This is a genomic window from Pseudomonas sp. NPDC088890, assembly GCF_044900155.1.
In the GTDB taxonomy this organism is placed as follows: Bacteria; Pseudomonadota; Gammaproteobacteria; order Pseudomonadales; family Pseudomonadaceae; genus Aquipseudomonas; species Aquipseudomonas urmiensis.
Genome location: NZ_JBJDNG010000002.1, coordinates 171180 through 226370 on the forward strand (window position 1 = coordinate 171180; position 55191 = coordinate 226370).

57 protein-coding genes and 3 tRNA genes (2 of these 60 running past the window's edge) are annotated in these 55191 nt (G+C 61.2%); 40 read left to right on the forward strand and 20 right to left on the reverse strand.

All coding sequences use genetic code 11. The features are described 5' to 3' along the window. Positions 1–657, forward strand: partial view of a TerC family protein gene (locus ACI2JX_RS05630; RefSeq protein ID WP_186556710.1) — the 3' portion only. It extends 96 nt beyond the left edge of the window; only the last 657 of its 753 coding nucleotides appear in the window; its start codon lies off the left edge, out of view; it ends in the stop codon at positions 655–657. An 87-nt stretch (positions 658–744) separates the two neighbouring features. On the opposite strand, the gene ACI2JX_RS05635 is transcribed toward ACI2JX_RS05630, so the two are convergent. Next, positions 745–921 carry a hypothetical protein gene (locus ACI2JX_RS05635; protein WP_264235950.1) on the reverse strand — a complete coding sequence of 59 codons (177 nt, stop codon included), beginning with the start codon at positions 919–921 and terminating at the stop codon, positions 745–747. A 156-nt stretch (positions 922–1077) separates the two neighbouring features. Between ACI2JX_RS05635 and ACI2JX_RS05640 the strand changes: the two genes are divergently transcribed. Further along, positions 1078–1821 carry a PA2778 family cysteine peptidase gene (locus ACI2JX_RS05640; RefSeq protein WP_404689588.1) on the forward strand — a complete coding sequence of 248 codons (744 nt, stop codon included), beginning with the start codon at positions 1078–1080 and terminating at the stop codon, positions 1819–1821. Between the two features lie 95 nt (positions 1822–1916). Here ACI2JX_RS05640 and ACI2JX_RS05645 read toward each other — a convergent pair whose 3' ends face one another. Beyond that, positions 1917–3200, reverse strand: coding sequence for an FAD-binding oxidoreductase (locus ACI2JX_RS05645; RefSeq protein ID WP_264235952.1), 1284 nt, complete (start codon positions 3198–3200; stop codon positions 1917–1919). Between the two features lie 199 nt (positions 3201–3399). Here ACI2JX_RS05645 and ACI2JX_RS05650 point away from each other — a divergent pair. From ACI2JX_RS05650 to ACI2JX_RS05665, 4 genes are all read left to right on the forward strand, one after another. Beyond that, positions 3400–3476, forward strand: a tRNA-Val gene (locus tag ACI2JX_RS05650). A gap of 194 nt (positions 3477–3670) precedes the next feature. Then, positions 3671–3747: transfer RNA gene (locus ACI2JX_RS05655), tRNA-Val, on the forward strand. A gap of 137 nt (positions 3748–3884) precedes the next feature. Next, a complete protein-coding gene (locus ACI2JX_RS05660) occupies positions 3885–4454 on the forward strand; it encodes an SPOR domain-containing protein (protein ID WP_186556136.1) in 570 nt (189 codons plus the stop codon). Positions 4455–4666: 212 nt separating this feature from the next. Then, positions 4667–5092 (forward strand): GTP pyrophosphokinase, encoded by a 426-nt coding sequence (locus ACI2JX_RS05665; RefSeq protein ID WP_264235953.1) that lies wholly within the window; start codon positions 4667–4669, stop codon positions 5090–5092. A 3-nt stretch (positions 5093–5095) separates the two neighbouring features. On the opposite strand, the gene ACI2JX_RS05670 is transcribed toward ACI2JX_RS05665, so the two are convergent. From ACI2JX_RS05670 to ACI2JX_RS05680, 3 genes are all read right to left on the reverse strand, one after another. After that, positions 5096–5788, reverse strand: a complete 693-nt coding sequence (locus tag ACI2JX_RS05670; protein WP_404689589.1) for an endonuclease — start codon at positions 5786–5788, stop codon at positions 5096–5098. Between the two features lie 6 nt (positions 5789–5794). Continuing rightward, complete coding sequence (locus ACI2JX_RS05675; protein ID WP_404689590.1) at positions 5795–6037, reverse strand: DUF1654 domain-containing protein; 243 nt, start codon at positions 6035–6037, stop codon at positions 5795–5797. A 225-nt stretch (positions 6038–6262) separates the two neighbouring features. Next, a complete protein-coding gene (locus ACI2JX_RS05680) occupies positions 6263–7351 on the reverse strand; it encodes an asparaginase (protein WP_368971904.1) in 1089 nt (362 codons plus the stop codon). Between the two features lie 396 nt (positions 7352–7747). On the opposite strand from ACI2JX_RS05680, the gene ACI2JX_RS05685 reads away from it, so the two are divergent. The 7 genes from ACI2JX_RS05685 to ACI2JX_RS05715 are packed head-to-tail and all read left to right on the forward strand — an operon-like array spanning position 7748 to position 14673. After that, the gene (locus ACI2JX_RS05685; RefSeq protein WP_368971903.1) at positions 7748–8701 is read left to right on the forward strand and encodes a sugar ABC transporter substrate-binding protein; all 954 of its coding nucleotides are present in this window, start codon (positions 7748–7750) and stop codon (positions 8699–8701) included. A gap of 20 nt (positions 8702–8721) precedes the next feature. Beyond that, positions 8722–10275: a sugar ABC transporter ATP-binding protein gene (locus ACI2JX_RS05690; protein ID WP_264235958.1), complete on the forward strand. Its 1554-nt coding sequence runs from the start codon at positions 8722–8724 to the stop codon at positions 10273–10275. Then, the gene (locus ACI2JX_RS05695) at positions 10272–11267 is read left to right on the forward strand and encodes an ABC transporter permease (protein ID WP_264235959.1); all 996 of its coding nucleotides are present in this window, start codon (positions 10272–10274) and stop codon (positions 11265–11267) included. The genes ACI2JX_RS05690 and ACI2JX_RS05695 overlap by 4 nt, the downstream gene beginning before the upstream one ends. Before the next feature lie 4 nt (positions 11268–11271). Beyond that, positions 11272–12300 carry a LacI family DNA-binding transcriptional regulator gene (locus tag ACI2JX_RS05700; protein WP_264235960.1) on the forward strand — a complete coding sequence of 343 codons (1029 nt, stop codon included), beginning with the start codon at positions 11272–11274 and terminating at the stop codon, positions 12298–12300. 9 nt (positions 12301–12309) lie between these two features. Then, the gene (gene rbsK, locus ACI2JX_RS05705; protein ID WP_404689591.1) at positions 12310–13218 is read left to right on the forward strand and encodes a ribokinase; all 909 of its coding nucleotides are present in this window, start codon (positions 12310–12312) and stop codon (positions 13216–13218) included. Then, positions 13215–13619, forward strand: coding sequence for a D-ribose pyranase (gene rbsD / locus ACI2JX_RS05710; protein WP_404689592.1), 405 nt, complete (start codon positions 13215–13217; stop codon positions 13617–13619). Before rbsK ends, rbsD begins: the two co-directional genes overlap by 4 nt. A 46-nt stretch (positions 13620–13665) precedes the next feature. Continuing rightward, complete coding sequence (locus tag ACI2JX_RS05715) at positions 13666–14673, forward strand: nucleoside hydrolase (protein ID WP_264235963.1); 1008 nt, start codon at positions 13666–13668, stop codon at positions 14671–14673. Here ACI2JX_RS05715 and ACI2JX_RS05720 read toward each other — a convergent pair. Further along, positions 14645–14857: a hypothetical protein gene (locus tag ACI2JX_RS05720; protein ID WP_264235964.1), complete on the reverse strand. Its 213-nt coding sequence runs from the start codon at positions 14855–14857 to the stop codon at positions 14645–14647. The genes ACI2JX_RS05715 and ACI2JX_RS05720 overlap by 29 nt on opposite strands. Positions 14858–15143: 286 nt before the next feature. On the opposite strand from ACI2JX_RS05720, the gene ACI2JX_RS05725 reads away from it, so the two are divergent. Beyond that, entirely contained in the window at positions 15144–15467 is a 324-nt protein-coding gene (locus ACI2JX_RS05725) for an I78 family peptidase inhibitor (protein WP_368971898.1), read from the forward strand. Between the two features lie 160 nt (positions 15468–15627). Here ACI2JX_RS05725 and ACI2JX_RS05730 read toward each other — a convergent pair whose 3' ends face one another. Continuing rightward, positions 15628–15840 carry a cold-shock protein gene (locus ACI2JX_RS05730; protein WP_110993890.1) on the reverse strand — a complete coding sequence of 71 codons (213 nt, stop codon included), beginning with the start codon at positions 15838–15840 and terminating at the stop codon, positions 15628–15630. A 164-nt stretch (positions 15841–16004) separates the two neighbouring features. Continuing rightward, positions 16005–16307, reverse strand: a complete 303-nt coding sequence (locus ACI2JX_RS05735) for a hypothetical protein (RefSeq protein WP_368971897.1) — start codon at positions 16305–16307, stop codon at positions 16005–16007. A gap of 332 nt (positions 16308–16639) precedes the next feature. On the opposite strand from ACI2JX_RS05735, the gene thrS reads away from it, so the two are divergent. The 12 genes from thrS to trbK all read left to right on the forward strand — a co-directional run bounded on the left by thrS (position 16640) and on the right by trbK (position 25766). Further along, on the forward strand, positions 16640–18562 hold the full coding sequence (gene thrS / locus ACI2JX_RS05740) for a threonine--tRNA ligase (protein ID WP_264235967.1): 1923 nt from the start codon (positions 16640–16642) through the stop codon (positions 18560–18562). Beyond that, on the forward strand, positions 18562–19113 hold the full coding sequence (gene infC / locus ACI2JX_RS05745) for a translation initiation factor IF-3 (RefSeq protein WP_186556145.1): 552 nt from the start codon (positions 18562–18564) through the stop codon (positions 19111–19113). The genes thrS and infC overlap by 1 nt, the downstream gene beginning before the upstream one ends. A gap of 61 nt (positions 19114–19174) precedes the next feature. Then, entirely contained in the window at positions 19175–19369 is a 195-nt protein-coding gene (rpmI, locus tag ACI2JX_RS05750; RefSeq protein WP_008100408.1) for a 50S ribosomal protein L35, read from the forward strand. Positions 19370–19396: 27 nt separating this feature from the next. After that, a complete protein-coding gene (gene rplT / locus ACI2JX_RS05755; protein WP_003250671.1) occupies positions 19397–19753 on the forward strand; it encodes a 50S ribosomal protein L20 in 357 nt (118 codons plus the stop codon). Between the two features lie 109 nt (positions 19754–19862). After that, the gene (gene pheS / locus ACI2JX_RS05760; RefSeq protein WP_186556120.1) at positions 19863–20879 is read left to right on the forward strand and encodes a phenylalanine--tRNA ligase subunit alpha; all 1017 of its coding nucleotides are present in this window, start codon (positions 19863–19865) and stop codon (positions 20877–20879) included. A gap of 31 nt (positions 20880–20910) precedes the next feature. Next, on the forward strand, positions 20911–23292 hold the full coding sequence (gene pheT / locus ACI2JX_RS05765; RefSeq protein ID WP_404689593.1) for a phenylalanine--tRNA ligase subunit beta: 2382 nt from the start codon (positions 20911–20913) through the stop codon (positions 23290–23292). Between the two features lie 4 nt (positions 23293–23296). Beyond that, the gene (gene ihfA / locus ACI2JX_RS05770; RefSeq protein ID WP_009394049.1) at positions 23297–23599 is read left to right on the forward strand and encodes an integration host factor subunit alpha; all 303 of its coding nucleotides are present in this window, start codon (positions 23297–23299) and stop codon (positions 23597–23599) included. Then, a complete protein-coding gene (locus ACI2JX_RS05775; protein ID WP_043213594.1) occupies positions 23580–23936 on the forward strand; it encodes a MerR family transcriptional regulator in 357 nt (118 codons plus the stop codon). Before ihfA ends, ACI2JX_RS05775 begins: the two co-directional genes overlap by 20 nt. A gap of 98 nt (positions 23937–24034) precedes the next feature. Further along, a tRNA-Pro gene (locus ACI2JX_RS05780) sits at positions 24035–24111 on the forward strand. 319 nt (positions 24112–24430) lie between these two features. After that, on the forward strand, positions 24431–25231 hold the full coding sequence (locus ACI2JX_RS05785; RefSeq protein ID WP_404689594.1) for a hypothetical protein: 801 nt from the start codon (positions 24431–24433) through the stop codon (positions 25229–25231). Between the two features lie 168 nt (positions 25232–25399). Further along, positions 25400–25600, forward strand: coding sequence for a hypothetical protein (locus ACI2JX_RS05790; protein ID WP_264236059.1), 201 nt, complete (start codon positions 25400–25402; stop codon positions 25598–25600). 19 nt (positions 25601–25619) lie between these two features. Further along, positions 25620–25766, forward strand: a complete 147-nt coding sequence (gene trbK / locus ACI2JX_RS05795; protein WP_404689595.1) for an entry exclusion lipoprotein TrbK — start codon at positions 25620–25622, stop codon at positions 25764–25766. 101 nt (positions 25767–25867) lie between these two features. On the opposite strand, the gene ACI2JX_RS05800 is transcribed toward trbK, so the two are convergent. From ACI2JX_RS05800 to ACI2JX_RS05825, 6 genes are all read right to left on the reverse strand, one after another. Beyond that, complete coding sequence (locus ACI2JX_RS05800) at positions 25868–27160, reverse strand: OprD family porin (protein WP_404689596.1); 1293 nt, start codon at positions 27158–27160, stop codon at positions 25868–25870. A gap of 138 nt (positions 27161–27298) precedes the next feature. Then, a complete protein-coding gene (locus ACI2JX_RS05805) occupies positions 27299–28612 on the reverse strand; it encodes an MFS transporter (protein ID WP_186553611.1) in 1314 nt (437 codons plus the stop codon). A 209-nt stretch (positions 28613–28821) separates the two neighbouring features. Next, entirely contained in the window at positions 28822–29463 is a 642-nt protein-coding gene (locus ACI2JX_RS05810; RefSeq protein ID WP_404689597.1) for an N-carbamoylsarcosine amidohydrolase, read from the reverse strand. A 14-nt stretch (positions 29464–29477) separates the two neighbouring features. Continuing rightward, positions 29478–30230 (reverse strand): Asp/Glu racemase, encoded by a 753-nt coding sequence (locus tag ACI2JX_RS05815; protein ID WP_186553609.1) that lies wholly within the window; start codon positions 30228–30230, stop codon positions 29478–29480. Positions 30231–30243: 13 nt separating this feature from the next. Continuing rightward, positions 30244–31050 carry an N-formylmaleamate deformylase gene (gene nicD, locus ACI2JX_RS05820; protein WP_404689598.1) on the reverse strand — a complete coding sequence of 269 codons (807 nt, stop codon included), beginning with the start codon at positions 31048–31050 and terminating at the stop codon, positions 30244–30246. Further along, complete coding sequence (locus ACI2JX_RS05825; protein ID WP_264235980.1) at positions 31047–32195, reverse strand: FAD-dependent monooxygenase; 1149 nt, start codon at positions 32193–32195, stop codon at positions 31047–31049. Before ACI2JX_RS05825 ends, nicD begins: the two co-directional genes overlap by 4 nt. A 330-nt stretch (positions 32196–32525) precedes the next feature. Between ACI2JX_RS05825 and ACI2JX_RS05830 the strand changes: the two genes are divergently transcribed. The 4 genes from ACI2JX_RS05830 (at position 32526) to ACI2JX_RS05845 (ending at position 39276) form a co-directional block, all read left to right on the forward strand. Then, positions 32526–33578 carry a 2,5-dihydroxypyridine 5,6-dioxygenase gene (locus ACI2JX_RS05830; RefSeq protein ID WP_404689599.1) on the forward strand — a complete coding sequence of 351 codons (1053 nt, stop codon included), beginning with the start codon at positions 32526–32528 and terminating at the stop codon, positions 33576–33578. 71 nt (positions 33579–33649) lie between these two features. Continuing rightward, on the forward strand, positions 33650–34129 hold the full coding sequence (locus ACI2JX_RS05835) for a MarR family winged helix-turn-helix transcriptional regulator (RefSeq protein WP_264235982.1): 480 nt from the start codon (positions 33650–33652) through the stop codon (positions 34127–34129). A gap of 1106 nt (positions 34130–35235) precedes the next feature. Continuing rightward, the gene (locus tag ACI2JX_RS05840; RefSeq protein WP_186553604.1) at positions 35236–35703 is read left to right on the forward strand and encodes a (2Fe-2S)-binding protein; all 468 of its coding nucleotides are present in this window, start codon (positions 35236–35238) and stop codon (positions 35701–35703) included. 15 nt (positions 35704–35718) lie between these two features. After that, entirely contained in the window at positions 35719–39276 is a 3558-nt protein-coding gene (locus ACI2JX_RS05845; protein ID WP_404689600.1) for a molybdopterin cofactor-binding domain-containing protein, read from the forward strand. Positions 39277–39279: 3 nt separating this feature from the next. Here ACI2JX_RS05845 and ACI2JX_RS05850 read toward each other — a convergent pair whose 3' ends face one another. Next, on the reverse strand, positions 39280–39918 hold the full coding sequence (locus ACI2JX_RS05850) for a TetR family transcriptional regulator (RefSeq protein WP_186553602.1): 639 nt from the start codon (positions 39916–39918) through the stop codon (positions 39280–39282). A gap of 108 nt (positions 39919–40026) precedes the next feature. On the opposite strand from ACI2JX_RS05850, the gene ACI2JX_RS05855 reads away from it, so the two are divergent. Next, positions 40027–40989, forward strand: a complete 963-nt coding sequence (locus tag ACI2JX_RS05855) for an XdhC family protein (RefSeq protein WP_404689601.1) — start codon at positions 40027–40029, stop codon at positions 40987–40989. A gap of 316 nt (positions 40990–41305) precedes the next feature. Beyond that, positions 41306–41587, forward strand: coding sequence for a DUF3077 domain-containing protein (locus ACI2JX_RS05860; protein WP_186553600.1), 282 nt, complete (start codon positions 41306–41308; stop codon positions 41585–41587). 91 nt (positions 41588–41678) lie between these two features. On the opposite strand, the gene ACI2JX_RS05865 is transcribed toward ACI2JX_RS05860, so the two are convergent. Then, positions 41679–42587: a hypothetical protein gene (locus ACI2JX_RS05865; RefSeq protein WP_404689602.1), complete on the reverse strand. Its 909-nt coding sequence runs from the start codon at positions 42585–42587 to the stop codon at positions 41679–41681. A gap of 478 nt (positions 42588–43065) precedes the next feature. On the opposite strand from ACI2JX_RS05865, the gene codB reads away from it, so the two are divergent. The 5 genes from codB (at position 43066) to ACI2JX_RS05890 (ending at position 48448) form a co-directional block, all read left to right on the forward strand. Further along, positions 43066–44325, forward strand: a complete 1260-nt coding sequence (gene codB / locus ACI2JX_RS05870) for a cytosine permease (protein WP_264235988.1) — start codon at positions 43066–43068, stop codon at positions 44323–44325. Further along, complete coding sequence (locus ACI2JX_RS05875; protein WP_368972939.1) at positions 44322–45539, forward strand: PucR family transcriptional regulator; 1218 nt, start codon at positions 44322–44324, stop codon at positions 45537–45539. The genes codB and ACI2JX_RS05875 overlap by 4 nt, the downstream gene beginning before the upstream one ends. Before the next feature lie 4 nt (positions 45540–45543). After that, positions 45544–46785: a cytosine deaminase gene (gene codA, locus ACI2JX_RS05880; RefSeq protein WP_264235990.1), complete on the forward strand. Its 1242-nt coding sequence runs from the start codon at positions 45544–45546 to the stop codon at positions 46783–46785. A gap of 88 nt (positions 46786–46873) precedes the next feature. Further along, positions 46874–47617 carry a sulfite exporter TauE/SafE family protein gene (locus ACI2JX_RS05885; RefSeq protein ID WP_264235991.1) on the forward strand — a complete coding sequence of 248 codons (744 nt, stop codon included), beginning with the start codon at positions 46874–46876 and terminating at the stop codon, positions 47615–47617. 93 nt (positions 47618–47710) lie between these two features. Beyond that, on the forward strand, positions 47711–48448 hold the full coding sequence (locus ACI2JX_RS05890) for a hypothetical protein (protein ID WP_404689603.1): 738 nt from the start codon (positions 47711–47713) through the stop codon (positions 48446–48448). 1 nt (position 48449) lies between these two features. Here the strand turns inward: ACI2JX_RS05890 and ACI2JX_RS05895 are convergent, their stop codons facing one another. From ACI2JX_RS05895 to ACI2JX_RS05910, 4 genes are all read right to left on the reverse strand, one after another. Next, positions 48450–48986, reverse strand: a complete 537-nt coding sequence (locus ACI2JX_RS05895; protein ID WP_404689604.1) for a WYL domain-containing protein — start codon at positions 48984–48986, stop codon at positions 48450–48452. A gap of 93 nt (positions 48987–49079) precedes the next feature. Next, on the reverse strand, positions 49080–49523 hold the full coding sequence (locus ACI2JX_RS05900) for a PaaI family thioesterase (RefSeq protein ID WP_404689605.1): 444 nt from the start codon (positions 49521–49523) through the stop codon (positions 49080–49082). Positions 49524–49617: 94 nt separating this feature from the next. After that, positions 49618–50619: a zinc-binding dehydrogenase gene (locus ACI2JX_RS05905; protein WP_404689606.1), complete on the reverse strand. Its 1002-nt coding sequence runs from the start codon at positions 50617–50619 to the stop codon at positions 49618–49620. 141 nt (positions 50620–50760) lie between these two features. Further along, positions 50761–51867, reverse strand: coding sequence for an alkene reductase (locus ACI2JX_RS05910; RefSeq protein ID WP_404689607.1), 1107 nt, complete (start codon positions 51865–51867; stop codon positions 50761–50763). A 237-nt stretch (positions 51868–52104) separates the two neighbouring features. Between ACI2JX_RS05910 and ACI2JX_RS05915 the strand changes: the two genes are divergently transcribed. The 3 genes in view from ACI2JX_RS05915 to ACI2JX_RS05925 are tightly spaced (at most 26 nt apart) and all read left to right on the forward strand, a layout consistent with a single transcriptional unit that may run on beyond the window. After that, on the forward strand, positions 52105–52242 hold the full coding sequence (locus ACI2JX_RS05915) for a hypothetical protein (RefSeq protein ID WP_404689608.1): 138 nt from the start codon (positions 52105–52107) through the stop codon (positions 52240–52242). Between the two features lie 26 nt (positions 52243–52268). Further along, a complete protein-coding gene (locus tag ACI2JX_RS05920) occupies positions 52269–53432 on the forward strand; it encodes an efflux RND transporter periplasmic adaptor subunit (RefSeq protein WP_404689609.1) in 1164 nt (387 codons plus the stop codon). Further along, positions 53429–55191, forward strand: the 5' portion of a protein-coding gene (locus ACI2JX_RS05925; protein WP_404689610.1) for an efflux RND transporter permease subunit. It continues 1411 nt past the right edge of the window; 1763 of the gene's 3174 nt are visible here — the first part of the coding sequence; its start codon is at positions 53429–53431; its stop codon lies beyond the right edge, outside the window. Before ACI2JX_RS05920 ends, ACI2JX_RS05925 begins: the two co-directional genes overlap by 4 nt.

A 55191-nucleotide genomic window follows, 5' to 3' on the forward strand; every position in this document is an offset into this window, starting at 1 on the left:
ATCTTCATCTCGATCCTGACCAACAAGCTGCCGGTGGAATATCGCTCCAAGGCTCGCCGTATCGGTATCAGCATGGCCTTGATCATGCGCCTGGCGCTGCTCAGCACCGTCGCTTGGATCGTCCAGTTGACCGATCCTGTGATCGAACTGTTCGGTAATGCCTTCTCCTGGAAGGACATGATCCTGATTGCCGGTGGTCTGTTCCTGCTGTGGAAGGCGACCAAAGAAATCCACGAAAGCGTCGACCCGCATGGTGCCAAGGAAGAGGCCAAGGTTTCCAGCACCGTCACCCTGGGCTTTGCGGCAGCGATCTTCCAGATCCTGCTGTTGGACATCGTGTTCTCGGTCGATAGCATCATCACCGCCGTGGGCATGACCGAGCACTTGCCGATCATGATCATTGCCGTGATCGCTGCCGTGATCGTGATGATGGTTGCGGCCGACCCGCTGGCCAACTTCATCAACGACAACCCGACCGTAGTCATGCTGGCCTTGGGCTTTTTGATCATGATCGGTATGACCCTGATCGCCGAAGGTTTCGGTGCGCATGTACCGAAGGGCTATGTGTATGCAGCGATGGCCTTCTCGACCGTGATCGAGATGCTCAACATCTTCGCTCGTCGGGCGCGGTTGAAGCGTGAGGCGGCTGAAGGTTAAGCAACAGTTGGCTGCAAGTTGCATTCAGTATTGGGGCCGCAAAGCGGCCCCAAGTCTTTTAAGAGCAACCGCAGTTAGGGGGCAGGCTTAATGCGCCCCGGCATGCCGTCGAGCGCGGCGCACAGACTGCTGCTTGGATTGGACCTGCGGCGGCAGGTGATGGTGCGAGTGCCGACGCACGATGCGCAGTACACCCCAGAGCATGGCGGCAGCGACACTGATCCACATACCCACCAGCATTAGAATTGCCATTGTCAGGCTCATGTGTGCCTCCTTCTCTCAGGCAAGCCCCAGGCTCGCCCTCCAGACACTGCTTTAGTCTAGCTCGCCCCCCGTGACGTTCCATTGACCAAAGGTCTATCCCTTGGGTCGATTTGTTCCAAGCCGGTGTCGGACTATACCCATGCGCGTCTGCAATCTATGATCTGTGCCCACGGCCGGGCGCTGCCTGCCTGGCATCCAGACAAGCGAGTGTCCATGTTGCAACAACCCCTCAAGTCGTCGGGCAGCCTGCCGCGTCATATCCTCGCTGCGTGTCTGCTGGTCGCCAGCCTGGCTGGTTGCGCGGGCGGCCCTGCGCCTGCATCCAAGGGCCTGCCACAGCGGGTCGAGATCAGCAGCGTGCCGTTCTTTCGTGGCAATGCCAACCACAGTGGCGCCATGGCCCTGGCAATGGCTTTGTCCCAGCAGGGCGTGCGCATTACCCCAGGCCTGCTCGATAAGCCCCTGAACTTGCCACAACGCGTTGACTCGCTGCAGACGACCATTCCTGCTGCTGCGCGTGACTACGGCATGTTGGTCTACCCGTTGGACCCGCGCCTGGATGCCTTGTTGACCCAGGTGGCCGCCGGTAATCCAGTCTTGCTGCGCTATCAGGAAGGCTCTGCCTGGTGGAGCGAGCCGCGTTACGCCGTGTTGGTCGGTTATGACAGTTACAAGCAACGGGTGCTGCTGCGCTCGGGCATGCATCGGCGCCAGCTGATGGCGTTCGACGACTTTGCCGCGGCGTGGGAGAGTGCAGGGAGTTGGGCGGTGCTCGTGCAATCGCCACTGCAATTGCCAGCCCAAGTAGATCGCCAGCGCTGGCTGAAGGCCGCGGACGAACTGGCCCGCGCAGGCCAGGAAACTGCCGCCAAGCAGGCCATTGGCAGTATCGGCCAGTAACTCGAGACATAAAAAAGCCCACTCCTACCAAGACGCTATCGTCCCTGTAGGAGCGGGCTCGTGCCGCGATGAGGCGCTTAAAACCCCCGTACCTCTCAGAAGCCTAGGCGATCGCGCAGGCTGTAGTACCAGGCACCCATGGCGCTGAACGGAACCCGCAGCAGCTGGCCACCCGGGAACGGGTAGTGCGGCAGGCCGGCGAAGGCATCGAAACGCTCTGCCTGGCCACGCAAGGCTTCAGCCAGCACTTTGCCCGCCAAGTGGGTGTAGGTCACGCCGTGACCCGAGCAGCCCTGCGAGTAATAGATGTTGTCGCCGATGCGACCAACTTGCGGCAGGCGCGACAAGGTCAGCAGGAAGTTACCGGTCCAGGCGAAGTCGATCTTCACATCTTTGAGCTGCGGGAAGGCCTTGAGCATCTTCGGCCGGATGATCGCCTCGATGTTGGCCGGGTCGCGCGCGCCGTAGACCACGCCACCACCGAAGATCAAGCGCTTGTCGCCCGTCAGGCGGTAGTAGTCGAGCAGGTAGTTGCAGTCTTCGACGCAGTAGTCTTGTGGCAGCAGCGTGCGCGCCAGCTCATCACCCAGTGGCTCGGTGGTGATGACCTGGGTGCCGCACGGCATCGACTTGGAGGCCAGCTCAGGGACCAGGTTGCCCAGGTAAGCGTTGCCCGCAACGATGATGAACTTGGCACGGACTTTACCCTGCGGTGTATGAACCACTGGATTGGCGCCGCGCTCGATGCGCACGGCTGGCGTCTGCTCGTAGATCACGCCACCGAGCGATTCGACCGCTGCCGCTTCGCCCAGCGCCAGGTTGAGCGGGTGGATATGGCCGCCGCTCATGTCCAGCATGCCGCCGACATAGCTATCGCAAGCGACCACTTCGCGGATGCGTTTTTGGTCCATCAGCTCTAGTTGGGTGTGGCCGTAGCGTTCCCACAGGCGCTTTTGCGATTCCAGGTGGCCCATCTGCTTGCTGGTCAGTGCAGCGAATACACCGCCATCTTTGAGGTCGCACTGGATGTTGTACTTGGCCACGCGCTCACGGATGATGCGCCCGCCTTCAAAGGCCATCGCGCCCAGCAGTTCGGCTTGCTTAGGGCCGACGGTGCGTTCGATGACGTCGATATCACGGCTGTAGCTGTTGACGATCTGACCGCCGTTGCGGCCCGATGCGCCGAAGCCAACTTTGGCCGCTTCGACGATGGTCACTTTGAAGCCGTTTTCAAGCAGGAACAATGCGCTGGAAAGACCGGTGTAGCCAGCGCCGATTACGCAGATATCCGTCTCCACCTCACCCTGCAGCGCCGGACGTGGCGGCACCGGGTTAGCCGAGGCGGCGTAGTAGGACTGGGGGTAGGGGGTATTGGCCATGCTCGAGAAACCTCGTGTTTTATATTTTTAACGAATGTACCGATGCTATCAATAATAATAAACACCCGCTAGTCGTATGGTGAAAATCCTTTACGAGCAGCGCTTCTTTAGGCATGAGCAATAATGTTTAAGATTCAGCGGGTTAGCGTGAAAAAAGTGTTGACAGCTCATCTGCAATGCGTAGAATGCGCCCCACGACAGGCACATAGCTCAGTTGGTTAGAGCACCACCTTGACATGGTGGGGGTCGTTGGTTCGAGTCCAATTGTGCCTACCAAATCGAAGAAGGGCGATCCGAAAGGATCGCCCTTTTTGCATTTCGGCGGGTGGCTTTTGCCTCGTGGCTGCGGCGCTTTCGCGGGCAGGCTCGCTGCCCTAGGCTTAGTTGCTGCAAATGGCAAAGTTTTTGATTTTTCTGAAAAAAACGCTTTACAGCTTGGTGTATCACTCGTAATATGCGCCCCACACGACAGGCACATAGCTCAGTTGGTTAGAGCACCACCTTGACATGGTGGGGGTCGTTGGTTCGAGTCCAATTGTGCCTACCAAATCAGAAGAGGGCGATCCGAAAGGATCGCCCTTTTTGCATTCACATTCCGGCTGGAAACACCCTGCGGCAGCCTGCCCATCGGCGAGAGAGGGGCGTCATGCTAGACTGCGCCCCTTCGAATCTGGAGATACACGCGTGCGCAAACTGGCAGTGGTAATGGCAGTGCTGGCCCTGGCGGGCTGTAACAACGAAGTTGATGGCGTGCATAAAAAGGTAGCCGAGCACCTGAGCAACCCCAAGACCGCCAAGTTCGCCAACGTGCGTTTCGACACCCAGGGCTCCATCTGTGGTCAGTTCCGCGGCAAAGACGACGCGGGCAAGTTTGAGGCCTATCGCAGCTACGTGGCGATCAAGCACGATGGCCAGTACGAAATTATCGTCGATGACACCGGCAATAATCTGCGCATTCGTGAGATCTGCGGCGGTGCCGACTTGCAGCGGCGTGCCGAGGCAGTGGCAGATCAGCCGGCGCCTGAAGGCTGGGATGTGGAAGTGATCCAGGGGGCCAATATGGGCGCCTTGAGCGACATGACTGCGCGCCTGATCGAGAAGGGCATCCCTTCTTCGGTCGAATACCGAGATGGCAAACCGGTGGTATTGATGGGGCCTTTCCCGACCAAAGAAGAAGCTGAGGCGCGCAAGGCCGATGTCATGGCGCGGCAGGGTACTGATTCGATCGTTATTCAGCACGGCGTCCAGCGCTGAGCTTCATTGGTTTTCCGGACTCTTTCGCGGGGCAAGCCCGCTCCCCCACCGATCGCGCCAACCTTTCGTTTGGGGTGAGTCTGTGGGTGCGGGCTTGCCCCGCGATGAGGCCCACATCGGCGATAGAGCCTACGCTTGCCATGTGCGGGCTGTCCTGCAACGCCCGTCCCAGCTATGCTTGCCCCTGAAGGCGCAGAGCAGGGAGGGGCCTCATGTCTACACTGGAGCGGGCCATCGTTGTGGCCGCCAGAGCGCATGAAGGGCAGTATGACAAGGGTGGCGCGGCGTATATCCTTCACCCGTTGCGGGTGATGATGCGGGTGTCCACGCCTGAGCAGCGCATTGTTGCCGTGCTTCACGACGTGTTGGAGGACACCCAACTGACCGTTGCCGATCTAGCACGCGAAGGCTTTCCACTGAAGATTCTCGCGGCGCTGCTGTCGCTGAGTCGGCGCAGGGGTGAGAGCTACGAGGCATTCGTGGTGCGTCTGGGTGATGATCCATTGGCCAGAGAGGTCAAGTTGGCCGACCTTGCCGACAATAGCGATCTCACCCGCATTGCCTGTCCGGGGCCTGCTGACCTGGCCAGGTTGACCCGTTATCGGGAGGCCAGCGCCTACTTGCAGACGCTGGCTTGAGCTTCAGGTGCAGGCCTTGAGGTTCACCGGACCGACAAACTCGTTGCCGCGCCCCATCACGCAGGCCACCTGCTGGTTGCGTTGCAGCTCCCAGGTTTGCGGCGGGTAAGTCTTGTTCCAGGCTTCGAACAGTTGCCGGTCCTGTTTGGATAGGCGCAAGTTGTACTGTTTGCTCATGTAGAAGTAGGTGCGCGCGATCATCCCGCGGATCGAAGGCCGCGGCATGACTTTCTTGGCCTTGAAGTCCACCTGGGTCAGGCAGCTGCCATATTGCCCATGCTGCTCCGGTAGCCAGCCGAAACTGTAGTTGCTGCGGTCGCCATTCACCTCGCCAATACTGGGTACCAAGTTGTGCAGGTCAGCTTCTGCACGCTTGTACACGGTGTCATTGCGCGAGCAATTCTTGCGCCCGCCGTCTTGCCAGCACTGGCGTTGATGGCCAATCTGCCAGGCCGGAACGATGTGCTCCCATTCAATGCGCGAGGCGCGCTGGGCATTCTTGCGCGGCTGGTAACCGCAGGAGGCCAAGTCAACTTTGTTGCCGTTATACTTGCAGCCGCAATAGAACTCGGTGGATTGCGGTGCATATATCCGCCACGCGACCTTCTTGGCTTCCTGGAAGGTGCGCGGGGCGTCGGCGTGGGCAATGGGGGTGGTAAACAGCAGGCAAGCGGCGGCGAAAAGTGAAACTCTCATGTGCGATCAATCTTCCTTCGGCACGGTCCAGAAGATTTGCACGCCGCCGTCATCGCGGTGGGCGAGGGTGACGTTGTCGTTCTCGGCGATCTCATTGAGCAAGGTTGCCCAATCTTCGGGCAGTTCATGTTCAAGGCGGAAGATCAGTGCGGCGCGGCTGCGCTGGGCGGTAGGGCTGTTGATGATCTTCTGAATGCGCTCCCCAAGCAGCTGATAGGGCGTAGGGGTGGCTTGAGAGGTACTGGCCATTGGGCTTTTCCTTGTTTTGCTGTATGCGCATACAGTATTTCACTGTAGGTTATTTCGCAACAGCATGTAAGTCAAAAAGCCTATAAGACCGTGGTAGAGGGTTTCGTTCCGAGCGATACGATATTTTGCTTACTCAAAAGAAGATTAAGCTTATTGCTCTTGGGGCGGACTTGCCCGCGCGATAGGGTCGCAATGGTTCACATTGCGACCCCACTTACGCGCCTATCAGTATTCCCAGAAGATCCGCTGCAGCTCTTTACTGTCCTGGGTCTTGGTCATCGCGACCATGGCCAGGATCCGCGCCTTCTGCGGATTCAGGTCATGGGCGACCACCCAGTCATTCTTGTCATCGGGCTGTTCTGCGTTGCGCAGGACAAAACCGCCAGCATTGACGTGTGAAGAGCGAATGATCTGTACGCCATTCTTACGCAGCTCTTGCAGGGCAGGGACTACCCGCGACGACACCGAGCCATTACCGGTGCCGGCGTGGATCAGTGCCTTGGCGCCATTTTGTGCCAATGCCTTGTAGGCGGTATCGGTCACGTTGCCGTAGCCATAGGCGATGTCCACTGCGGGCAGGCTGCTGATCTGTTTGATGTCGAACTCGGAATTGACCGTATGGCGCTTGGCTGGCAGGCGGAACCAGTACGACTTGCCCTCGACCACCATGCCCAGCGGCCCCCAGGCGCTCTTGAATGCTTCGGTCTTGATGTTGACCATCTTGCTCACATCGCGGCCCGACTGGATTTCATCGTTCATGGTCACCAGTACGCCTTTGCCACGCGAATCTTTGTTGCTGGCCACGGCGACCGCGTTGTACAGATTGAGCATGCCGTCAGCGGACATGGCGGTGCCTGGGCGCATCGAGCCAACTACTACGATCGGCTTATCGGTCTTTTCCACCAGGTTGAGGAAGTAGGCAGTCTCTTCCAGGGTGTCGGTGCCGTGAGTGATGACGATGCCGTCGACATCATTGCTTTCGGCCAGCTCTGCAACACGCTTGCCGAGCTTGAGCAGGTCTTCATTGCTGATGCTCTCGGAGGCAATCTGCATCACCTGCTCGCCACGCACATTGGCCAGTTGCGCCAGTTCAGGCACCCCGGCAATCAACTTGTCGACCCCAAGCTTGGCGGCCTGGTAGGTGGCGCTGTTGGCAGCGCTGGCACCGGCGCCAGCGATGGTTCCGCCGGTGGCGAGGATCACCACATTGGCCAGTTTCTGTTGTTGCTCGGCTTCTTTGGCCGAGACGGCGGTGGGCAGAATCAGCAGTAGGGCGAGTGCCCCAGGGGCGAAGGATTTCAGTGCGGTTTTCATCGTTATTGTTCTCTCTCTTCCTAATGAGATTTATGAGTCGCACAGCTTTGAAGGCAGTTTTCGTACCAGATAGCGGCGTTCATCCTGGTGAGCCAGCAGCAATTGCTTCTCGGTCAATTCGCCCCCCTCAGGTACAGGGGAGGGCAGAGGTGTGTGCGAAGTCTACGGCCGATGTTTTGAGCAGCAAAAACCAGGCAGCAGCTACTGTCGTTCGGCTTCCCGAACAAGCGTAGGAAAAGATGTTCGGTTTTCCGTGTATTTTCCGGATATTCTCCACGCTCATGGCCAGGCGACACTACGGCAGAGGGATTTGACAAACGCGGGTCTTGTTTCCATAGTTATTCACCGCAAACGTTTGCGATCCGATAAAAAACACAAGATTCGGAGTCATCTTCCATGAAACTGCCGTTTTCCGCTCGTCTGTTGACCCTCGCTGTCGTCTCCACGCTGTCCTTGGCATCGCCTTTCTCGGTTCAGGCTGAAGACAAACCTAAAGTCGCCCTGGTGATGAAGTCGCTGGCTAACGAGTTCTTCCGCACCATGGAAGACGGCGCCAAGGACTACCAGAAACAGCACCCCAACGACTTCGACCTGGTGGCCAACGGCATCAAGGACGAGTCCGATACCGGCAACCAGATTCGCATCGTCGAGCAGATGATCGCCACCGGTGCCGACGCCCTGGTGATTGCTCCGGCGGACTCCAAAGCCCTGGTACCGGTGATCAAGAGGGCCATGGATGCGGGCATCACCGTGGTCAATATCGACAACCGCCTCGACCCCGAGGTGCTCAAGAGCAAGAACCTCAGCGTGCCATTCGTTGGCCCCGACAACCGCAAGGGCGCGCGCCTGGTCGGGGATTACCTGGCCAAAGAGAAGCTTAAGGCGGGTGATCAGGTCGGCATCATCGAGGGCGTACCGACCACCACCAACGCCCAGCAGCGCACCGCCGGCTTCAAAGATGCCATGGACGCTGCGCAGATGAAGGTTGTCTCGGTGCAGTCGGGCAACTGGGAGATCGACAAGGGCAATGCCGTGGCCGCCGCCATGCTCAACGAATACCCTGAACTCAAGGCGCTGCTGGCGGGTAACGACAGCATGGCTCTGGGCGCGGTGTCTGCGGTACGTGCCGCTGGCAAGACTGGGCAAGTGCAGGTGGTTGGCTACGACAACATCAATGCCATCAAGCCGATGCTCAAGGATGGCCGCGTGCTCGCCACCCTCGACCAGGATGCCAAGAAACAAGCGGTCTACGGCATTCAGGCGGCGCTGCAGATGATCAAGGGCGAAAAGCCTGAAGTGGATGCCGATAACGTCATCCAGACGCCGGTCGAACTGATCACCAAGCCTTGAGCCCAGCAGGAGATACGGCCATGTCTGCATCGGCCTATGAAACGGTGCTCTCTGTCAGCGGCCTGGGCAAGAGTTACGCCCAGCCGGTACTTGGCGACGTTGCCCTGAGCTTGCGCGCCGGCGAAGTGTTGGCGCTGACCGGCGAGAACGGCGCCGGCAAAAGCACCCTGTCCAAGCTGATCAGCGGCCTGGAGACCCCCAGCACCGGACACATGACATACCGCGGCCAGGCTTACGCTCCAGGTAGCCGTAGCGAGGCCGAGGGTCTCGGTGTGCGCATGGTCATGCAGGAGCTCAATTTGCTGCCGACCCTGACCGTGGCTGAGAACCTGTTTCTCGATAATCTGCCCAGCCGTTTTGGTTGGATCAGTCACAAGCGACTGCGCCAGTTGGCTGGCGCCGCCATGGCTCAAGTCGGCCTGGAGGCGATCGATCCGGATACGCCGGTCGGCGAGCTGGGCATCGGTCATCAACAAATGGTTGAAATCGCTCGTAATCTGATCGGCGACTGCCATGTGCTGATTTTCGATGAGCCGACTGCGATGCTCACCGCTCGCGAGGTGGAGCTGCTGTTCACGCAAATCGAGCGTCTGCGCCAGCGCGGGGTGGCCATCGTCTATATCTCCCACCGCCTGGAAGAGCTGCAGCGGGTGGCCCAGCGCATCGCCGTATTGCGCGATGGCAAGCTGGTGTGTGTCGAGCCGATCCAACGATATAGCAGCGCCGAACTGGTCAACCTGATGGTTGGCCGTGAACTGGGCGAGCATATCGACCTGGGGCGCCGCGACATCGGTGCGCCGTTGCTCAAGGTCGACAAGCTCAGCCGCGGTGACAAGGTTCGCGAAGTGTCGTTCGAGGTGAGGGCAGGGGAGATCTTCGGTATTTCCGGCCTGATTGGCGCCGGACGCACCGAGCTGCTGCGGCTGATCTATGGCGCTGACCGTGCCGACAGCGGCAGCGTTGCCTTGGGCCTGCCGCCGGCGCCTGTGACCATTGATTCGCCCAAGGCTGCGGTGCGCGCGGGCATTGCCTTGATCACCGAAGACCGTAAGGGCGAAGGCCTGCTGCTGACCCAGTCGATCAGCGCCAATATCGCCTTGGGCAACTTGGGCGCGGTGTCCCGCGCTGGGGTGCTCGATGGCGCCGCTGAAAGGACGCTGGCTGAACGCCAGATCAACGCCATGCGCATCCGCAGTGCCAGCCCTGCCCAGGTCGTTGGCGAGTTGTCGGGCGGCAATCAGCAGAAGGTGGTGATTGGCCGCTGGCTGGAGCGCGACTGCCAAGTGTTGCTGTTCGATGAGCCGACCCGCGGCATCGACGTCGGCGCCAAGTTCGACATCTATGGCTTGCTCGCCGAGTTGGCCCGCCAAGGCAAGGCATTGGTGGTGGTGTCCAGCGACTTGCGCGAGCTGATGCTGATCTGTGATCGCATCGCTGTGCTGTCCGCTGGCCGTCTTATCGAGACCTTCGAGCGCGATGCCTGGAGCCAGGACCAGCTGCTTGCCGCCGCATTTGCCGGCTACCAGAAACGTGACGCACTGCTGCACGACGCAGCCCCCAGGATGGACGCATGAAGACCACCCCCCTGCAAAACTCCGGTGCCGTTCCCGCGCGCCGTAGTGGTACCTACTTTGGCCTGGGCACCTACCTTGGGCTGGCTGGCGCCTTGTTGGCAATGATCGTGCTGTTCTCGCTGTTGAGCAGCCATTTCTTGTCCTACGCGACCTTCAGTACCTTGGCCAACCAGATACCCGACCTGATGGTGCTGGCAGTAGGGATGACGTTCGTACTGATCATTGGCGGTATCGATTTGTCGGTGGGCTCGGTATTGGCCCTGGCGGCCTCGGCGGTGAGCGTGGCGATCCTCGGCTGGGGCTGGAGTGTACTGCCTGCGGCGTTGCTGGGCATGGCAGTGGCGGCCATGGCCGGTAGCGTCACTGGCAGTATCACCGTAGCGTGGCGCATCCCCTCATTCATCGTCTCGCTTGGCGTACTGGAGATGGCGCGTGGCTTGGCCTACCAGTTCACCGATTCGCGTACCGCTTACATCGGTGACGCATTCGCCTGGTTCTCCAACCCCATCGCCTTTGGCATTGCGCCGGCGTTCATCATCGCCTTGGTGGTGATCATCGTTGCCCAGCTGGTGCTGACCCGCACAGTGTTCGGTCGCTACCTGATCGGCATTGGCACCAATGAAGAAGCCGTGCGCCTGGCAGGCATCGACCCGCGGCCATACAAGATCCTGGTCTTCACCCTGATGGGCCTGCTGGCTGGCCTGGCTGCGCTGTTTCAGATATCGCGCCTGGAGGCGGCCGATCCCAATGCGGGTTCTGGCCTCGAGCTGCAGGTGATCGCCGCCGTGGTGATCGGCGGCACCAGTCTGATGGGGGGGCGTGGCTCGGTCATCAGCACCTTCTTCGGCGTGTTGATCATCTCCGTGCTGGCCGCAGGCCTTGCGCAGATTGGCGCTTCGGAACCTACCAAACGCATCATCACCGGGGCGGTCATCGTCATCGCCGTGGTACTCGACACTTACCGCAGCCGGCGCGCGAGCCGGCGGAACTGAACCCATGGCAACCATCAAAGATGTCGCGGCACTGGCGGGTATCTCCTACACCACCGTGTCGCATGTACTGAACAAGACCCGTCCAGTCAGCGAGCAGGTGCGTCTGAAAGTCGAGGCGGCTATCGTCGAGCTGGATTACGTGCCCAGTGCCGTCGCCCGCTCGCTGAAAGCCCGTAGCACCGCCACCATTGGCTTGCTCGTGCCTAACAGCGTCAACCCGTACTTTGCCGAATTGGCCCGGGGTATCGAGGATGGCTGCGAACGCAATGGCTATTGCGTGATTCTGTGTAACTCCGACGACAACCCGCAGAAGCAACGCAGCTACCTGCGGGTGTTGCTGGAAAAACGCATCGATGGCTTGGTGGTGGCGTCGGTGGGCGAGGACAGCGATCTGCTGCAGAGCCTGTCTGGGGTGCGCACTCCGATGGTCATCGTCGACCGTGCGTTGGAGGGGGTGGATGCTGATCTGGTGCGCATCGACCACGAGCAGGGCGCCTATCTCGCCACGCGCCATTTGTTGGAATTGGGCCATCGCGATATCGCCTGTATCGGGGGGCCTGCCGAGACCGGCGTCAGCCAGTTGCGTCTGGCCGGTTATCGTCGGGCGATGGCTGAGGCCGATGCGCCGATCGCTGCAGACCGTGTGCTGCACTGCGACTTCACCAGCCCCGGGGGGCATGCGGCCGCCGCGCGCTTGCTCGACGGCCCGCGCCCCACGGCGATTTTCGCGGGCAACGACATGATCGGCTTTGGCGTGCTGCGCGCAGCGGCCGAGCGCAATATCAATGTGCCCGGTGAGTTGTCGGTGATCGGCTTCGACGATATCGAGCTTAGCCGTTACGTCTATCCGCCGCTGACCACCGTTGGCCAATCGATCCGAGAGCTGGGTGAAAGCGCGGCCGAGCTGCTGCTCTCGCGGATCGCTACGCCCCGGCGCGAGGCGGCGCAAGCCGAGCAGCGGATCGTCGCGCCGCGCATCGTCATGCGTGAGTCCACCGGGCCGCGCCCGGACTTGTTCAATGATTACCGTTAAGGAATTGCCATGGATGCCAAGGTAGTAGTGGTCGGCAGCCTCAACATGGACCTGGTGGCCCGCGCCACGCGTTTGCCGCGCGGTGGTGAGACGCTGGCCGGCGACAGTTTCTTCACTGTTCCGGGAGGCAAGGGTGCCAATCAGGCGGTGGCGGTGGCACGCCTGGGCGGCAGCGTAGCGATGATCGGCAACGTCGGCGATGACGCCTATGGCCAGCAGTTGCGCCAGGCGCTACAGGTCGAAGGTGTTGACTGCCAGGCTGTGAGCGTGTGCGACGGCGTGTCCAGTGGGGTGGCGTTGATCGTGGTGGATGCCTCGAGCCAAAACGCCATTGTCATCATTCCCGGCGGCAATGGGCTCCTCAGCCCTGAGGCGGTGCAGCGTTTCGACGCCTTGTTGCAGGCTGCCGAGATCGTCATCTGTCAGCTTGAGGTGCCGCTGCCCACGGTAGGTTGGACCCTGGCTCGCGCCCGCGAGCTGGGCAAGACGGTCATTCTCAATCCTGCGCCGGCTAGCGGGCCGCTGCCGGCGCAGTGGTTTGCCCATATTGATTACCTCACCCCCAATGAAAGCGAGGCCGAGGCCCTGGCTGGCCTGCCCGTGACGGACCAGGATAGCGCCCGTCGCGCCGCTGAGCAGTTGCTGAAGCTGGGGGCAGGCAAAGTGATCGTCACCCTCGGCGCTCAAGGTGCCTTGTTCGTCAATGCCGACGGCAGCCAGCACTTCCCGGCGCCGCCCGTCGAACCGCTGGACACCACTGCGGCCGGGGATACCTTCATTGGTGGTTTTGCGGCAGGGTTGTCGCAGGGGATGGAGGAGGGTGAGGCGATTGCTTTCGGTCAGCGCGCCGCGGCGTTGTCGGTCACCCGAGCGGGCGCCCAGCCGTCGATTCCTTACGCCAGGGAGTTGCAGTCGTGAAGAAAACCGCGCTGCTCAATATCGCCTTGTCCCGCACCATTGCCGGTTTGGGGCACGGCGATGTGGTGATTATTGGTGACGCGGGGCTGCCAGTGCCAGCGGGTGTCGAACTGATCGACTTGGCCCTGACCCCTGGGATTCCTGATTTCGCCAGTGTCCTGCGCGCGGTGCTGAGCGAGATGCAGGTCGAGCGACACGTGCTCGCCGAAGAGCTGTTTCAGGTTTCGCCGCCGGCCCTGGCGGAGATCGAACGGCTCCATGCGCAAGGCGTGCTCGGCGGGCGTGAACGTCTGCACCACAGCGAGTTCAAGGATCTGAGCAGGCAGGCCAAGGCTATCGTGCGCACGGGAGAGTGCCAGCCCTATAGCAACATTGCCCTAATCGCTGGCGTTACCTTTTAAGTTCAGGGCGCAAGTCTTCCATTCATCACGCAGCAAGGAGTGCTCGATGCTCAAGCGTTTGCTACAAGGAGTCGTACTGATGTCCACCATCGCCGCCGCCAGTCTGCAGGCCGCGCCTCGCGACCTGATCATCGATACCGACCCCGGGGCGGACGATCTGGTGGCACTTTTTTTGGCCATGGCCTCGCCTGACGCGCTGAACATTCGCGCCATCACCACCGTTGCCGGCAATGTGAGATTGGCAAAAACCTCACGCAATGCTCGCCTGGCGCGCGAATGGGCAGGCCGGGAGGAGATCCCTGTATATGCTGGCGCCGGCCGCCCGCTGGTACGCCCGCCAATCTACGCCGCCGAAGTGCATGGCGAAGAAGGGCTTACGGGCGTCAGTGTGCACGAGCCAAAGCAGGGCCTGGCCAAGGGCAATGCGGTGCAGTATCTGGTCGATACCCTGGGCGCTGCCGAGCCGCATAGCATCACCATCGCCATGCTAGGGCCGCAAACCAACCTGGCCTTGGCGTTGATTCAGCAACCCGATATCGTCGACGGCATCAAGGAAGTGGTGGTGATGGGTGGTGCGCACTTCAATGGCGGCAATATCACCCCAGCTGCGGAATTCAACCTGTTCGCCGACCCGCATGCCGCGCAAGTGGTGCTGGCCAGTGGCGTCAAGCTCACCTATCTGCCGCTGGATGTCACGCACAAGCTATTGACCAGCGAGACTCGCCTCAAGCAATTGGCTGCGGTGAATAATCGGGCCAGCAAGCAGGTAGTGGATATTCTCAACGCCTACATCAAGCACGATATGGACCTTTACGGCATGCCCGGCGGCCCGGTGCATGATGCCAGCGTCATTGCCTACCTGCTCAAGCCCGAGTTGTTCAGCGGGCGGCAGATCCACATGACAGTCGATAGCCGCGAAGGGCCAACCTTCGGCCAGACCGTGGCGGATTGGTACGGTGTGCTCAAGCAACCGGCCAATGTGCTGTGGATCGGAGATGGCGACGCCCAGGGTTTGTTTGACCTGCTCAGCGAGCGTCTGGCTCGATTGCAATAGCTTCGTGTGGCGCGTAGCGCTCGAGCACCTGTTCGATGAAGCTGCGCGTCGCCTCACTGCCGCGATCGCGCACCAGTAGATCGACGGCAATCAACAGCAGCTCCTCGGGTGTGCCAGGGCTGTAGGCGCTCTGGCCCTCGGCCCATTTGACCTTGATATCGGCATCGATGGTATGACTGCTCATGGGAGATTCTCGTGACGGCCCGGGCGATGAGGCGAACACCTGACCCTGGCGTTCGTAGGGAGGCATGCTGCGCTCCACTTATTGCAGTAAATCATGCCTTTGCGTCAATAGCCCTGCGACTTAGGCATAAGAACGCTCGGCTGGCAAACTATCGGTGTGGTGCAAAATCCGGTCACGATTAGCGTTTCGCCTCAAGCGGCCGATTCAGGCAGACTTGTGCGGTTTTGCAACAAATTTTGCGTGGAGCTGTCGCATAGAGCAGTTCCCATGATGATTAGGAGGATTCATGTTCCGTACCCGTGCTTCCCTGGCAACCCTGCTGGTGGCTACAGTCCTGGCAGGTTGCAGCACAGGCGGTTCTTCCGGCACTGCTGGCAACGCCCCGGCGGCTCCAGCCGGTAACGACGGCCGCTGCGAAGCCAGTGGCGCCGACTTTGCAGTTGGCAAGCCGGGCACCCCAGACCTGCTCGAGCAGGCGCGCAAGGCCAGTGGCTCGCAGATGGCGCGAATCCTCAAGCCACACGATGTAATTACCCTGGAGTATCGCTCTGAGCGCTTGAACTTGAACGTTGATGAGCAGGGCAAGGTCATTCGCGTTAACTGCGGTTGATCCGCTCCTGCCGTCGGGCGCAAGTCCGCTGCCACGTATTCGTTTGAGCGATTGCGTGGGGGCGGGCTTGTCCCGCGATGGGAAGCCCTGCCACTGGCAGAGCAGATCCCAAGCATAAAAAAACCCGCCACAAGGGCGGGTTTTTTTACAACAATCCGAATTACTCCGGACGAACCTGTGCAGCCTGCATGCCCTTCTGGCCGCGTTCAGCGACGAAGGAAACAGTCTGGCCTTCTTTCAGGCTCTTGAAGCCGTCGGTTTCGATGGCTTTGAAGTGTACGAACAGGTCGTCGCCGCCGCCTTGAGGAGTGATGAAGCCGAAGCCTTTCTCATCGTTGAACCACTTGACGGTGCCGGTTTGGCGATTGGACATGGGGTGAATCTCCAGAAACATGATTTTTTATCGAGGTGCAAATGTGGCCGAAGCTACGTGCGCCAGGTACATCATAGTCTAATTCTGCGGATGTCGCGCCTTTTACCTTCGGATTATGCTGATCCATCGCAAATAAAAGCGCAGTAAGCCACAAAATCGCCGTATCAATTAGCGTTGCAGGCCTGCTGGACCACGGTTTGCGCCTTTTTCATCAATTTGGCATCCACTCCGTCCTGGCTGTCCAAATCCTTGATTTCCTCGTCTGTGAAATTCTTCTTGATGGCTTGTGCGCCACATTCACAGTGTTTTTTGGCCGTATTGGCATCGACGCCCTGGCCCGTCGCCACCTGCTGGCACTGTGTCATGTAGGTCGCTTGCTTGCCGGCCGGGAAGTCGCCAGCGGTTGCGGCCATGGGCAGCAGCAGGGCGCCGGCGGCAGTCAAGGCCAAAAGAGACTGAAATCGCATAACCAGACACTCCTTGGGTTAGGTCTCATACAGAGTAGGATGCTTCAGAAAGTCTGATAGGCAAATTTCCGCACAAGTTCAGCACGGGGCGTAATTTCCAAATATTTCTGCCTGGGGTGCAACCCGCGTGCTAGCATGCTTGGCTTGCGGCGGGCCTGGTGCCGGCCGTAATCATTTTATTTTCCAGTCACTCTGGTTCGTCCCTGGCAAGCCGAAAGGCTTCTGCCACTGTGAGGCAGGCTTTCCCGCGGGAAAGGCAGGTCGGATCTTGTACTGGCTCATCCCAACCCACGTGACCTTTGGTAGGGGTCACCACTAGGAGAGGAGGCGCCATGCCCACTATTACTCTTCCCGATGGCAGTCAACGTTCGTTCGATCACGCCGTATCCGTAGCTGAAGTCGCTGCCTCTATTGGCGCAGGCCTGGCCAAGGCCACCCTGGCCGGCAAGGTCGACGGCAAACTGGTCGATGCGTGCGATCTGATCGAGCACGACGCCACCCTGCAGATCATCACCCCTAAAGATGAAGAGGGACTGGAGATCATCCGTCACTCGTGCGCCCACCTGATCGGCCACGCAGTGAAGCAGCTGTACCCGACCGCCAAGATGGTGATCGGCCCGGTGATCGACGAAGGCTTCTATTACGACATTGCCTACGAGCGCCCCTTCACTCCTGACGACCTCGCGGCCATCGAAAAGCGCATGCAACAGCTGATCGAGAAGGATTACGACGTCATCAAGAAGATGACCCCGCGCGCCGAAGTCATCGACGTGTTCCGCAATCGCGGTGAAGACTACAAGCTGCGCTTGGTCGAAGACATGCCCGATGAGCAGGCCATGGGCCTGTACTATCACGAAGAATACGTCGACATGTGCCGCGGTCCGCACGTGCCGAACACCCGCTTCCTCAAGGCATTCAAGCTGACCAAGCTGTCCGGCGCCTACTGGCGCGGCGATGCCAAGAACGAGCAATTGCAACGTGTGTACGGCACCGCCTGGGCTGACAAGAAGCAGCTGGCAGCCTACATCCAGCGCATCGAAGAAGCCGAAAAACGCGACCACCGCAAGATCGGCAAGCAGCTGGATCTGTTCCACCTGCAGGAAGAAGCCCCGGGCATGGTCTTCTGGCACCCGAACGGCTGGACCGTGTATCAGGTGCTCGAGCAATACATGCGCAACGTCCAGCGTATCAATGGCTACCTTGAGATCAAGACCCCGCAAGTGGTCGACCGCATCCTGTGGGAGAAGTCCGGTCACTGGTCCAACTACGCCGAAAACATGTTCACCACTTCGTCGGAAAGCCGCGACTACGCGGTAAAGCCGATGAACTGCCCATGCCACGTGCAGGTGTTCAATCAGGGCCTGAAGTCGTACCGCGATCTGCCGCTGCGTCTGGCTGAATTCGGTGCTTGCCATCGCAATGAGCCATCCGGCGCCCTGCACGGCATCATGCGTGTGCGTGGCTTCGTGCAAGACGACGCGCACATTTTCTGCACCGAAGATCAGGTGAAGAAAGAAGCCGCCGACTTCATCAAGCTGACCTTGGATGTGTACAAGGACTTCGGCTTCACCGACATCGCCATGAAGCTCTCGACCCGTCCGGTCAAGCGCGTCGGTTCCGAAGAGCTGTGGGATCGCGCTGAAGGTGCGCTGGCCGATGCCCTGAACGAGTCGGGCCTGGAGTGGGAATATCAGCCGGGCGAGGGCGCGTTCTACGGTCCGAAGATCGAGTTCACCCTGCGCGACTGCCTGGGCCGTAACTGGCAGTGTGGTACCCTGCAATACGATCCGAACCTGCCTGAGCGTCTGGACGCCAGCTACATCGCCGAAGACAATGCCCGTAAGCGTCCGGTGATGCTGCACCGCGCCATCCTCGGTTCGTTCGAGCGCTTCATCGGCATGCTCATCGAGCACTATGCCGGTGTCTTCCCAGCCTGGCTGGCGCCAACCCAGGCGGTGATCATGAATATCACCGACAAACAGGCCGATTTCGCCCTTGAGGTGGAAAAAAACCTGACCGATAGCGGTTTCCGTGCCAAGTCTGACTTGAGAAATGAGAAGATCGGCTTTAAAATCCGCGAGCATACTTTGCTCAAGGTCCCGTACCTTTTGGTTATAGGGGACCGTGAAGTCGAAACGCAAACCGTCGCTGTGCGTACTCGCGAAGGCGCTGACCTGGGCTCCATGCCCGTCGCCCAATTCGCTGAGCTCCTTGCGCATGCGGTTTCCCGGCGTGGTCGCCAAGAATCGGAGTAATAACTATTAAGCGTGAAATGAGAAACGATAAACGAACTGCACCGAAGGCCCCGATCAACGAGAATATCTCGGCCCGCGAGGTTCGGTTAATTGGCGCTGACGGCGAGCAGATTGGCATCGTCTCGATTGATGAAGCGCTTCGTATCGCTGAAGAAGCGAAGCTGGATCTGGTAGAGATTTCTGCTGACGCCGTACCTCCTGTCTGCAAGGTCATGGACTACGGCAAGCACCTCTTCGAGAAGAAGAAGCAGGCCAACGAGGCCAAGAAAAACCAGAAGCAGATCCAGATCAAAGAAATCAAGTTTCGTCCAGGGACGGAGGAAGGGGATTACCAGGTAAAACTACGCAACCTGGTACGTTTCCTTAGTGATGGGGACAAGGCCAAGATCTCTCTGAGATTCCGTGGTCGTGAGATGGCCCACCAGGAGCTGGGCATGGAGCTGTTGAAGCGGGTTGAAGCTGACCTGATCGAATACGGCACCGTTGAGCAGCATCCGAAGATGGAAGGACGCCAGCTTATGATGGTCATCGCCCCCAAAAAGAAGAAGTAATCTCCCGGGCACGGCAGGCCTGATGATTATTGTGTAATTTTATCGAATGCGGAGTTCCAACATGCCAAAAATGAAAACCAAGAGCGGTGCTGCGAAGCGTTTCCTGAAAACGGCTTCCGGCTTCAAGCACAAGCACGCTTTCAAGAGCCACATCCTGACCAAAATGTCGACTAAGCGTAAGCGTCAACTGCGTGGTAGCAGCCTGCTGCACCCGTCTGACGTGGCAAAAGTCGCGCGCATGCTGCGCGTTCGTTAATTCTGGTCTAGATAGAGGAAGTTACTCATGGCTCGTGTAAAGCGCGGCGTAATCGCTCGTAAGCGTCACAAGAAAATTCTGAAACTGGCTAAAGGCTACTACGGTGCACGTTCGCGCGTATTCCGTGTTGCCAAGCAGGCTGTCATCAAGGCTGGTCAATACGCCTACCGTGACCGTCGCCAGAAAAAGCGTCAGTTCCGCGCTCTGTGGATCGCTCGTATCAACGCCGGTGCCCGCACCAACGGTCTGTCTTACAGCCGTCTGATTGCTGGCCTGAAAAAAGCGTCGATCGAAATCGACCGCAAAGTTCTGGCTGACCTGGCAGTGAACGAAAAAGCGGCGTTTGCTGCGATTGTCGAGAAGGCTAAAGCCGTTCTGGCTTAAGTACCCACGACAATCACCCGGCGATGCTAGCGTCGCTGGGTGTTGAACGTCATCGATAGGGGAAGAGCCTTCAAAGCTCTTCCCCTATTTTCGTATCTGGAGTCTGTACATGGAAAACCTGGATGCGCTGGTCTCCCAAGCCCTGGAAGCTGTGGAGCGCGCTGAAGACATCAATGCCCTGGAACAGATCCGGGTTCAATTTCTCGGCAAGAAGGGCGAGCTGACCCAGGTGATGAAGACCCTGGGCAACCTGCCAGCCGAAGAGCGCCCCAAGGTTGGAGCGCTGATCAACGACGCCAAGGAACGCGTCACCGAAGTGCTCAACGCACGCAAAGCTGCCTTTGAAGAGGCTGAGCTCAGCGCTCGCCTGGCGGCCGAATGCATTGATGTGACCTTGCCAGGTCGTGGCCAGACCACCGGTGGCCTGCACCCGATCACCCGCACCCTCGAGCGTATCGAGCAGTTCTTCACCCACATCGGCTACGGCATTGCCGAAGGCCCTGAGGTCGAAGACGACTACCATAACTTCGAAGCGCTCAACATCCCTGGCCACCACCCGGCGCGGGCGATGCACGACACCTTCTATTTCAATGCCAACATGCTGCTGCGTACCCACACCTCGCCGGTGCAGGTGCGGACCATGGAGTCCACTCAGCCGCCAATCCGCATTGTTTGCCCGGGCCGCGTCTATCGCTGCGACTCGGATATCACTCACTCGCCGATGTTCCACCAGGTCGAAGGCCTGTTGATCGATCGCGACATCAATTTCGCCGACCTCAAGGGCACCATCGAAGAATTCCTGCGCGTGTTCTTCGAAAAACAACTGGACGTGCGTTTCCGTCCGTCGTTCTTCCCCTTCACCGAGCCGTCTGCTGAAGTCGATATCCAGTGTGTGATGTGCTCCGGCAAAGGCTGCCGCGTCTGCAAGCAGACGGGCTGGCTGGAAGTCATGGGCTGCGGCATGGTCCACCCGAACGTGCTGCGCATGTCCGGTATCGATCCGGAAGAGTTCCAAGGCTTCGCCTTCGGCATGGGTGCCGAGCGCCTGGCCATGCTGCGCTATGGCGTCAACGATTTGCGTCTGTTCTTCGACAACGACCTGCGGTTCCTCGCCCAATTCCGCTAGGCCCAATCGACGCAACTTTCAGGAGAACAGCATGAAATTCAGTGAACAGTGGCTGCGCGGTTGGGTCAACCCGCACGTCTCCCGTGACGAGCTGGTCGCTCGTCTGTCCATGGCCGGCCTCGAAGTCGACAGCGTTACCCCGGCTGCTGGTCAGTTCAGCGGTATCGTCGTTGGCGAAATCCTGAGCACCGAGCAACACCCGGACGCCGATAAGCTGCGCGTCTGCCAGGTGAGCAGCGGCCAGGAAACCTTCCAGGTGGTTTGCGGCGCGCCCAATGCGCGTCCAGGCATTAAGATCCCGTTCGCCATGATCGGCGCCGAACTGCCGGGCGACTTCAAGATCAAGAAGGCCAAGCTGCGGGGTGTCGAGTCGTTCGGCATGCTCTGCTCGGCGGCCGAGCTGCAGATCAGCGAAGAAAACGATGGCCTGCTCGAACTGGCAGCCGATGCCCCGGTTGGTGAAGACATTCGTCAATACCTGAACCTGGACGACGCCAGCATCGAGATTGGCCTGACCCCGAACCGCGGCGACTGCTTGTCGGTAGTCGGTCTGGCGCGCGATGTCAGCGCTCTGTACAACGTTCCGGTCACTCGTCTGGCGGTGCCAGCAGTCGCGCCCGCTCACGACGAAGTACGCTCGGTCGAAGTCAGCGCTCCGGCTGCGTGCCCGCGCTACCTGGGTCGGGTCATCCGCAATGTCGACCTGTCCAGGCCAAGCCCGCTGTGGCTGGTCGAGCGCCTGCGCCGCAGCGATGTGCGCAGTATCGACGCTGCCGTCGACATCACCAACTACGTGATGCTTGAGCTTGGGCAACCGATGCACGCTTTCGACCTCGCGGAAATCAACGGCGGCATCCGCGTGCGGATGGCCGAAGAGGGCGAGAAACTGGTCCTGCTCGATGGCCAGGAAGTGGCCCTGCGTAGCGACACCCTGGTCATCGCCGACCACACCCGGGCCCTGGCTATCGCTGGCGTCATGGGTGGCGAGCATAGTGGTGTCAATACTGAGAAGACCCGCGACCTGTTCCTTGAGAGCGCCTTCTTCGAGCCTATTTCGGTCGCAGGCAAGGCCCGTTCCTACGGCCTGCACACCGATGCCTCGCATCGCTACGAGCGCGGCGTCGACTCGCAACTGGCCCGCGAAGCCATGGAGCGCGCTACCGCGCTGGTGCTGGAGATCGTTGGTGGCGAAGCTGGCCCGATCATCGAGAGTGTCAGCGAGCAGCACCTGCCTAAAGTGGCGCCGATCACCCTGCGCGCCGAACGCATCACCCAGATGCTCGGCATGGAGATGGAGCCAGCACAGGTCGAGCAACTGCTCAACGCCCTGGAACTGACCACCACCAGCAATGGGGCAGGGCAGTGGACCGTCAATGTTCCAAGCCACCGCTTCGACATCAGCCTGGAAGTCGACCTGATCGAAGAGCTGGCTCGCCTGTACGGCTACAACCACCTGCCGGTACGCTACCCGCAAGCGCGTCTGGCGCCAAAAGGTGCTCCGGAAGCCCGTGGCGAGTTGCCAACCCTGCGCCGCCTGCTGGTTGCTCGCGGCTACCAGGAAGCAATCACCTACAGCTTCATCGATCCGAAGCTGTTCGAGCTGTTCACCCCTGGCGTCGAGCCGCTACTGCTGGCCAACCCGATTTCCAACGACATGGCTGCCATGCGCGCCTCGTTGTGGCCGGGCCTGGTCAAGGCACTGCAGCACAACCTCAATCGCCAGCAAGATCGCGTGCGCCTGTTCGAGAGCGGCCAGCGCTTCGTCGGCCAGCTGGGTGATCTCAAGCAACAGCCGATGATCGCCGGCGTCGTCACTGGCACCCGCCTGCCGGAAGGCTGGGCCAATGCCCGTGACAACATTGACTTCTTCGACGTCAAGGCCGACGTAGAAGCCCTGCTGGGCTACTCTGGCGCGCTCAACGACTTCACCTTCGTCGCCGGCAAACATCCTGCCCTGCACCCAGGTCAGACTGCTCGCATCGAACGTGACGGCAAGGAAGTCGGCTACCTCGGCGCCCTTCACCCAGAACTCGCCAAGACCCTCGACCTGGACCGCCCGGTGTTCGTCTTCGAGCTTATCCTGGAGGAAGTGGTCGAAGGTCGCCTGCCGAAATTCAGCGAACTGTCCAAGTTCCCTGAAACCAGGCGTGACCTGGCTTTGATCGCGGGACGTGATGTAGCTTCGAGCTCGGTCCTTGAAGTAATTCGTGACAATGCAGGCGAATGGCTCACAGACCTCAGGCTGTTTGATGTCTACCAGGGTAAAGGTATTGATCCTGATAGAAAAAGCCTGGCCGTCGGCTTGACCTGGCAGCATCCATCGCGCACTCTTAATGACGATGAGGTGAACGCCACCCTGCAGTTGATCCTCACCTCGCTCGAACAAAGGTTGAACACCACGTTAAGGAAATAACGGCATGGGTGCTCTGACGAAAGCTGAGATGGCCGAAAGGCTGTACGAGGAGCTGGGGCTCAACAAGCGCGAAGCGAAGGAACTGGTCGAGTTGTTCTTCGAAGAGATTCGCCACGCGCTTGAAGACAACGAGCAGGTCAAGTTGTCCGGTTTCGGCAACTTTGACCTTCGCGACAAACGCCAGCGGCCGGGCCGCAACCCCAAGACTGGGGAAGAGATCCCGATTACCGCACGCCGTGTCGTCACCTTTCGTCCAGGGCAGAAACTGAAAGCCCGGGTTGAGGCCTATGCTGGAACCAAGCCATAACGACGAGCTGCCCCCCATACCGGGCAAACGCTACTTCACCATCGGTGAAGTTAGCGAGCTCTGCGCGGTAAAACCGCACGTGTTGCGTTATTGGGAGCAGGAGTTCCCGCAACTCAACCCAGTCAAGCGCCGCGGAAACCGGCGGTATTATCAGCGCCAAGATGTGCTGATGATCCGCCAGATCCGCGCGCTGCTGTATGACCAAGGCTTCACCATCGGCGGCGCGCGGTTGCGTTTGTCCAGTGATGAAGCCAAGGACGATACCACCCAGTACAAGCAACTGATCCGGCAGATGATTGCTGAATTGGAAGATGTGCTAGTGGTGCTGAAGAAGTGATCTGATCCGACGAGTGGAAAGTTTTTTTAAAAAAAGCTTCCATTAATCAGACGCTTAGGGTAGATTTCTCAACGTTCTCAGCAGTATCGAGAGCAGTTCGGGGCGTAGCGCAGCCCGGTAGCGCACTTGCATGGGGTGCAAGGGGTCGAGTGTTCGAATCACTCCGTCCCGACCAAAAATCCCTAAAAAATCCAGTCACTTAACGGTGACTGGATTTTTTTATGGGTGGCCTTTTCTTAACAGGAAGCGAGCGACAACTTCTGGAACATCACTCCGCCTGATGAAAGCCAGGACGAGTGATTCAAGCCATGATTCGCTCCCTCGCACTCGCTGTGTTGGCTTAGTTCAGCAGCTGGAGCGGCCGAGGCAATAATACTGTACTGCCGGGAGCGCATAGATCCTCAAGGCTATTCGGGAGCGGAGCTCTCGCTCTTTGCAAATGGAAACAATGTGATACCTTTTGCGTCCTTCAATCGACTTCAGGAAGAGGTCTCATGCAATTGGCTGTTGTTGCAAACGAACATAACGACGCGCAAGTACTGAAAAAGGCTTGCAAAAACGCTCATCTGAAGGGGTTAAGTGTCTTAGCCGCCGCGACTCTTGCCGCCCTCGCAAGCACGGCAACCTTGGCCGCAGACGATATTTCAGGCGTGGTCATCGGTTCCTCGTTGGCTGAAGCCAAGGCCGCCATTGCCAAGGCCAATCCCGACTACAAAATTTCTTCGTTGATGCTGACTACCGGCCAGGAAGCTGGCGTCACGGCGAAGACGGACGACCGGATGCCATGGACTGGCACCACCAATGCAGGCGGGCCATCCGACGAGTTTGCAGCGCTGCAGAACGAGTCTGGCAAGGTATGGTTCATCGCTCGCGTTCAGCGCTTCGATGAAGGCGGGCGTATCAAGATCGACGCGCTCAAGGCAGCCCTGACGGAAAAGTTCGGTAAACCTTCCAGCACCTCGAACATGATGGGGCTCGGCTTCAACTGGCAATACGACCGCAACGGCAAACAGTGGTTTGGCTCTGGCGTGGCGCCTTGCCAGGGCGGCGCTCGCAGCAGCAATATCCCGGGCGTGTCGATAAGCGCCCCGCGTTCGTTCAGCCCAAACTGCGGCAAAATCATCTCGGTGGGGGCTTCGACGCAAAGTGACGACATGGTGCCTCACTACACAGTGTCGATCATTGATGCCAAGTCGATGTTTGATGAGCTGGCTGCTGGCGAAGCCAAGGCAGAAGCTGAGCGCAAACAGAAACTGGCAGACGAGCAAGCAAGGGCGGTCAAGCCGAAGATCTGATAGCCGTTTGGTTTGAGCCGTTCTTTGCATAGGGTTTGGCTTGCGTTGCAGCAGTTGGCAGGCTGCGACTGTCGCCAAACCCTATGTTTCCCCTTGTAAGATCATTTCTATCCGCCGCGGATTTCGAGATTGCGTGGGGGTGTAGAGGGATTAGAGCAGGAGGCAGGTATGCTGTGGTTCGGAACTGACAAGGCCAGGTTCAAGCTTCAGCGGCGCATCATGGGCGTCGTTCTTTTGCTCGCCCTGTTGTTCCTGGCAGTGCAGGTCGAAGGCTATCTGTCGGGGTGCGGTACTGTCGGTGATGTGCTCGATGGCGTTTTCATCAGTTGCTTTGCTGGAGGTATGTTCTACCTCGCAGGCAGATGGTGAGGGCGCCAATGAAGAGGCCATGGATTCTGCAGCATACGCAGTGTCCAGCGAACATTGTCAGCCCAATTACTTGAAGACCCTTCCTGACAATAAAGCTCGGGACAATCTGGTCGAACAGTGCATGACTGGCGGCTCCTTCAAGAAGTCCGAACCCAAGACCTGGTAACTATCTATCAGTCATGCGGGGCGTCTGAGATTGGAGGCGCTGGTGATCAGCGCCGCTGGGCAGGCTGGAGCGCCTTGCGGGTGGCCCCAGCCTCGCCCCATTCAGAACAGCTTGACCGTATAACTCAGGACCAACCGGTTCTCATCGATATCCGTGCGGTAGTTCGAACGTGCCATAACGTTGCGTAGCCGCACCCCCAGCCCGGCCAACGGCCCGCTCTGCACCACATAGGCCAGGTCCAGGTCGCGCTCGCGGTCACGCCCTTCGAAGCCCAGCCCAGTCTCTACATCACGCCCTTGGACATAGCGCAGGGTCGAAGTCAGCCCAGGAATACCCAATGCAACGAAGTTGTAGTCATGGCGCACCTGCCATGAGCGCTCGCCCGGCGCCGAGAACTCGTAGGTGGGCAGGGTGTTGCCCATCGGGTTGGTGTTGGCACCGACTTGGATGAAGCCGTCGTCGCCGCCGATCTGCTGATAACCGACGTAGAAGGTATGCCCGCCGGTCTTGGCCGAGAACAGGCTGAACAGCGCATGGTTGTCGTATTTACCAGCGATCTGGCGGCCATCCTCGCGGGCATCGAAGTAGCCGGCATTGACCCCAAGCGTCCAGTCACCGAGCGGCTCGGCGTGCTTGAAGCTGTAGAAGCGCTGTTGATAGATGTCCTCCAGTTGCGCCTGCCATACGCCGACACTGGTGCGGTTGTCGTTGAAGGCATAGTCGGCGCCGAGGTAGTTGAAGCGGTCACTGGTAAACCGCGCCAGGCGCGCCGGATTGATCGGGTCGTTGACTAGCGCATACATCTTCTGGCTGTTGGAAGAGTCGCGCAGGCTGGTCGAGCGGAACTGCCCGGCGCTCAAGGTCAGCCCGGCAAACTCGCGCGACTCGAGCATCGCGCCTTGATAGGTCGGCGGTAGCAGGCGCAGGTCGCTGAACAGCAGCACCGGCAGGTTGGGCATCAACTCGCCGACTTTGAGCTCGGTCTGCGATAGCTTGAACTTGATCGCCGCGCCTAGGCGGCTGTAGTTGTCGGCCGACTTGCCGCTTTCAAGGCTGGGCAACAGCCCGGACTTGGCGTGCTCGGGGCTGCTGTCGAGTTTGAAGCCGAGCAGGCCGGTGACGTCGATGCCGACGCCCAGTGTGCCCTGGGTGTAGCCGGAGCTGGCATTGAGGATAAAGCCCTGAGCCCACTCCTGGGTGCGCGACTGGGTGCTGCTGCCTTTGATATCGGCATAGTCGCGGCTGAAGAAATAATTGCGGGCTTGCAGCGTGGCCTTGGCGCCTTCGATGAAGCCGGCTTCTTCGGCCGTCGCTTCGGCGCACAGGGCGGCGGCAAGACAACCGCCAGTCAGGCGTGCGGTGCAGGCTAAGCGTTGATGGGTGTGACCTTGCATGTGAGCTACTCCTGAATTCAGGCAACAGCAACCCTGCGTGGCGGCCAGGCGATCGTCCACGACGGGGGTGCGTTGAAAGGGAATCGGCAAGCGGGCTGCGAGCCCGCTTGCGCTGCCGTTGCGCGAAGCGCTGGACCGTTAGCGGTTGACCAGCTTCGCGGGCAGGGCGATCACCAAAAAGCAGCTAAGCAGCAGGCACAGGGCGAACACCCACAGCGCCGCATGGGAGGTGCCGGTGAGGTCGGTGACCATGCCCATCAGTGAGTTGCTCACCAAGCCTGCGATATTGGCCAGTGAGCAGGCCAGGGCGAAACCGGTGGCTGCCGCCGTGCCCTTGAGGAAGGTCGCCGGCAGGCTGAAGAACACCGGCACGGCACCGATGATCGCCGCCGAGGCGATGGCGAACAGCAGTACGGTCATCACCAGGTTCTGGCTGAACAGGGTGCTGCTGGCCATGGCGATCGCGCCGATGATGAAGGGCACGATGATGTGCCAGCGGCGTTCGCGATGGCGGTCGGAGCTGGCCCCGATCATCAGCATGCCAAGCAGCGCGGCCAGGCTCGGGATCGCTGTGAGCAGGCCAATGTGGAAGGTGTCGCTGACGCCGGCATCGCGGATGAAGGTCGGCATCCAGAAGCCCATGGCATAGGCACTGAGCAGGATCGAGAAGTCGATGCCGCCAAGCATCCACACCTTCAGGTTGAAGAAGCCATCGCGAAAGCTGTGCTTGCTGCCCTTGCCTTCGGCATCATCGGCAGCAAGGTCCGCTGCCAGCTGCGCCTTGTCGTCATCCGACAGCCACTTGGCCTGTTGGAAGTTGTTCGGCAACGCCCAGAACGTCAGGATGCCGAGCAGCACGCTGGGGATTGCTTCGAGCAAGAACAGCCACTGCCAGCCATGGAGGCCGTGGACCTGGTCGAAATGGCCCATGATCCAGCCAGAGATCGGCCCGCCAATCACGCTCGACAGCGGCAGGCCGATCATGAATAGGGCAATGATCCGCCCGCGGCGGTAGGTCGGGTACCACATGGTCAGGTAGAACAGCACGCCTGGCAGAAAGCCCGCTTCGGCCGCGCCGAGCAGAAAGCGCAGGATGTAGAACTGCGTGGTGCTGGTGACGAACATGGTGCAGGCCGAGAGCAGGCCCCAGGTGATCATGATGCGGGCGATCCACAGCTTGGCGCCGACCCGCTGCAGGATCAGGTTGCTCGGCACTTCGAAAATGATATAACCGACGAAGAACAGCCCCGCACCCAGGCCATAGGCTGCGGTGCTGAACTGCAGGTCTTCGAGCATTTGCAGCTTGGCGAAGCCGACGTTGATGCGGTCTAGATAGGCTGCGAGGTAGCAGAAGCACAGGAAGGGGATGAGCCTCCAAGTGATCCGGCGGTAAAGCGCTTGAGTACCCTGGTCGACTTCAGCGTGGACCGTGGTTGCATTCGCAATTGGCATTTCCTGTCTCCTGGCGGGCGACTTTGTGGTTGTTTTTAGGCCAGCAGTTTTCGACGCTCCAGGCGCGCCGCGCACTATACGCGACGTTTCTGGGCAGCGTCACAAGGCCCCGAGCGCTCCTGCGGGGCGGCCGTCTGCACAGCGGACGGTCATGCAACGGGCTTCCCGCGCCGTTGCGTAATTGTTATGGGCAAAAGGGCGGCCGGGTTTTAGGCGGCCAGACGCTGCAATTGAGCCATGGCCTCCTGCCGGCTGATGACATCGCCGTACTTGCTGTCGATGTCGAACAGGTTGGCTTCATGTGGATCGTTGTGCCGATCACCGACGCACTCGCGCACCACGATGGTTCTGAAGCCATGCTGCAGCGCATCGACTGCACTGGCACGGATGCAGCCGCTGGTCGAGCACCCGGCCAGTACCACGGTGTCGATGCCTTGGGCATGCAGTAGCGAGGCCAGGCTGGTGCCGAAAAAGGCGCTGGCGTATTGCTTGCTGAGCACCACTTCATCTGCCCGAGGCAGCACCGCCTCACAGAACTCAGCCAGCGGGTTGCCTTCGACCATGTCCTTCATCACCGGCGCCTTGCGTACCCACACCCCGCCATCGGTGAAGTGGGGGGCCTGGTAGCGGATGTTGGTGTGCACCACCAGCGTACCGCAGCCACGGGCCAGTGCCAGCAGGCCGGTGGCCTGCTCGACAGCCGTTACCACGCCAGGGGCGTAGAGCGGCGCACCGGGGGTGGTGTAGCCCTGCATGAAGTCGATCATCAGCAGGGCCGCCTTGTGCCCGAAGCCGATGCGCTGGCCCCATACGCCCTGGTAGTTGTCGCTGGCGCTTTGTGCGTCGCTCATGTGCGTCTCCCGATTCAGTAAGCGCCCGACAGTAGGGCGCCGGCACCTGGAACCACGGGCTCCAGGTCCAATGCCTTGAGCATGGCGTAGGTAGTGGCAATGGCGGCGGTGACCACCGGCTTGCCGGTTTGTGCCTCGACCTTGGCCACCGCTGGCAACGATTGCATTTGCACGCAGGCCGAAAGTACCACCACATCGACGCCTTCAAGGTTCATGCCGGCGACGATGCCAGGCAGGTTGGCCGGATCGTGGCGGGCCACGGCGAGGTTGTCGGGGATCTCCAGCGCGCGCCAATCCTGCACTTCGAAGCCTTCTTCGCGGATGTAGTTGACCACCAATTCGGTCAGCGGCTTCATGTAAGGCGCGACGATGGCGATGCGCTTGGCTTTCATCACGTGCAGAGCTTGCACCAGCGCCCCGGCACTGGTGATCACCGGCGCCAGTGCATCGTTGTCGGCGGTGGCTTTCTGCAGGCGTTTCTCCGACTGGCGGTGGTAGCCCAAGCCCATCGCCATGATTGCTACCAGGCAGGCGTAGCCGAGGACGTCGACCTTGGCGTCGGACAGCTCCAGTGCGCAGCGGTCGGACTCCGCGTCCATCGCTGCCAGTTCTTCCTTTTTTACCTGCTTCATGCGCATGCGGCTGGAGTGGAAGGTGAAGCGCTCGGGGCGAATCGCCTGACGGGCCAGGAGCATCGCCGGGATCTCGGTTTCCATGGTGGTGTTCGAGCTCGGCACGATCTGGCCGATGCGGTACAGCTTGGTCATGTCTTGTGCTCCTTCAGACGAGAGGATGGTCGAGGAAATCAGCGAAGGCAGCGAAGAAGCCTTCCAGGTCATCCCAGGGAATCATGTGTCCGGCGTTTTCCACTTGGACGACCTGGATGTCCGGCTTGAGCTCGCGGATTTCGGCGATGTCCTGCGGCTGGATCACACCGCCGCGCCCGGCCACCATCAGCAACGCCGGCTGATGCACGTGGTGCAGGTCCTGGTGAATGTCGACCTCGTGAAAATCGTTGAAGGCGCGCACGATTGCCGGTTCATAGCAGGTGTGCAGCCATTCGGCGCGCAGCGCTAGCTGTTCGTCGGTCCAGGTCGCGCAGAAGGCGCGCATGTCGTCGCCACTCATGCCGAGCGTGGCCTGGCGGATCGAGTCTACGTACCAGGGCAGCTTGCTTGGGTACTCGCGACGACCCGGGCCGGACACCGGCGGATCGATCAGCACCAATCGCTGCAATCCAGGCGCGCCCTGGGCGGCGGCGCGGATGGCGAAGCGCGCGCCCATCGAGTGGCCGACCAGGTGATAGCGGTCCAGGCCCAGTGCCGCCGCGAAGGCCGGGATATCCGCCGCGCAGGCATCGATGCCGTAGTCCAGTTCAGGCCCGCTTGCGGACAGGCCGCGGCCGCGTACATCCAGCACATAGGTGTCAAAGTGCTGGCCCAGGCGCTCGGCGACGAAGCCCCAAGTAATCGCCGGGCTGGTGATACCCGGGACCAGGATCAGGGCCGGGCCTTTGCCACCGTAGCGCAGGTAATGCTGGCGGATGCCGTTGGCGCTGACGTTGCCGCCGGCGATAAAGCTGCTCATGCTGCCTCCCCGCTCTTGAGTTCTTGGGCGTAGAGGTCGTAGCCGTAGACCCAGGCTGGGTCTTCCTGGGTGTAGAGGAAGGTGTTGGCGTTGGATACCGACTGCACCCGCGAGGCGCGCTCCTTGCGGTTTGCCTCATACAGGGCGAAGGCGCTGCGGTGGTCGGACAGCCCGGTTTCTTGCAGGCAGCGGGTGAGCATCGCCGCGTCTTCGATCGCCATGCACGCACCCTGCGCCATGTGCGGCTTCATCGGATGGCAGGCATCGCCCAGCAGTACCAGGCGACCACGGCTCCACAGCGGCAGTGGGTTGCGGTTGCGCAGCGGCCATTTGGTAATCGACTCGGTGGCGCCGATCAGCTTCTGCACGGTGGGGTGGTAGCCGTCGAAGGCAGCGCGCATTTCTTCCTGGCTGCTGTCGACGAATGGGCCCTGGAAGTCCCAGGCTTCGTGCGGCACGCCGGTGACGAAATAGTACTCGTCGCGCTTGCCGGTGGTGTAGTAGACCATCATGTGGCGATCTTCGGTCCACCATTTCACGCAGTCCTCGAACACATCGGCGTGCTGTGCCAGGTGCTCGCCGCGAATCAATGCGCGGTGGGCGACCCAGCCGCTGTAGATCGGCGCTTCGACGCCCAGCAGCTCTTCGCGGATCTTCGAGTGGATGCCGTCGGCGCCGATGACGATGTCGGCCACGGTGTGGGTGCCGTCGGCGAAGTCCAGGCGTACCTGATCACCCTCGTCGACAATCTTTTCCAGGCGCTTGCCGAAGTGCACCGTGCCTGGCTTGATCGCATCGATCTGCAGGGCGTGCAGGTCGCCACGGTGGATGGTGATGTATGAGGCGCCGTACTCGCGGCGGGCGAACTCGCCGAGGGGGATGCGCGACAGGTAGTCACCGCTGACGCCGTCGCGGCTGAACCAGAAATCTGGATGCGAGCTCATCAGCTCCAGCTTTTGCTCCAGCCCCATGCGGCGGAAGATCTTCATCACGTTAGGGCCGATATGAATGCCCGCGCCCAGGCGGGTGAATTCCGGCGCCTGCTCGTACACGTCGACCTCAAAACCAGCCTGCTGCAGCAACGTGGCGGCAGCCGCGCCACCCAGACCTGCACCGACGATTGCGATTTTCTGCCTGCCCCGCATAGGTATCTCTCCTCTTGTTCTGTGATGTGCTCAGCGGCTCGGCCGTCTGATGCAATCGAGTGTATACGCTATAAATTTTCAATGGGAAGAGTGCGATCGAATTAATTTCAAACAAACGATCGAAAGTTGTATTTAGCGATTTGTCACCGCAAATACTGGGGTATGTGTGAAATGGTAACGTTTGGGTGCGCCACTTGCGCTTGTCGGCTGGATGCGCTTTCATCTAGATAAATAGGGTGTATACACTATTAATTCGCACCGAGATGAAGCGCCGTGCACTACGGCAGTGCAGCATCTCGAGCCCATCCAGGCATGCTCAGGAGAAAACCGATGCCGGTTAGCAATGCAGAACTGACCCAGATGTTCGAACACGTGCTCAAGCTGTCCCGTGTGGACGAAACGCAGAGCGTCGCCGTGCTCAAAAGCCACTATTCCGACCCGCGTACGGTGAACGCGGCAATGGAGGCGGCGCAGCGCCTCAAGGCCAAGGTGTATGCGGTGGAGCTGCCATCGTTCAATCACCCCACGGCGATGGGCAACGACATGACCGCCTACTGCGGTGACACCGCCTTGACCGGTAACCTGGCCGCGCAGCGGGCGCTGGAAGCTGCCGACCTGATCGTCGACACCATGATGCTGCTGCATTCCCCTGAGCAAGAGCAGATTCTCAAGACCGGCACGCGCATCCTGTTGGCGGTCGAGCCCCCGGAAGTCCTGGCGCGCATGCTGCCGAGCGAGGACGACAAGCGTCGCGTGCTGGCCGCTGAAACCGTGCTCAAACAGGCGCGCAGCATGCATGTGCGGTCAAAGGCAGGCAGTGATTTCCATGCGCCGCTCGGCCAGTATCCAGCCGTCACCGAATACGGCTACGCCGATGAGCCAGGCCGTTGGGACCACTGGCCCAGTGGCTTTCTGTTCACCTGGCCGAACGAAGACAGCGCCGAAGGCACGCTGGTGCTGGATGTCGGCGACATCATCCTGCCGTTCAAGAACTACTGCCGCGAGCGCATTACCCTGGAGATCGAAAAGGGCTTCATCACTGGCATCCATGGCGGTTTCGAAGCTGAGTACCTGCGCGACTACATGAAGTACTTCCATGACCCTGAGGTCTACGGCATTTCCCACATCGGCTGGGGCCTGCAGCCGCGTGCGCAGTGGACGGCGATGGGCCTGCACGACCGCAACGACGGCATGTGCATGGACGCCCGCGCGTTCTATGGCAACTTCCTGTTTTCCACAGGCCCTAACACCGAGGTCGGCGGCAAGCGCAAGACCCCGTGTCACCTGGATATACCGCTGCGCAATTGCGATATCTATCTGGACGACCTTGCTGTGGTCCTGGCCGGGGATGTGGTTGCGCCTGAGCAGTCCAAGGCGCGTTAGTGGTTATACTGGCCTGGCGCCCCGCTCTTCGGGGCCCCGGCCAGCCCAATCCTCACAGCCCAAGCCATCACATGTCGAACAAAACTCCGAACGCTACTGCTGCACCTGATACCGCACCCTACGACGTTACCGAACAGGTCGGCCACTTGCTGCGCAAGGCCTATCAGCGGCATACGGCGATCTTCCAGCAGCAGGCGTGCGACCCGCAGCTGACCTCGATCCAGTTCGTTACCCTGTGCGCCTTGCGCGATCATGGGCCTAGTTCCCAGGCTGAGTTGATCAAGGCGACTGCGGTGGATCAGGCGACCATCCGGGGTATCGTCGAGCGGCTCAAGGCGCGCGGGCTGATTCAGCTGTCGCCTGATCCGGGGGATCGGCGCAAGGTGATTTGCGAGCTGACCGACAGTGGGGCGGCGCTGCTCGATGCGATGATTCCCTGTGCTCGGCAGATCAGTGAGCTGAGCATGGGGTGTTTGAATGCGGCTGAGCGGGTGGCGATTTTGTTTTTGCTGCGCAAGATGATTGATGGGGATGAGGGGGTTGCGGGCTGATCGTTGTGTTGGGCTGATTTCTTGGTTTCTTGGTTTCTTGGTTTCTTGGTTTCTTGGTTTCTTGGTTTCTTGGTTTCCGGTTTCTTGGTTTGGGAGCTTATCCATTCTTTGTGGCGCGGCCACTGGCGCCTTCCGCCCTTACGGCGGGTCACTTTTTGGCAAACGCCCCAAAAAGTAACCAAAAAAGTCTGCGCTCCACCATCCGGCCCTACGCTGCGCTTCGGGTCCCCTCGCTTCGGTGCCTTCCGGGCCCGCGCGGCCTACGATTTGCTGCGCAAATCTACATCTCGCGCCTTCGGCTACGCCGAAGGGTGCTGACGCACCTGGCCCTCCAGACACCTACGCTCGGCCTCCTGAAGTCGCGAAGTTAGTGGCGGCGACTGGGCAGGCGTTATCTGGCGATAGTGCCAGGTGTGGTGGATAGTTGGACGCCATCGCGGGGCAAGCCCGCTCCCACGGGTCAGCGTTAACCAAGAGCTGCGTGGTATCTGTAGGAGCGGGCTTGCCCGCGAAGAGGCCAGAACAAACAACACAACAGAAAAATCAAAATTTGGCTTTGGCTTTGGCTTTGGCTTTGGCTTTGGCTTTGGCTTTGGCTTTGGCTTCTGCGAGAGCGCAGCGATTCGCCTGCTCTTGATCTTCGAGCGCGCAGGTTCAGGCGACGCAGATTCGCGACTTCAGGAGGCTGAGCAGAGGCGTCTGGAGGGCCAGGTGCGCTAGCACCCTTCGGCGTAGCCGAAGGCGCGAGATGTAGATTTGCGCAGCAAATCGTAGGCCGCGCGGGCCCGGAAGGCGCCGGCGCGAAGGGACCCGAAGCGCAGCGTAGGGCCGTATGTAGGAGCGAGCGGTTTTGCTTACTTTTCCCAAGAGAAAAGTAAGCCGCCGTAAAGGCGGAAGGGGCCAGTGGCGGCGCTACATCAAATGGATAATCTCGCAACCCAACCCCCAACCCCCAACCCCCAACCCCCAGAATCATCCCTGGCCTGCTTCTTGCCTGATCATTTCATGTAGTGAGTACTTACCTAAACAAGCGCGCCATTTGAGTTGTTTGGTAGCGCCCAGGTACTCGCCCTGAACGGCATGCAACCACCAGAGATGAGCCAACAATGCAAACAACCATCTCCCTGCGAATCAACGGTCAGCCCGTCGAAGTCAACGCCATGGCCGACACCCCCTTGCTGCTGATCCTGCGCAACGACCTGTGCCTGAACGGCCCCAAGTACGGCTGCGGCCTAGGCGAATGCGGAGCCTGCACGGTGATCATCGATGGCGTCGCCGCACGCTCTTGCGTGATCCCGCTGTCCGGCGCCGCCAACCGCGACATCACCACCCTCGAAGGGCTGGGCAGCAAGGCCGCGCCGCATCCGGTGCAGCAGGCGTTCATCGATGAGCAGGCGGCCCAATGCGGCTACTGCATGAATGGCATGATCATGACCGCCAAGGCCCTGCTTGACCGCATTCCCGATGCCAGCGACGAGCAGATCCGCAACGAGCTATCCGGCAACCTCTGCCGTTGCGGTACCCACGTCGAAATCCTGCGCGCCGTGCGCCGCGCTGCCGGCCGCCTGGCCTGAGATCCGGAGCTGAACATGAACCACTCACAACACGTTCCCAGCCGCGAGCAACTGCTGGGCAAAAGCAACGTATTGCTGATCGTCGACCAGATCACGCCGCCCTCAGGCCCGGTGGCCAAGGGCGTGACGCCCACGCTCAAGGCCCGCGAGCTGGCGCTGTTTCTTGCGGTCAGTGACGACGGCATGGTCTACGCCTTCAACGGCCACGTCGACCTAGGCACCGGCATTCGCACCTCGCTGGCGCAAATCGTTGCCGAAGAGCTCGACCTGCGCATGGATCAGGTGCACATGGTACTGGGCGACACCGAGCGCGCTCCCAACCAGGGCGCGACCATCGCCAGCGCAACCTTACAGATTTCCGCCGTGCCGCTGCGCAAGGCCGCGGCCACGGCGCGGCGCTTCCTCCTGCAGCAGGCCGCCCAGCGCTTGGCCTGTGCGCCAGATGCGCTGCGCATGGAGGAGGGCGCAGTGATCAGCAGCGACGGCCGGAGCCTGCGTTTTGCCGAGCTGGTTCAGGGCGGAAACCAGCAACTGCCGATTGCCGACGATGCGCCGCTCAAGGCGGTAGACGACTATCGCCTGGTCGGACGCAGTGCGGCGCGGGTAGACATCCCTGGCAAAGCCACTGGCGAGCTGACCTACGTCCACGATATGCGCCTGCCCGACATGCTCCATGGCCGGGTGATCCGCCCGCCCTACGCTGGCCACGACAGCGGCGATTTCGTTGGCAACAGCCTGCTGGCGGTGGACCATGACTCCATCGCCCATCTCCCCGGAGTGATCGCGGTGGTGGTCATCCGCGACTTCGTCGGTGTCGTCGCCGAGCGTGAAGAGCAGGCGATCCGCGCCGCCCAAGAACTGAAGATCAGCTGGAAACCATACACCGGCAAGCTGCCGGATCTGAGCGATATCGCCCAGGCGATCCGCGACAACCCTCGCGTGCAGCGTACTGTGCTGGATCAGGGCGATGTCGACGGCGGCATCGCCAATGCCAGTCAGCGCCTGCGCCGCAGTTATCTGTGGCCCTATCAGCTGCATGGCTCGATTGGCCCGTCGTGCGCCTTGGCCGACTTTACCGAGGGGCCGATCCGCGTCTGGTCCGGCACCCAGAACCCGCACCTGCTGCGCGCCGACCTGGCTTGGCTGTTGGCGTGTGAGGAACAGCGCATCGAGATCATCCGCATGGAAGCCGCTGGCTGCTATGGCCGCAACTGCGCTGACGATGTCTGCGCTGACGCGGTGCTGATGTCCCGTGCGGTCGGCCGCCCGGTGCGGGTGCAACTGACCCGCGAGCAGGAGCATGCCTGGGAGCCCAAGGGCACCGCACAGTTGATGGAAATCGACGGCGGCTTGAATGCCGATGGCACAGTGGCCGCCTACGATTTCCAGACCAGCTACCCCTCCAACGGCGCCCCCACCTTGGCCTTGCTGCTCACCGGCGCGGTAGAGCCAGTGCCGGCGCTGTTCGAGATGGGCGACCGAACCTCGATCCCGCCGTATGACTATGAGCACATGCGCGTGACCATCAACGACATGACGCCGCTGGTGCGCGCGTCGTGGATGCGCGGTGTGTCGGCGATGCCCAACAGCTTCGCCCACGAGTCGTACATCGACGAGCTGGCCTTTGCCGCAGGCGTCGATCCGGTTGAGTACCGCCTCAAGCATCTGTCCGATCCGCGCGCCATCGACTTGGTCAAAGCCACCGCCGAACGGGCCGACTGGCAGCCGCGCAGCGAACCCATGCAAACCCCTGCCGAAGGCGATGTGTTGCGTGGCCGCGGGTTCGCTTACGCGCGCTACATCCACAGTAAGTTCCCAGGTTTTGGTGCCGCGTGGGCTGCTTGGGTTGCCGATGTCGCGGTTGACCGGCGTACCGGCGAGGTGGCGGTGACCCGCGTGGTAATCGGCCATGACGCCGGAATGATGGTCAACCCCGAAGGGGTGCGGCATCAGATTCACGGCAATGTGATCCAGTCGACCAGCCGCGTGCTCAAGGAACAGGTGAGCTTCGAGGAGTCCACCGTGGCGAGCAAGGAGTGGGGTGGCTACCCAATCCTGACCTTCCCCGAGGTGCCGGCGATCGATGTGATGATGCTGCCGCGCCAACATGAACCACCGATGGGCAGCGGTGAGTCGGCTTCGGTGCCGAGCGCGGCGGCCATCGCCAACGCGATCTTCGATGCCACGGGTATCCGCTTTCGCGAACTGCCGATCACCGCCGAACGGGTGCGCGCGGCGCTGAACGCTGAAAACCAGGCCCCTGAGCCGCCAGCGCAGCCTGCGAGCAAACGCTCGAAATGGTGGTTCGGCTCGCTCGCTGGGGTAATCGGTGCGGCATTGGGCATGGCCGCCACGGCGTTGCCCTGGCGCGCCGAGATCGCCCCGGTAACGCCACCGGCCGCCGGTAGCTGGTCGGCCTCGATGCTCGAACGTGGGCGCCAAGTGGCGGCGGCCGGTGATTGCGCGGTGTGTCATACGGTCAGCGGTGGCAAGGTCAATGTCGGCGGCCTGGCGATGGATACGCCGTTCGGCACGCTGTACAGCACCAACATCACCCCCGACCCGGAAACCGGCATTGGTCGCTGGTCATTCGCCGCGTTCGAACGGGCCATGCGCGAGGGCATCAGCCGCGATGGCCGACATCTGTATCCGGCGTTTCCCTACACCTCGTTTCGCACTATCACCGACGCAGACATGCAGGCGCTGTACGCCTACCTGATGTCGCAGACGCCGGTCCGCCAGGAGGCGCCGGCCAACCAGATGCGTTTCCCGTTCAACCAGCGCCCGCTGATGGCGGGTTGGAACGCGCTGTTTCTCAAGCGCGGCGAGTATCAGCCCGACCCGCAGCGCAGCGCACAGTGGAACCGTGGTGCCTATCTGGTCGATGGCCTGGGGCACTGCACTGCCTGTCATTCGCCGCGCAACCTGATGGGCGCGGAAAAGGGCGGTTCCAGCTATTTGGCCGGCGGCATGGTCGATGGCTGGGAAGCGCCAGCGCTGAACGCGCTAGGCAAGTCTGCGACGCCGTGGAGCGAGAGCGAGTTGTTCACGTACCTGAGCACTGGCTTTTCCGACAAGCACGGCGTTGCCGCAGGCCCCATGGGGCCGGTGGTCAGCGAACTGGCCAGCTTGCCGCAGAGCGATGTGCGGGCGATCGCCCATTACCTGACATCCCTCGACGGCACACCGCAGCAGGTTGCAGCCAAGCCCGCGCCACAAGTCGATTCGCAGGTTTCGTTGAGTAACGGTGAGCGCCTATTCAAGGGCGCCTGCCTGGCCTGTCACAGCGATGGGCTTGGGCCGAAACTGTTCGGCGTCAGCCCGTCGATGGCAGTCAATAGCAACGTCCATAGCGCGCTGCCAGACAACCTGCTGCGCGTGGTGCTGCACGGCATTGCCCATCCAGCAACGCCCGACCTGGGCTACATGCCGGGGTTCAAGGACAGCTTATCGGACCGCCAGGTAGCCGACCTTGCCGCTTACCTACGCCAGCGTTTTGCTGGCAGCCAGCCGGCCTGGGAGGGGCTGCAGGCCAAGAGCGCTCTAGTGCGTGCCAATCCTGGCAGCCACTGAAGCTCAGCGACGCAGGCCGCGCAGGGCCAGGTCGCTGATGAACGCCAGCCAGTCGGACTTGGCCTGCTTGTCGGCCAGGTCCACGGCAAGGAAGGAGCTGAGGGTGTACCGATTGGAGTTATAGAAGTAGCACAGCGAGGCGATCATCAAGTAGGTGTGCTTGATGTCGATATCGGCGCGGAACAGGCCCTGGGCCTGGCCCGCCTCGATGATTGGCCGCAATACGCCGACCGCCTCGCCGGACAGCGCCTTGAGGTTCTGCGACTTCTTGGCGTGCTTGCCCTGATGAAGGTTTTCCGTGGCCAGGATGGTGACGAACTCCGGGTGGCGCACGTAGTAGTTCCAGATGAACGCCACCAGTTCGCGCAGGGCGTTTTCGGGGTCGCAGAGGTCCAGGCGCAGCTTGGCTTCGGCTTGGTTGAAGCTTGCGTAGATATGCTCCAGCACGCTGATGAACAGCTGCTCCTTGTTGCCGAAGTAGTAATAGATCATGCGGTCATTGGATTTGGCCAACGAGGAGATCTGCTCGATGCGCCCACCGGTGAAGCCTTCCTTGCTGAACACCTTCACCGCGGCCTGGAGGATGTTGTGTTTGGTGCGGTCGGCCTGCTGGGCGCGAACGCCGGTTTTGCGAGTCTGCATGGGGGATCACTGTGCGGCTGGCAAGAGCGCTAACACTGCCATAGACCCTAGGGCCTTTGCGCGGCTTTTTCAGCACAACGGTTAATGATGCCAATGAGGTAAGCGAACATGCAGCATCTGGATCTGCAGGTCATCGACAAGGCCCTGCAATGGGCGCGGGCCGGCGAGACGATCTGGCTTTGCACGGTACTGTCCACCTATGGCTCGGCCCCACGCTCCCCAGGCGCGATGCTGGTCAGCAATGGCGGGCTGGAGTACGTCGGCTCGTTGTCGGGTGGCTGCGTCGAGGAGGAGTTTCTCGCAAGCCTTGGGCGCGGAGCCTTTACCCAGTCGGCGCAGGTGGTGCGCTATGGCGATGGGCAGGCGCAGAGCCGTCGTTTGCGTTTGCCGTGCGGCGGCGTGTTGGTGGTGTTGGTCGAACGTCGTGAATCGAATGCTCGCTGGCTGACGCATTTGCAGGCGCTGCGCAGTGCGCTCCTGGGCCAGCAGCGGGTGGCGCGCAGGATCGCGCTGGCAAGCGGCGACTTCCAAGTTTATGCCGACAACAGCGTTGCCGTGCGCTTGGGCGAGGAGGTGGTGGAGATCGGCATCGGTCCGGCACTGCGATTGTTGCTGGCTGGGTTATCCCCGGTGGCCGAGGCCTGCGCTGCTATCGCCCGCACCCTCGGTTGCGAGGTCATCGCCTGTGATCCGCGTGAAGAGATGGCGCATGTGCAGCTTGAAGGCGTGCAGATGCATCGCGTGCTGCCCTCGTTGTTCATTGCTGAGGGTGGCTGCCATGGCGCCACGGCCGTGGTCGCGTTGACGCACGATCCGAAGATCGATGATTTGGCCTTGCTGGAGGCGGTCAATACCCAGGCATTCTACATCGGCGCCATGGGTTCGCTGGTAACTTCCGCCAAGCGCGCTGAGCGCTTGCGGCGTATTGGTGGATTGACCGAGGCGCAAATCAGGCGCTTGCACATGCCAATCGGTCTGGACCTGGGGAGCAAGTCGCCGGCAGAGATCGCGCTGGCGGTCATGGCGGACGTATTACGGGTGTATCGAGGGAAAGCGCGGGACGCCTTGTAGGACGGTTTTTGCCGGCAGTGGCATCGAGCAAGGCGGTAATTTGTAGGAAAGCGCGCTTTTCTTCCTCAATGCTTGTAGTCCAATTCCCAATGGCGTCGTTTCCCTGCTCAGTCCATTGTGACACCCCGGCGGCAGGTCTAGTCTCGCTATGCCTGTCGCGCTTCACCCCAGCATTTGCCGGTTCCACGGGCAGAGATTCGCGTAGGGTTGCGTTGAATCGGTCTGGCAGGAGCTTGGGTGTGGCGCGAGAGGTTCTATCGATCATGGACAAGAGAAGGGCGGCACAATGGACGACCAAACGCTGTTGAACCAGATTATGAAATTGAAGACCACAGGTGTAGCCACGTTTGCCTGTGATACGCCCAAGGGCAAGGTCGAGCTGCTCCGGGTGATGCCAGGGCTGGCGGCCGAAGAGGTGCTGCAGGATGTGGTGAAAATGTTGAGCTGTATGACCGAGCTCACTCGCCGCGCCATGGCCCGGCCGGACGATGTGGAAGTGTTGATGCGCTCGGGTTACTACCTCAATGGCATGGCCAAGGCGTTGGTCGAGGATCTGTTGCTGGGCTTGCATGGCGAGTCGGGCGCTACCGCGCATTAAGTTTTGCGGACATCGGCCTTTATCGGGGGACACGTCGCAGCGGCGCACCGCCGCTGCTAATGAAAGCGCAGCGATTCGCCCGTTCCCCTCATTATTGAGCCGAGGTACCCAGCAATGCCTCGATCTCAGCCAAGCTCTTCTTCGCCGGCGCACAGGCGATCGGTTCGAAACGATAACCCAGCTTGTCGTCAGCGATAGCGATAGCAGCAGTATCGTTAGGCAAAGGCGCAATCATGGCACCACGCTTGTCCGAAAGGCCGCAGTAGGAAGCCGGCAACGTGAAGGCAGCGAAGGCAATTGCCTCGCGTGCTGGTCTTTCATACGTCGATTTGCGTGAGAGTTCGGCCATCGCAGTCAGCGCTATCAACGCGCACAGGTAGATCGCCACCACCGCAGCCAAGTCAGGCAACGCGTCATATTTCTGTTTTTTGCGCATGCTGAAGTAGTCGCGCACCATCGAGCGCAGCATCAGGAACAACGAGCCGAACACCACCGCCCCCAGCGCTATCGCCACGCCCGCCGACCACAGTGACACCGTCATGATCACACTCAGCAGAAGTTGTGCGCCGACCAACTCGCGCGGTGGCAAGTGGGTCAGCTCGGCAATGACGTGATCGGCGAGAACCTTCGAAAGTGTCGCCACCCCGATCGCCAGCAGACCTGCCAGGGATTTCCACGGCAGGCGGTCGCGCAGTTTGCTGATCTCGAAGTAGCAGTACAGGAAGGCCATTCCAGACAACCAGGTCAAACCCAGCAGTGATCGGCCGAAGAGAGGGTTGAGCGGCATGCCCAGCTTGGCCAGGGCGCCAGTGGCGTAAAGAACCACGGCAAAGAAGCCGAAGATCATCATCACATGCCGCGTCAACGACCAGTCCTTGACGATCAGGTAGCGGCGATAGCACCAGACCCGTTTACGTGGTGTGGCATAGACATTGGCGCCATAGCCCGATAACGCTGGGGCGATGATGAACAGGGTGACGCAGAGCAGTACCTCAAGCATTGCCGTTCCTTGTTTTATCTCTCTTGCCCGCCGGTCGAGCTAGCGACCGGCGCGGCGTCCATGGGTGCAGTGTGCACGTGGCGTGAGTTGCGATTGTGCAGGCCATGGCAGAGAGATACATCCCTAGGGACGGCATTTCGGAAGCGTCTGACGTGATGCAGAAGCTTGGTTGTAGGAATTGTTAACCACAACGCCGATGGAAGGGGCTGGGCCTGCGGTCAGGGGAAAATGGTCAATAGCGCTCAAGGCCAGCTCGATTGTTTTCGTTTCTGAACTACTCAGCACGTCCCCAAACAGTGCAGGCATGCTTTAAAATGAGTCTCCAAGCACAATAATTTTGCCTTTAGTTGGTTTTAGCTATGCATGTTGCATATAAATCGATATTCGAATTGCTGACTTTTTCCGCCTGCACCTGGTACCGCGTAAGCGGCCCACATATTGCTCTAGCTGCTGCCATCGACAACCCGGAGCCCCAGCCATGAGCGCGCCCAGCGAATTCCCCCTCTCAGAAGCCCCTCAATCAGCCCGCAAGGGCCTGCTACCGATTGCCATGGTCCTGTTCAGCTTCACCTTCTTCACCGGCACGATGTTCGCCGGTGGCAAGTTGGGCATGGCCTTCAACTTCGTCGACATGCTGTGGATCGCGACCATTGGCAACAGCTTGCTGGCGCTGTATGCCGCCACCCTGGCTTTCATCGCCTCGCGCAGCGGTCTGAACACGGTGCTGATGGGGCGCTTCTGCTTTGGCGAGGCAGGCAGCCGGCTTTCGGATTTTCTCCTGGGCTTTGCCGAACTGGGCTGGTACGCCTGGGGCACGGCGACGGTGGCGATCGTGCTGGTCAAGCTTCTTGGTCTTGCCGATGGTTTTACCATCCCGCTGATGGTGCTGTTTGGCCTGGGCTTCAGCATCACCGCAATCATTGGTTTCAAGGGCCTGGACCTGCTGTCACGGGTGTCGGTGCCCTTGATGTTCGTCCTGCTGGTGGTGTCGATGGTCATCGCCACCCGCGATGCCGGGGGCTTTGCCGGGCTGGCGGCGGTCATGCCGCATGAGGCGATGAGCTTTTCCGCGGCGGTGACCATGGTCTTTGGCACCTTCGCCAGCGGCGCCACCCAGGCCACCAACTGGACGCGGCTGTCGCGCAGCGGGCGGGTGGCAGTGACTGCGAGTGTGGTGAGTTTTCTGCTGGGTAACGGGCTGATGGTGGTCGCGGGGGCCTGGTGTGCGATGGTCTACCAGCAGGCGGATATCGTCGAGGTGATGATCCTTCAGGGCCTGTCGTTCGCGGCGGTGGTGATGCTCTGCCTGAACCTGTGGACCATCCAGGGGCCGACTATCTACAACGTTTCGGCGGCGGCCTGCCATTTGCTGCGCAGCGAGCGTCGGCGCACGGCGACTCTGGTGGCGGCGGCGGTAGGCATCGTGCTGGCGATTGGCGGTATGTACGAGTTGCTCATCCCGTTCCTGGTACTGCTGGGCTCGATCATTCCACCCGTGGGCGGGGTGATCATGGCCGACTTCTGGTATCGCCACCGTGGTCAGTATCCGGCCTTGGCGTCGGTGAGCCTGCCGCGCTACAACCTCAAGGGCTTGTCGGCCTACGCGGTGGGCGCGTTGTTGGCCTATTGCTCGCCGTGGGTTGCGCCACTGGTGGGGATTGGCGCCTCGGCGCTGTGCTACATCCTGCTGCTTGAACTCAGTGGCCGGCGGCGCACCCTGGCGCAGGTCGAGCCGTGAGCCTGGCGCTGGAAGAGATCCTCTCCTTGCCTGGGCTGCAGGACATGGTGGTTCGCGCCGGGGCGCGCAACTTGCAGCGGCGCGTGCGCTGGCCTTATGTGGCGGAGAACGAGGGCATCGCTGAGTGGGTGATGGGCGGCGAGCTGGTGTTCGTCACCGGCATCAACCATCCGCGCGGCGAGGCCAATCTGTTGAGCCTGGTCGAAGACGGCGAGGCGGTTGGCATTGCCGGGATGGTGATCCTCACCGGCGGTACGTTCATCCAGGGTATTCCGCCTGCGGTGATCGCGCGCGCCGAGCAGTTGGGCCTGCCGCTGATCGAGCAGCCCTATGCGCTGAAGATGGTGGTGGTCACTCATTTGATCGGCACGGCGTTGGTGCAGATGAGCCAGGTACGGCGCTCGCGCAACGATATCCTGGGCCAATTGCTGACTGGGGATTACCCAAGCCTGGCCATCGCTCGCCAGCGCGCAGCGCATCTGGAACTGGCGCTGGATATGCCGCGGCGTTTGGTGGCGCTACGCCTGTCAGCGGTCGATGAGTTGTTCGAGCGCCATGGTCCGTCGCACGGTGAGCGTCTCTGGCAAAGCACCCGCCAAGCGCTGGAAGACCATCTTCACGCTTGGTGCCGCAATCGCCCAGGCGCGGTGATGGCGCAGTTGCCAGGTGATCTGTTGGTGCTGTTGTTGGCCGAGGATGGCGACCTGCGCATGGCCTTGGCCGAGTTGCATCGGCAACTGCTGGAAGTGGCTGGGGAGATGGGGCTGTACATGGGGCTGTCGAGCCTCGCCGAGGACTGCGCACATTACCGCCAGGCCCTAAACCAGGCGCGCCAGGCCCTGGAGGTGGCGCAAAACCTGCGCCCAGCCACGGGGCTGTGCGACTTCAGCGAGCTAGGTGTATTGCGCTTGCTGCAGGGTATCGTCGACCGCTCGCTGATCGACGACTTCGTCGCCCAGACCCTCGGCCCGCTGATCACGCCTGGGCGCAAACACCCGTACTCGCTGGTGCATACCCTCGACGCGCTGCTCAAGGAAAACGGCAATGGCCTGAAGGCCGCGCAGCGTCTGGGCTTGCATCGCAACACCATCAACCAACGTATGCAACGTATCGAGCAATTGAGCGGGCAGTCGCTGGACGACCCGCTTTTCCGTATGAATGCTTCGGTCGCTATGCTGATATGGCGCATGACCGAAGCCCAAGGCAAGGAGTAACCCCATGAACATCATCAACGCACGCCTGCGTGGCAAACCCGGCCTGTTTCGGATCGAACTCAATGGCGAGCGCATCGCCGCCATCGAGCCGCAAACCGCGGCGCTGGCGCTGAGCAATGCCGATGACCTGGACGCCCAGCAGAACCTGGTGGTAGCGCCGTTCATCGAGCCGCATATCCACCTCGATGCCACGCTCACCGCCGGTGAGCCGAACTGGAACATGAGCGGCACGCTGTTCGAGGGCATCGAGCGCTGGGCCGAACGCAAAGAGCTCAACACCCACGAAGACACCAAGGCTCGTGCCACCAAGACCATCGGCATGCTGGTCGATCACGGCATCCAGCATGTGCGTACCCACGTCGACGTGACCGACCCCAAGTTGACAGCGCTCAAGGCGATGATCGAGGTGCGCGAAGAAGTCCGTCACCTGATCGATCTGCAGATCGTGGCTTTCCCGCAGGAGGGCATCGAGTCGTACGCCAATGGCCGGGCGCTGATGAGCGAGGCGGTGGCGATGGGCGCCGATGTGGTCGGTGGTATTCCGCACTTTGAGAACACCCGTGACCAGGGCGTGTCGTCGATCAAGTTTCTGATGGACCTGGCCGAGCGCAGCGGCTGCCTGGTGGATGTGCACTGCGACGAGACCGATGACCCGCAGTCGCGCTTTCTCGAAGTATTGGCCGAGGAGGCGCGGGTACGTGGCATGGGCGCGCGGGTCACTGCCAGCCATACCACGGCCATGGGCTCCTACGACAATGCCTACTGCTCCAAGCTGTTTCGTCTGTTGAAGATGAGTGGGATCAACTTTGTTTCCTGCCCGACCGAGAGCATCCACCTGCAGGGGCGTTTCGATACCTATCCCAAGCGCCGTGGCCTGACCCGGGTGGCCGAAATCGACCGGGCGGGGATGAATGTGTGCTTTGGCCAGGACTCGATCGTCGACCCGTGGTATCCGCTAGGCAATGGCAACATCTTGCGCATTCTCGAGGCGGGGCTGCACATCTGCCACATGCTCGGTTATGAAGATTTGCAGCGTGGCCTGGACCTGATTACCGATAACAGTGCCCGCACCCTCAACCTGGGTGAGCGCTATGGCATCGAGGTGGGGCGGCCGGCGAATCTGCTGTTGTTGTCGGCGCCGGATGATTACGAGATGGTTCGCAGCCAAGGGCATGCGTTGGTGTCGGTGCGTGCTGGCAAGGTATTGATGCGCCGCACGCCAGCGCAGGTTCAGCGGTTTGCTTGAGGTGTAGAGGCTGGGGCTGCAAAGCAGCCCCCACAATCTCAAACCTTGCGATTAGACTACGAGGTTTCAAGGCAAAGGCCATCCGTAAATGGACCCGCTTTACCTCATCGCGCTGGGCGCCATCGTTGCCGGCTTTGTCCAAGGCCTCTCCGGTTTCGCCTTCGGCATGGTCGCCATGTCGTTCTGGGCCTGGGGCCTAGAACCGCGTCTGGCCGCGTCGCTGACCGTATTCGGCAGCCTCACCGGCCAACTGATCGCGGTGTTCAGCGTACGCCGCGGTTTCAGCTGGCCGTTGCTGTGGCCGTTCGTACTCGGCGGCCTGGCGGGCATCCCGCTCGGGGTCTGGGTCTTGCCCTATCTGGACATGCTCTGGTTCAAGGCGGTATTTGGCACCTTGCTGGTGCTCTGGTGCCCATTGATGCTGATGGCGCCACGCCTGCCGCGTCTGCAAGGCAACCGCCTGGCCGACGGCGCCGTGGGGATGGTTGGTGGCGCGCTGGGTGGCATCGGTGGCTTCACCGGCACCGTACCGACGCTGTGGTGCACCCTGCGCGGCTTCGACCGCGATACCCAGCGTGCGGTGATCCAGAACTTCAACCTGTCGATGCTGCTGGTGACCATGCTCACCTACCTGGGTACCGGAGTTGTCACGCAACAGATGCTACCCTCGTTTGGCGTGGTGGCCTTGGCGATGGCGCTGCCGGCTTTGTTGGGCACGCGGCTCTACCTGGGGATCAGCGAACAGACCTTCCGCCGGCTGGTGCTGGGCTTGTTGACCTTGTCCGGGGTGGCCATGCTGATTGCGTCGGTACCCGCGCTTGTAGCCCGTTAAGAGCAATTCACAATTGCCCCACAGGCCGATCGGTGGCAGGCTTTGCCGGCGCTTTTGCATCACCCATACTGCGAACAATAAGGAACCGCCAAGGTGAGTTGGGAAAAAGTCGGGAAGTCCCTCGTGGGCCTGTTGGTCGTCGGCGCCTGCGCAGCAGGGCTGTATACCGCCTTCAAGGAAGAACCAGCCCTGCAGGCACGCCTGACCTACGCCTACCTGACCTACCCGAGCCAGTTCAACGAGCGCATCAGCAAGGCCAATGACTTGCTCAAGTACGAGCGCCTGCATGAGCGGATGAGCGATATCAGCAAAGGCCTGCTCGGCCACCAGCAGCTCGACAAACTGGTCGACGTCGCCCAGGAACCCTACCTGCAGCTGTTCGCCAAGCCGTTCGAAGCAGGGCTGGTCGACCATCGCACCGGCTTGCAGATCGAGCTGGAAAATACCAGCGATAGGGCACTCAAGGACGTGCAGATCCGCCTGCCGGCCAAAGGCCTGGTGCAGGTGCGTGACGATGCCGGCAACGATGCGATTCCCCAGGCGGCGACCAATATCATCGACATTCCCAGCATCGCCGGGCGTGCGGCGTGCAAGGTGTGGATCTATTTTGATTCGGATTACTCGCAGATTCGCCAGGGTGGCCTGAGCATCCGCCATGCCGATGGGCTGGCACAGATCAGCACCTACCGCGAATACATAGGCTTGCCCGCAACGGTGGCCAAGTACAGCCAGCTGCTAATGGCACTGCTGGTGGTACTGACCCTGGCGGTGCTTGGCCTGGCCTACACCTGCCTGCGCCGAGAGCGCAGCGCCTCGAGCGCGTCCAGATAACTCACTCGTCGTGCAGCGCCAGGCCCTGGCGCAGTTGTGCAAGCATCGCTGTGCGTAGCTGCGCGGGCGCGTACAGCTGAATCGCCCCGGCGTGGGCCAGCAGCCAGCCCAGCAAGGGGCGATTGTCTTCGACGGTAGCCTCAAGGTGAGCGCTGCCGTCTTCCTGATATTCAAGGCGCATATCCGTAGAAAGCGGCTGTTGTTGCAGGCGCTGGGCCAGTGCTGGGTTGACCCAGGCGCTTAACGCCACCCGCTGTGGCCGGTCGAGGTCGTTTGGTTGCAGCAGCTGCGCCTCGCCCAGGCTCAAGCTCGGTTGCCAGTACCAGCCATAGGGCATGCCTTTGCTGTTGCAGTGTAAAGGGAACAACCCGGCCAGCTCATTCAGATCACGTTCCACCGTACGCTTGCTGGTTGGGTGACCAACCTTGGCCAGCGCCTGTTGCAACTGGGTGGAGCTCAAGCCCGGAGGGTAGTCGGGCAGCAGCCTGAGCAACTGCCACTGACGGGCGATGGTGTGGCGAGTGGGATTGCTGGGCAAAACACGGATCCTTGGCGCAGCGGGTGGCTCGCCTAGCTAGTGGCAATTGGCTATTCCTGCGCAGCATACCTTGGCGCAGGATCGGATCCAAATTTAGTTAGCGCCTTCGCGCAACGGTTGCTGGATGACTTCGTATATTGCAGTTCCCTCGACGACTAGCGTGCCTTGCTCATCCCAGAGTTTTCCTCTGGCATAACGCCTATGTCCTCTGGACATGTATTGGGTACCGACGCCGACGAAGCGCCCAGGAGTGACAGGCACCCGCAGTTGGATATCCAGCCCAGTACAGCGGGCCGCTTGGTCACTGGCGAGCATGGCGAAGACTGCCGGCCCCATGCATTCCTCGATCATCGCCGAGAGCATACCGGCGTGGATAAAGCCCTCTTCGTTGGTCAGGGATGACGTAGCCGTGAACAGCACCTCGGCCTGGCGCTTGACCTTGTGATACAAGATCAGCTGCCAGCCGAGCAGGCTGGCGGCGTGAGGCAACGAATGCTGGCCATCTGTGGTTCTGCAGAACAGCGTGTCCTTGTCCATCAGGTGATGCGCTCCATAGCCGAGGGCATCACCTAGCCTGCAATGGACAGTGGGGCAGGTCTACTGGCAAAAATGCCAGGTGTGCAGCTAGGCCTTACCTGCTTGCAGGCCGGCTCAACTGCGCCACCCATTTGCCCCCGCTATTGCCCTCTTTGAGCTGGCGCAGAGCCTGGGGCAGCTCAGCGAAGTCGAACAGCCGGCGTTGCGGGGTGAGCAGTTGGCCGTCGGCGACGTGTTGCAGCAACTGCTGCGCTGCGGCCCGCAGTGCCTGATGATCGAGCAGGCGGCCGTAGGCGTGAATGCTGTTCAGGGCGACTTCATGCAGTGAAATCGCGCTGCTGAAGGCGGGCAGTGGCGCGGTTTCCTGGCGGTCCTGGATGCATACCAAGTGGCCGTTGTAGCCGAGCAGAGGGGCGAGGCTGGCAGCGTGGGCGCCGCTGACGGTGTCGAACAGCGCATGCAGAGGGCGCTCGCCCAAGGCGCTGTGCAACTGTGCCTGCCACTGGGCGTTGTGGTAGTCGAACACATCGATCACCCCTAGGGCCTTGAGCGCTGCATGGTGCTGCGGGCCGGCAGTGGCCCATACGCGCAAGCCGCGTTGGACGGCCAGTTGCGCGAGATAGAACCCAACCGCGCCACCGGCGCCAATTACCAGCACATCGCTTGAGGCGCCTGGGGGGACCTTGGCCAGTGCCTGCCAGGCAGTGATGGCGGGGCAGGGCACGGCGGCAGCGACGCTGTCATCAATAGTGGCTGGCAATTGCATGAGCAAGTAGGCGTCGACCAGGCAGTACTCGGCGAAGCTGCCATCGCGTGAGAGCGACTGGTGATAGGCGACGCGGGTGCCGAGCGGAATGTCCACGCCAGCGCCGACGGCTGCGACGACGCCAACCCCGTCAACCCCGGGCACGGTGCCCTGGTGCCAGTCGGGGTGGCCCCATTCGCAGATCTTCCAGTCCACCGGGTTGAGGCCGATGGCGCGGTTGGCCACCAGCACTTCGCCGGGGCCAGGTTGCGCCAAGGGTTTGCTGATCAGTTGCAGGCCATCGAGGCCAGCGCCTGGGGTCCAGCCCCAGGCTTGGTAGGTGTTGGACATGAGGGAGTCCTCGGGTTTAGGGCGTGTGGTTGTGTAGGGTAGTGCTGGCCTCTTCGCGGGCAAGCCCGCACCCACAGGTATTGCACCCACCTGTGGGTGCGGGCTTGCCCGCGAAGAGGCCGGATCTGTCCCGAATCACTATCAGGCTGTCTGCAACGTTGGGTAATCAGTCAGCCCTTGGGCATCCCCCCCAAACAGGGTGGCGCGTTCATGCTCGGCCAGCGGCGCATGCTGGCGCAGGCGCTCGGGCAGGTCGGGGTTGGCCACGAACGGCCGGCCAAAACCGATCAAGTCAGCCCAGCCCGCTTGTAGCGCCTCACGCGCACGCTCGCCAGTGTATTTGCCGGCATACACCATCACCCCTGGGAACAACTCGCGCAGTTGTTGCTTGAAGGTCACCGGCATGTCTGGCGCATCATCCCAGTCGGCCTCGGCGATATGCAGGTAACCAATACCGATCTCGCCCAGCCGCTTGGCGGCTGCGGTGTACGTGGTGACTGGGTCTGCATCGACACAGCCATTGAGGGTCGTCAGCGGCGCCAGGCGTACGCCGACCCGGCTGCGCTCGCCAGTGCCATCGACCAACGCGCGGGTCACTTGATCGAGAAAGCGCAGGCGGTTTTCCAGCGAACCGCCATAGCCATCGGTGCGGTTGTTGGCCTCAGAGTCGAGGAACTGGTTGACCAGGTAGCCATTGGCGGCATGCAGCTCGACGCCATCGAAGCCAGCTGCCATGGCATTGCGCGCGGCCTGGCGATACTGCTCGACAATTTGCCCGATCTCCTCTTCAGCCAGTGCTCGCGGCTGCGATGCCTGGACAAAGCCTGGGCTGCCATCGGGGTTGTCGATGAACACATTGACCCCGACCGCCTGCACCGCCGAGGACGACACTGGCGCCTGGCCGCCGAGCAAGCTGCTGTGGCTCAAGCGACCGACATGCCACAGCTGGGCAAAGATCCGCCCGCCTGCGGCATGCACTGCTTCGGTAACCAGCCGCCAGCCGTCGATCTGCTGCTGGCTGTAGATGCCTGGCGTGCGCGCATAGCCCTTGCCCAATGGCGAGATCCAGGTGCCTTCGCTGACGATCAAACCGGCGCTGGCGCGCTGGGCGTAGTACTCGGCCATCAGCGCCGTGGGCACGTCACCCGGTTGCGCGGCGCGTGAGCGGGTCATCGGCGGCATAAGAATGCGGTTGGGCAACTGCAGGCCACCCAGTGGCAGGGGTTGGAACAGCGGGTCGTTGCGCATGGCGGTCTCCGGGGAAAGTCGATGGGGTGATTCTCGGCAGCGGCGCAGCAGGGAAACAGCCGCCGTGAGGACAATCACTTTTGCCGCCACGGCACGAGTGGGCGCGCGGTGTCGCTTATGCAGTTGCGCGAGCCATTCGTGCTCGGCGCACAAAATTGATTTCTGCGCGCCGCTATTTTTCTCCGGCAGCCATTTGCCAAGAATCCGCCTCACTTTCCGCTCACCGAGGCATCTTCCATGACCGTTATCAAGCACGCCCTGCTCCTGCTCGCCACCCTGGCCAGCCTGTCGTCGGCCCTGGCTGTCCAGGCCGAAGAGTCGTCAGCGTTCGTCGAGCGCACGCAAACACTCAGCGCCCGCGCCCTGAAAAACTGATGCTGTTCTGCATGGAATCCATCCATATGAAACTCTCCAGAAGTGGCGCAGCCGCAGCGTTCGCCTTGACCCTGGCCGCCGTGCTGGTCGGCTGCGGCCCGCAGGCCGAGCACAGCGCACCGGCCCTGCCAAGCGTAGTGATCAGCCAGCCCTTGAAATCCACCGTCAGTGACTGGGACAGCTTCACCGGCCGCTTCGAAGCCACCGATTCGGTCGAGGTGCGCTCGCGGGTCAGTGGCTACCTGGAAAAGGTAGCCTTTACCGATGGCGCGATCGTCAAGAAGGGCGACCTGCTGTTCGTCATCGACTCGCGCAGCTTCCAGGCTGCCGTCACCCAAGCGCAGGGCCAACTGGCCCAGGCCCGTTCGCGGTTGTCGCTGGCCGAGCAGGAGTATGCCCGGGCCAGGCTGCTGATCAATTCCAAGACCATCGCCCAGAGCCTTTACGACCAACGCCTGCAAGCGCGCGACGCGGCCAAGGCCGAAGTGCTCAGCGCCGAAGGGGTGTTGGCCAATGCGCGCCTGGAACTGGAGTTCACGCGCATCACTGCGCCCATGAGCGGGCGCATCAGCCGCAAGCTGATCAGCGAAGGCAACCTGGTCAATGGCGGCAGCAGTGGCGCGACCTTGCTGACCACCATCGTCTCGCTCGACCCGATCGACATCTATTTCGACATCGACGAGCAGAGCTACCTCAAGTACCGCCGCCAGTCCTCCGGCAACCTCACCGGCAGCCAGGTACGTATCGCCTTGCCGGGTGAGGCCCAGCCCTCGCTGAGCGGGCGCATGGACTTCATCGACAACCGCCTCGACCCTTCCACCGGCACCCTGCGTCAGCGGGCGCGGGTGAGCAATCCCGAGCTGGCCTTGAGCCCGGGCCAGTTCGGCCGCGTGCAGTTTTCCGCACGCCCTGCCTATGAGGCGTTGCTGGTGCCGGACACTGCAGTCGGCGTGGATGCCACGCGCAAGGTGCTGCACGTGCTCAATGCGCAGAACCGGGTCGAGCTGCGCCCGGTGCAGCTGGGCAAGCTGCATGACGGCTTGCGCGAAGTGATCAGCGGTTTGCAGGCGCAGGAGCGGGTCATCGTCGATGGCCTGCAGCGGGTACGCGCAGGCGACAGCGCCGTTGGCGAGCCGCGCAGCCTGAGCCGGGTGGCCAGTGCCAACCCAACGGGGGAGGCGCCACTATGAACCTGGGACGCACGTCGATCGACCAGCCGGTGCTGGCCATCGTCCTTTCGGTGGTGATGCTGATCGTGGGTGGCTTGGCCTACCTGGTGTTGCCGACCTCCGAGTACCCCGACATCGCACCGCCGACGGTGGTGGTCCAGGCGACCTATCCGGGCGCCTCGGCGCAGACCGTGGCCCAGACCCTGGCGATCCCGTTGGAGCAGGAGGTCAACGGTGTCGAGGACATGCTCTACATGTACAGCCAGGCGACCTCCGATGGCAGCCTCAACCTGACCGTGACCTTCAAGAGCGGCACCGATGTCGACAAGGCCCAGGTGCTGGTGCAAAACCGCGTCGCCCTGGCCACGCCACGGCTTCCGGAACCGGTGCAGCGCAGCGGCGTTTCGGTGCGCAAGTCGTCGCCGACCCAGCTGTCGACCATCTTCATCTCTTCACCCAAGGGCACTCACGATCAGCTGTACGTGTCGAACTTCGCCATTCGTACAGTGGCCGACACGCTCAAGCGTATCGATGGGGTAGGGGATATCAACCCGCTGGGGGCCCGCGAATATTCGATGCGCATCTGGCTGGACCCGGAGCGGGTCGCTGCGTTCAACCTGACCCCAGGTGACATCATTGCGGCGGTACGCGCACAAAACACTCAGGTGGCCGGTGGGGTGATCGCTCAACCTCCGGTAGCGTCCCAGGCGTTCCAGCCGAACTTGATCTTCGAAGGTCGTCTCAAAGAGCCGGCAGACTTTGACAACATCGTGCTCAAGTCGGGTGAGGCGGGACGTCTGGTGCGCCTCAAAGATGTTGCCCGCACTGAAATCGCCGGTCTTGCCTACGTCAACAACACCTACTACCTGCGCCATCCTGCGATTGGCTTGCAAGTGTTGCAGCGCCCCGGCGCCAACGCCTTGGCGACCATGCAAGTGGTCGAGCAGACCATGGCGCAGCTGAGCCAGGAGTTCCCTGAAGGCATCGAGTACAGCATCGGTTACAACCCCACCGCGTTCATCGCCGACAGCATTGGCGAGTTGGGCAAGACCATCTATGAGGCGGTGATCCTGGTAGTGCTGGTGGTGCTGTTGTTCCTCCAGGGCTGGCGGCCATCGATCATCCCGATCCTGGCAATCCCGGTATCGCTGGTGGGCACTTTTGCGGTCATGGCGATGCTTGGCTATTCGATCAACAACCTGACCCTGTTCGGCCTGGTACTGGCGGTGGGGATCGTGGTCGACAACGCCATCGTCGTGGTGGAGAACGTCGAGCGGCATCTGGCCGAGGGCAAGGGCCCGCGTGAGGCGACTATCCTGACCATGCAGGAAATCGGCGGCGCGCTGGTGGCGATCACCCTGGTGCTGTGTGCGGTGTTCATCCCCACCGCGTTCATCCCGGGGATCTCCGGTGAGTTCTTCCGCCAGTTCGGGGTGACCATCGCGGTGGCCACGGCGATCTCGCTGTTCAACTCGCTTACCCTGTCGCCGGCATTGGCAGCGATGATCCTGCGTCGCCATGGCGGCCATGCGCCGCTGCGCCGTGGTGTGCTTGGCGTGCCGCAGCGCGCTGCCGAGGCGTTCAACCGTGGCTTTGCCCGGTTGTCTGATGGCTATGCCCGCAGTGTACGCGGCCTGGTGGCGAAGACGCCGTTGATGCTGGCGCTGTACGCGGCACTGATCGCCGCCACCGGCTACCTGCTGGTGAGCACGCCCAAGGGCTTCATCCCGGCGCAGGACCGAGGCTACCTGGTGGTGATCGTGCAACTGCCCGATGGCGC

Bases quoted from the DNA above. Each gene is read 5' to 3' on its own strand.
- ACI2JX_RS05635 (WP_264235950.1), bottom strand. From the start codon at position 921: ATGAGCCTGACAATGGCAATTCTAATGCTGGTGGGTATGTGGATCAGT.
- ACI2JX_RS05640 (WP_404689588.1), top strand. From the start codon at position 1,078: ATGATCTGTGCCCACGGCCGGGCGCTGCCTGCCTGGCATCCAGACAAG.
- ACI2JX_RS05645 (WP_264235952.1), bottom strand. From the start codon at position 3,200: ATGGCCAATACCCCCTACCCCCAGTCCTACTACGCCGCCTCGGCTAAC.
- ACI2JX_RS05665 (WP_264235953.1), top strand. From the start codon at position 4,667: ATGTCTACACTGGAGCGGGCCATCGTTGTGGCCGCCAGAGCGCATGAA.
- ACI2JX_RS05670 (WP_404689589.1), bottom strand. From the start codon at position 5,788: ATGAGAGTTTCACTTTTCGCCGCCGCTTGCCTGCTGTTTACCACCCCC.
- ACI2JX_RS05675 (WP_404689590.1), bottom strand. From the start codon at position 6,037: ATGGCCAGTACCTCTCAAGCCACCCCTACGCCCTATCAGCTGCTTGGG.
- ACI2JX_RS05680 (WP_368971904.1), bottom strand. From the start codon at position 7,351: ATGAAAACCGCACTGAAATCCTTCGCCCCTGGGGCACTCGCCCTACTG.
- ACI2JX_RS05685 (WP_368971903.1), top strand. From the start codon at position 7,748: ATGAAACTGCCGTTTTCCGCTCGTCTGTTGACCCTCGCTGTCGTCTCC.
- ACI2JX_RS05690 (WP_264235958.1), top strand. From the start codon at position 8,722: ATGTCTGCATCGGCCTATGAAACGGTGCTCTCTGTCAGCGGCCTGGGC.
- ACI2JX_RS05695 (WP_264235959.1), top strand. From the start codon at position 10,272: ATGAAGACCACCCCCCTGCAAAACTCCGGTGCCGTTCCCGCGCGCCGT.
- ACI2JX_RS05700 (WP_264235960.1), top strand. From the start codon at position 11,272: ATGGCAACCATCAAAGATGTCGCGGCACTGGCGGGTATCTCCTACACC.
- rbsK (WP_404689591.1), top strand. From the start codon at position 12,310: ATGGATGCCAAGGTAGTAGTGGTCGGCAGCCTCAACATGGACCTGGTG.
- ACI2JX_RS05715 (WP_264235963.1), top strand. From the start codon at position 13,666: ATGCTCAAGCGTTTGCTACAAGGAGTCGTACTGATGTCCACCATCGCC.
- ACI2JX_RS05720 (WP_264235964.1), bottom strand. From the start codon at position 14,857: ATGAGCAGTCATACCATCGATGCCGATATCAAGGTCAAATGGGCCGAG.
- ACI2JX_RS05725 (WP_368971898.1), top strand. From the start codon at position 15,144: ATGTTCCGTACCCGTGCTTCCCTGGCAACCCTGCTGGTGGCTACAGTC.
- ACI2JX_RS05730 (WP_110993890.1), bottom strand. From the start codon at position 15,840: ATGTCCAATCGCCAAACCGGCACCGTCAAGTGGTTCAACGATGAGAAA.
- ACI2JX_RS05735 (WP_368971897.1), bottom strand. From the start codon at position 16,307: ATGCGATTTCAGTCTCTTTTGGCCTTGACTGCCGCCGGCGCCCTGCTG.
- thrS (WP_264235967.1), top strand. From the start codon at position 16,640: ATGCCCACTATTACTCTTCCCGATGGCAGTCAACGTTCGTTCGATCAC.
- rpmI (WP_008100408.1), top strand. From the start codon at position 19,175: ATGCCAAAAATGAAAACCAAGAGCGGTGCTGCGAAGCGTTTCCTGAAA.
- rplT (WP_003250671.1), top strand. From the start codon at position 19,397: ATGGCTCGTGTAAAGCGCGGCGTAATCGCTCGTAAGCGTCACAAGAAA.
- pheS (WP_186556120.1), top strand. From the start codon at position 19,863: ATGGAAAACCTGGATGCGCTGGTCTCCCAAGCCCTGGAAGCTGTGGAG.
- pheT (WP_404689593.1), top strand. From the start codon at position 20,911: ATGAAATTCAGTGAACAGTGGCTGCGCGGTTGGGTCAACCCGCACGTC.
- ihfA (WP_009394049.1), top strand. From the start codon at position 23,297: ATGGGTGCTCTGACGAAAGCTGAGATGGCCGAAAGGCTGTACGAGGAG.
- ACI2JX_RS05775 (WP_043213594.1), top strand. From the start codon at position 23,580: ATGCTGGAACCAAGCCATAACGACGAGCTGCCCCCCATACCGGGCAAA.
- ACI2JX_RS05785 (WP_404689594.1), top strand. From the start codon at position 24,431: ATGCAATTGGCTGTTGTTGCAAACGAACATAACGACGCGCAAGTACTG.
- ACI2JX_RS05790 (WP_264236059.1), top strand. From the start codon at position 25,400: ATGCTGTGGTTCGGAACTGACAAGGCCAGGTTCAAGCTTCAGCGGCGC.
- trbK (WP_404689595.1), top strand. From the start codon at position 25,620: ATGGATTCTGCAGCATACGCAGTGTCCAGCGAACATTGTCAGCCCAAT.
- ACI2JX_RS05800 (WP_404689596.1), bottom strand. From the start codon at position 27,160: ATGCAAGGTCACACCCATCAACGCTTAGCCTGCACCGCACGCCTGACT.
- ACI2JX_RS05805 (WP_186553611.1), bottom strand. From the start codon at position 28,612: ATGCCAATTGCGAATGCAACCACGGTCCACGCTGAAGTCGACCAGGGT.
- ACI2JX_RS05810 (WP_404689597.1), bottom strand. From the start codon at position 29,463: ATGAGCGACGCACAAAGCGCCAGCGACAACTACCAGGGCGTATGGGGC.
- ACI2JX_RS05815 (WP_186553609.1), bottom strand. From the start codon at position 30,230: ATGACCAAGCTGTACCGCATCGGCCAGATCGTGCCGAGCTCGAACACC.
- nicD (WP_404689598.1), bottom strand. From the start codon at position 31,050: ATGAGCAGCTTTATCGCCGGCGGCAACGTCAGCGCCAACGGCATCCGC.
- ACI2JX_RS05825 (WP_264235980.1), bottom strand. From the start codon at position 32,195: ATGCGGGGCAGGCAGAAAATCGCAATCGTCGGTGCAGGTCTGGGTGGC.
- ACI2JX_RS05830 (WP_404689599.1), top strand. From the start codon at position 32,526: ATGCCGGTTAGCAATGCAGAACTGACCCAGATGTTCGAACACGTGCTC.
- ACI2JX_RS05835 (WP_264235982.1), top strand. From the start codon at position 33,650: ATGTCGAACAAAACTCCGAACGCTACTGCTGCACCTGATACCGCACCC.
- ACI2JX_RS05840 (WP_186553604.1), top strand. From the start codon at position 35,236: ATGCAAACAACCATCTCCCTGCGAATCAACGGTCAGCCCGTCGAAGTC.
- ACI2JX_RS05845 (WP_404689600.1), top strand. From the start codon at position 35,719: ATGAACCACTCACAACACGTTCCCAGCCGCGAGCAACTGCTGGGCAAA.
- ACI2JX_RS05850 (WP_186553602.1), bottom strand. From the start codon at position 39,918: ATGCAGACTCGCAAAACCGGCGTTCGCGCCCAGCAGGCCGACCGCACC.
- ACI2JX_RS05855 (WP_404689601.1), top strand. From the start codon at position 40,027: ATGCAGCATCTGGATCTGCAGGTCATCGACAAGGCCCTGCAATGGGCG.
- ACI2JX_RS05860 (WP_186553600.1), top strand. From the start codon at position 41,306: ATGAAATTGAAGACCACAGGTGTAGCCACGTTTGCCTGTGATACGCCC.
- ACI2JX_RS05865 (WP_404689602.1), bottom strand. From the start codon at position 42,587: ATGCTTGAGGTACTGCTCTGCGTCACCCTGTTCATCATCGCCCCAGCG.
- codB (WP_264235988.1), top strand. From the start codon at position 43,066: ATGAGCGCGCCCAGCGAATTCCCCCTCTCAGAAGCCCCTCAATCAGCC.
- codA (WP_264235990.1), top strand. From the start codon at position 45,544: ATGAACATCATCAACGCACGCCTGCGTGGCAAACCCGGCCTGTTTCGG.
- ACI2JX_RS05885 (WP_264235991.1), top strand. From the start codon at position 46,874: ATGGACCCGCTTTACCTCATCGCGCTGGGCGCCATCGTTGCCGGCTTT.
- ACI2JX_RS05900 (WP_404689605.1), bottom strand. From the start codon at position 49,523: ATGGACAAGGACACGCTGTTCTGCAGAACCACAGATGGCCAGCATTCG.
- ACI2JX_RS05905 (WP_404689606.1), bottom strand. From the start codon at position 50,619: ATGTCCAACACCTACCAAGCCTGGGGCTGGACCCCAGGCGCTGGCCTC.
- ACI2JX_RS05910 (WP_404689607.1), bottom strand. From the start codon at position 51,867: ATGCGCAACGACCCGCTGTTCCAACCCCTGCCACTGGGTGGCCTGCAG.
- ACI2JX_RS05915 (WP_404689608.1), top strand. From the start codon at position 52,105: ATGACCGTTATCAAGCACGCCCTGCTCCTGCTCGCCACCCTGGCCAGC.
- ACI2JX_RS05920 (WP_404689609.1), top strand. From the start codon at position 52,269: ATGAAACTCTCCAGAAGTGGCGCAGCCGCAGCGTTCGCCTTGACCCTG.